We start from the raw sequence: 57,671 nt of genomic DNA on the forward strand, positions 1-57,671 counted from the left end.
GGCGATTACCTGAACCAGATACTAGCCCCGCTTCTGCATTTTCGAACGAGCCCACGATCAGCCGACCCTAGTTGGCTGCCAACTGCTCGGCGCACAGCTTGAGGTTCTCGGCAAGGTGGTCAAGCACGTTGTTTAGGAGCGCTTTCACCATCGTCGCGGACACCGGCGTGCTGGACTCGACATCGATGTCCACCGTCAACAAGCTGGCCGCAACCAATCTCCACCGGGCTGAAAAGTTGCTCCTGCTTGGTAAATAGGTCACCTTGCTGCATGACTGTTTAAATCTGGTTCGTGGTCGGGGAGTACACAGCCTGCATATAGGTACCCGTCGCGCCTTGAATCTCGGTGTCGAGACGCAACTGGCTGGGACGCCCGGCGGCGCCGTAGCGGGCGAGCACCCAGACGCCCTTGACCTCCTCATGCCACTGGGGGTAGGCCTCGAAGTCGGCGACAGGCGACAATGGCCGGGATCGATGCGGCGGTGGCCCGACCTCAACGGTCTTGCTCATAACCGGCATCAGCGAAGCATAACCGGGTACGAGGCGCCCCCCAATGACGGTCGAAGCCTGTGGTAAACGGAAAACTCCGTCCTCAGAGTACATCTCAGTCGCGATCCCGGTGAGGCTCAAATCAATGCCGTAGCCAGCAGTTACCGGATTGCGTCCGGAATCGGAGCCGGTTTACGGTTGGTCCGAGTGACATGCCGTAATCGACGCTCTGGGGGATAAAGCGGTTCGGCCGGACGTTTGCACCTGGTGCTGGGTTCGACGGCCGCGTGACGGCGGTCGATTCTGACGGGCGAGAACCGGACTGGAAAGCTTGAGCGGATACGCGCTGCCAAGGCGGTGAATCATTAGGCTCCGGGCTGTGGCGCAGCTCGGTAGCGCACTTGACTGGGGGTCAAGTGGTAGCAGATTCAAATCCTGTCAGCCCGACCGAACCATCCCCAATCAAGTTGTCGCCCTCGTTAAAGGCCTTCGATTCGTTCGATTACGATACCCCGCGAAAACGTGATGATCGGGTCACCCCCGACACTGGTGTTGATCCCGGTATCAAACAGTTGCTGTAATAGACAGCATTGTTGAGATAGCCGAACAGCAGCTCTGGCGGCAGCACGCTGTCGGTGAGCAAGCGGCGTGGCCAGTACAAGTCTAATGAGTACGGCATCGCGCAGGCGCAAGCGTGTCCAGTGCCGATGGCACCCAGAGCATGGATGTATTTCAACACGTTGCAACATCAATATGGGGTCAGTCAGCCAATGTTGGTCGCTAGCTATCCGGTTGATCGCTTCGGTGGACAAACAGCAGCTTGGGAATATCGGAGGTCGTCATGTCTGCGGGCACGGAGTTGACCATCAGCACAAGTCCGTCACCGCAGGTCTTGCTGGCCAAGACAATCAGATATCCCGAGTTGAATCCAGCGTGACCAAACCAGTTTGCTGTGGAGCTGATCATCGGGAATGTGGTTTATCAACGTAGCATCCACATTGAAGTCAAAACCGAGCCCCACGACGCATTACAGGTAACAGTCTGGACTTCGTGGTGAGTAGACAATACCGGCCATCGCTGCGGACCATCAGGCCAGTAGCACCCGTGCCACCGACGTGGGTATGGGTGATGACCTATCCGCTAGCGTCTCTTGACAGGCGATCATAATCCGCTCTATATCGAGTGGTGTGCTGGCCATGCTTTCGAAGGCCTTGGCGTTAAACACCCGTGCTCCACCAGGCAATGCTGAACCATCGGGACGATAAGACAGTGTAAATTAGTCGGCTAGCGCGGAACCGGGCAAGGCAGCAAAACTGCTGTTGCGCAGTCTGGCGATCTCGGCCCACGCATCCTCACCCACGATTTCCCAAACAGCCGCCAATAGTGTTGCTGCTACTCAACCGCAACCTAACATATTGTTATAGCCCTCCGGGCGCATAGGCTCACTGCATTCCTGGCTCAGCGGTAACCGTGATCGGCGGGATGGTAGTCAGCGGATCGCCGCTGAGTTGCTGGGCAAGGGTTGACAGAACTTGACCAAGGGTAAAACCCCCAGGAGTGAAACGGCGATTCCCGTCTTGTGGAAAGAGTGCCCCTATGACCCGGTTTCACAACGTGAGTGCATTGACGCAGACTGCCGCGGGTGGGGCCCGGCTGTGCGGCGGTGCAAGTTGGTAGCGACGTTGCGACCCGGTTCGGTGAACTGGTCATCGACGACACAGAAGGACAGCAACGTGGGCAACAACGCCCACAAATAGGTGATCACCATCTTGGATGAGATCGCCAACAACATGGCTACTTCCCCGATCCTCGGCGAAATAACCGACGGGAACCGCTGCAAGCCCAAGGCCCCAGTAAAGCTTTCCTCAAAGAGCGCATCGAAAAAAGGTAACAGAGGGAGTCCACGATGCTTAAAACGGCAGCGTCACATTAATCTCAATATCATAGCGCATACCAATTTTGCCGTGTTTGGTATAAGGCGCAAGCGGATGGTACATGATCGGGCTGTCGTTGACCACCGCCGAGGTACTCAGCTACAACGGCAAAATCAAGGTAGGGCTATCGGATATGGCTGCCCAGTCCGAAGTGTCACTAGCTACGCTTCTCCCTCACTGCTTCGCGTCCAAAAATCGAGTTGCTCTCAACATTAACTCACTATGAGCGACAGGTCTTCCAAAGCGGTTTGGCTAAGGAAAACCCGCAGAACGGAAGAATGTCGGCAGGCTGCTACGCCGCAGTGGGATTCATTGTCGATTATCAGCATTCGTATTCGGGGGTGAGGGGTTGATGTCGAGGCAGAGCACGTGATCGCATAAGTTTCTCGTGTGAATACGCAGATGCGAGAAGGACTCCAACGGCTCTTGACCGATCAGTCGAACAACACCGCGGCGTTGAGGTAGCCGGTCGGGTCCAACGCCTCTTTGATCGTCCGCATCGCGGCGATATCGGCGGGCTCCCGCGACATCCTGAGATAAGCACGCTTGCTGCTGCCTACGCCGTGTTCCGAGCTTACATTGCCACCGACTTGCGCTATGAGATCCATCATCGCCGCGGCCAACGCCTTCTCACGATCGGGTGGACAGCGTAAAACGTTGAGGTGTAGGTTGCCCTCACCCACGTGACCGAACAGCACGGGTAACGCGGTCTGAACATCCGATACGTGCGTGTCGATCAAAGCTGCTGCTTCCGTTGCGAATCCACTGACCGCTGATAGGGGTAACGAAACATCAAATTTCAGCGGTGGCCCATACACGCCGAGCACCTCCGTCAACGATTCGCGCACGCGCCATAACCGCTGCTGTGCCCCGATATCCACACCCACCGCAGGATCGCCACACATCTGCACGCCCATGGACAAGTCAGCGAGTCGATGAGTCTGGTCGTGGTCGGCGGCCAGTTCCACCAGCAACAGCCAGTCACCATCAACCGGGGCGCTCACCCCTAGGTGCTCGCGAGTCAGCGAACTGGCACGGCCGTCGATCAATTCCAGCGCCGCTATCCCATCCACGTCTCTAAACGCCCGCCCGGCATCGACCAGAGCACCGAGGTCGGCGAACCCACAGACCGCCGTCACCCGGTGCGACGGGGCCGGGTGGAGCTGCAGATCCAACGCAGTGATGACACCGAGGGTGCCTTCGGCGCCGACAAACAGGGCCGGTAAGTCATAGCCAGTGTTGTCGAGGCGCGCCAGACTGTGCCTACGCAGCAGCGAACCGTCGGGCATTGCCACCTCTAGGCCGATCACTTGCTTGCTCATGTTGCCATAACGAACAGTGCGTAGGCCGCCGGCGTTCGTTGAGGCCATTCCGCCGACGGTCGCAGTGTCGCGGGCGACCAGGTCCACGCCAAACACCAAACCCGCTGCGGTCGCCGCATTCTGCACTGCAGCCAACGTTGCTCCAGCACCGACCCGGAGGCGGCGTTCGACGGTGTCTACCTCACTGAGGGACCGTAGCCGCTCGGTGGACAAGAGCACGTCGTTGTGCTCCGGGACAGTACCGGCCACCAGCGAGGTCCGACCGCCTTGAACGGTGACGTGTGCCCCGACATCGCGGCAGATCCGCAATACTTCAGTCACCTGCTCGGCCGTACCCGGCCTCACCAACGCCCTGGCTTGGCCCTTATACCGACCTGTGTGGTCAACGCTGTGGGCGACCAGTACATCGGGGTCAACAATGACGTGGGTCAACCCTACTACGGTCGCAAGGCTGCGCAGCATGTTCGCGGTTATAGCATCCGCAAACCGCTGCGTCGTGCAGAGTCGACCGGTAAACCTGTGGAACGAACCGCTATAGGTGCGCGCTGGGATTCACAAATGTTCATGCGGCATATAGATCACCGGTCCACCGTCAATTACGAATTCGCTATCAGGCACGTAGGACGGCTCGTCAACGGCCAAGAACACGACAACGTCGACACTTCTCTCATCTCGACCAGGCGATCGAGTGGGATGGTGACCATGTCTTCCGGCAGGTTGGAAGTCATCAGGGTGTAGATGAAGTCGGGATGAATCGGGTCTACTCCGATGTTCAACGGCGCCAACTCCAAGATCGACGAGGCCCAAGGCCTCGAGCGTGCGGACCGGCGCACCACTTTAACTTCACTCTACAATATCTAATATCCACGGTAGCGGGTCGGGCCCTTTTGACCGAGAAAAGCCCCGATTATCAGTAAAGACTCCGAACATGACATAATGTAATAACCGTCCCACAGATATTGACGTCGGCCGCAGCCGACATAAAAAGATCGGCTCGACAATCAGCGTGGCCTATGTGAACGCGACTAGCACGACGACCGAATTACTGCCGACAGCAGACGAGAAGGCTGCGGCAGCCTCGCCACTCTACTTAGCCTATGCAGCTAAAAGCCGTTAGGGTATAGAAGCGCAAGCGCCGGCGTTTCATAGCGAATTACCAGATGCTGACCGCCGCTGGGAACGCCGATGCAGCTGTCGAGGCCGACAACGCGGCCGAGTTGGAGAATGTGCTGAGTGTACTGACCTCGATGCTGGAGGTTCACATCTGCCAAGCCAGTAGTGGCGTTAGTTAACGGAAAGCGCCAGCAACCTCAAACCCGACCCGGTTGACCAGACTGCCTTCAATAGCTCCTACATCCAGCGCTGCTTCCCCAGGAGCCAACTTCTTAGGCACCACGATACCCAAAAATTCTTCCCAGTTCCGCTCGTACTGGCAACCTGACATTCTCCCCGTACGGCGATGGCCATAGCAGCACTCTGCTGAACAACGCGAGTAATAATTCACTGTCCCCTTGTCGAAGTCCCCAGACCATACTGGCAAACAGCCCAGTTACTGCATGCTGATGACTCAGAACCTGCCGATTATGGACTTGATTCGCGTGTACCCCCACGCAGATTCTCCGAGTGCCGATATTTTCAGCCGGACCTGCGCAGTACTCGTCGATTTGGGCTACGTCGGCTAACGGACCCGGTTACAACTACGATGCCGAGAGAACCCACACCAGCAAAGCTATGCTCAGTTCTCGACCCGGCCGCTGGCGCCTACCATCCGACCTTGGAGAGTTTGCGAAAACACCCTATGGGGATACGTAGCGGAAACTAGGGTCGAATCTGGATCTAGGGGCCTAAGTGTTCCCAAGACACCTACCCGTGGGTTCCGTTGACCAACCCAGGACTGAATTTCTACTTCGGTCCAGCCGCAGGTGACAGTGCTATCGATGCTGAGCGGTGGGCCGGGGAGTGTCCTGTACCTCACTCCGTCGATCTTGTAACTGATTCGGCCTTATATCCCCAGCGGAGACTGATTGCGGATCGACTCGTCGCGAATCAGGCCACGCAGCAGCGCGGTGCTGAATTCTGAGGCGATTTCCCTGGCAGTCCGGCATACACCTTCGGCCATAACCAGCGATAGCTGCCCAATGTCACCCCGATGCCACAACGTGCGAGCCGCACTAAAATAATAATAATCGCCGTTGGCAGTGCGGCGGTCGATCAGGCCAGACATGCGCTGGTGTAACTGCACTTTCTTTCCACGGACCTCGGTGATTCGTTCGGTAGTGAACTATTCGGTGATGTACGGCTGCTCCTGGAAATACACAGCCGCACGCTCCGGATCGCCCGCGACCCTGCGTAAGCAGTCGAACAACATATTGTGTAGCGCGCTTCGCGGGACGGACCGGCGGGCAGGGCCGCCTGCGGGCCTTCGTACAACTGACGGTATTTGTCGAACAGAATCAGCGACTTGCTAGCATAGCAATGGTACACCGTCACCTTGTTCAGCCCGATCACATCGGCTCGACGATGTCGTCCATGCGGGTGGCACGGTAGCCACGAGCCGCAAATAGCTTGGTGGCGGAAGCAAACAACTCCTCACGGCGGCTCAGCCCAGCTGCTTGATGACGATGCCGGCTGTACTCAACTATCGCCCTATCGTCGCTGCGGGCGGACCGCACTTAGCCCGACTAAGGAAAGTATCAATCGACTGGCTGGACAGTTGAGGCAAGCGACCACTATCTGGAGCACCTATGCGAAGAGGACTAGACTTTCGGCGAACTAGTTGCAAAACGAGAGGCAGTTTAATGGATCCGAGTCCTGATTACGATATTAGTGACGAGATCGAATACTTTTTCAGGTACATAACTTGGAGCTTCCGCGGGGTTGCCGACGGTAACGGATATCTTCCTCCCGTCTAGAACGTCGCAGCACTTCAACTCGGCTTTACGTTCGATCCAAGGCTACAGCAGCTTCAGTTCCTCAGTGACTTCAGTCACCGACTGTTTAGCATCACCGAACAACATGGTTGTACCATCGGCATAAAACAGCCGGTTGTCAATGCCAGCAAATCCGGAGTTCATCGACCGCTTAAGCACGATAACCGACTTCGCTTTATCCACATTCAGGATCGGCATGCCGTAGATCGGGCTAGTTGTCTCGTTACGGGCCGCCGGATTAGTGACATCGTTGGCGCCGATGACAATCGCAACATCGGTGCGGGCGAACTCGTCATTGATATCGTCCATGTCCTTCATGGAATCGTAATCGACCTCGGCCTCGGCCAGCAACACATTCATGTGTCCGGGCATCCGGCCGGCAACCGGGTGGATCGCGTACTTCACCGGCACACCTTTGTTCTCCAGCAAGGACGCCATGTCTTTGACAACGTGCTGGGCCTGCGCGACTGCCAGGCCGTAGCCCGGCACCACGATCACTTGGTTGGCGTAAGCCATCTGGATCGCCGCATCGGCTGCCGAAGTGGATTTGACGTGCTTGTAACCGTCACAGCTGGGTGCCACGCCGCCGCCACCGAAACCTCCTGCAAGGATCGCGGGTATGGAGCGGTTCATAGCCTTGGCCATGAGATTGGTCAAGATCGAGCCGGACGCGCCGACAATCATGCCGGCCACGATGATTGCGGTGTTGTTCAGCGCCAGGCCCGCCGCCGCCGCCGAAAGCCCGGTCATGGCATTGAGCAAGGAGATGACCACCGGCATGTCGGCGCCGCCGATCGACAGCACCACCATCAGGCCTAATACACCGGCGGTGACCAGCAACCCGATCATCCACCACAACGACGCACCGCCAGAGCCGGGCTGCGCGTGCAGACCGATGACCACTGCGGCGACTATGGCACCGACCAACAGTAGCAAGTTAATAGGCTGCTGAACCTTGCCAAAGCCGATTGGGAATCCAGAGATTGTCTCCTGCAACTTACCGAACGCGATGATCGATCCCCAGAACGAGATCGACCCTATGATCGCAGCGAACAGCGAGGCCACCACGATATGCACAGTTGGCGACTCGTGGTGCTGAAATTCGGAGAAGCCACTAGTCTCGATGAACTCAGACAACGCAATAAGCGCAACCGTTCCGCCACCAACGCCGTTGAAGAACGCCACCAGCTGGGGCATCGCAGTCATCTTAGTCAGCCGCGCCGGAGGCAAGCCGAGGACGATGCCCACCACCAGGGCGGCAATGATCAGTAACCACTGCTCGGTGTGCCGAATTTTAACCAGCGTCGCCGCCACGGCAATGGTCATACCTACCGCAGCGATCAAGTTGCCGCACACCGCGGTCTTGGGCCCGGTCAGGCCCATCAAGCCAGAGATGAACAATGCGAACGCAAGAATGTAGAGGCCGATCACCAAGTAGTTCATTTGACCGCCGATTCTGCTGCTTTCTCGGTCTGGATGGCCGAGGCCTTCCTCTTACCCTTGAACATACCCAGCATCCGGTCAGTGACGATGAACCCCCCGATAACATTCAGCGTGCCGAATACGACTGCGACAAACAGGATTACTTGCACGGCAAGCGATGGTTGCTCAACCTCTCCGAACACCACCAATGCGCCAAGCAGCACAATACCGTGGATAGCGTTGGTGCCCGACATCAGCGGTGTGTGCAGTGTATTGGGGACTTTGGAGATCACAGCGAACCCGACGAACCCAGACAACACCAGAATCGCTAGGTTAGCCAATAGCTCACCATACATCTAGGAGTCCTCTCGATCGCGAGTCACACATGACTCCACGACAACTTCGTCATCAAAGTCCGGGGCAAACTTGCCATCCTTTATTAGTAGGTCCAACAGCGCCGTGATGTTCTTGCTGTAGAGCTCGCTGGCGTGCTCAGGCATCGTTGCCGGCAAATTCAGCGGCGCCGCAATGGTGACATCATGCTTGATCACCGTCTGCCCGGGCTCGGTGAGCTCGCAGTTGCCGCCGGTTTCCCCGGCGAGGTCCACCACCACGCTGCCAGGCTTCATCGCCTCCACCGCCGCAGCGGTCACCAACCGCGGTGCCGGCTTGCCCGGTACCAGCGCCGTGGTAATCACCACGTCGAATCCGCTGATCGCTTTTTCTAATGCCTTCTGCTGCTGAGTGCGTTCGTCATCGGTGAGCTCACGGGCGTATCCTCCCGCACCGGACGCCTCGATACCTACGTCAAGCCACTGGGCACCCACCGACCGGACTTGCTCGGCCACCTCAGGACGCACGTCGTAGCCGGTGGTGCGCGCGCCCAGGCGCCTGGCCGTAGCCAACGCTTGCAAACCTGCCACTCCGACGCCGAGCACCAGCACGATGGCCGGTTTCACCGTGCCTGCAGCCGTCGTCAGCATCGGGAAGAATCGGGTAGATTCAGAGGCCGCGAGCAACACCGCTTTGTACCCGGTCACATTAGCTTGCGATGACAGCGCATCCATCACTTGTGCACGCGAGATGCGCGGGATTGCCTCGAGCGCGAACGCCTGCACCCCAGCTTGCTTCAGCGCGCCGATCGAGTTGTGGGCATCGCGCGACGCCAGGAAGCCGATCAGCGTCTGCCCTCGGCGCAGCCGGCTAACCTCGGCTTCGGCCGGCGGCGCCACTTTGACGACGATGTCGGCAGACCACGCGTCCCCTATGCGAGCGCCGGCCTCCGTGTAGAGCTGCTCGGGAAGCAATGCACCTTCGCCTGCGCCAGACTCGACCACTACCGCTAGGCCGCCGTTCACCAGCGACGCTACTGCCTTGGGCACCAACGCGACGCGCCGCTCGTCGGACCCGGACTCGGCGACCACTCCAACCGTCGTTTGCGCTTCTGTCATGGCACGTACATCATGCTTTCTACTTTACCTGTATTATTTACTTGGCTTTGTTGCCCTGTTGCTGCATGCTAGATTGCCCAGCAGGTTGATTGCTGAGCGTGCTCAGACACTCTAACCCGATTGCCTAGCTGCAGCTCGCCGCACTGCGCGGCCTGTATGTCACTCGCTCGACATCGCTACTAGAGCGACGCAACCTTAGCCGCGTCCAGACGCAGGGCAAGGCCCGAAATAACGGCGCTCGAATTCGGAAAGCGGCACATCAGTTAATGCTGGCTTCATCTGTGCGACATCCAGCTCGATAGAATCGAAGGCGATGATCGGAACCCCGGAAGGGGGTACATCATCAACAAGGAAAGCGGCGTCGGATTTCTCCGAGTTGGCATGGAGGACCCACAACTCTTGCGTAACAAGTAGTCGAGTTCGGGTTCTATTTTGCAAGCCAGAAACGCCATGAGCACGGTCGCTGCCGACTATGTGTTCGCTGGGTTTCCGGCATTGCGAGTCAAGCACGTAGCCCAGGCTAACCTGGTCCAAGTAGCGAGTGTTCCAGACATCCTTTGCTAACTGCATTTTTTGGATCGCGATTTTTACGGTGAACGGCGGAAACGCAGCGACGCCGAAACGCTAGCCGCCCACGGTGCCTCCAGTCGTTGAGGATCTGAAGAACAAGGCCAAAGAGCGCGGGCCGTGGAAACTTGTTCCTACGGGTGGAGTCATGATTAACCAACCTGGAATACGCGGCGCTGCGGACCTGCTGGAGCCTGGAAATCACGCGAGATACGTCGACTGCACGGCGGCGAACACTGGCAATATAGAGAATCTTGCCCATGGTCGACACAGACGAGCAACGCACTAGGTGTTTGCAGCAGCTGCTGAACGACTAGATTCGCAGCGCCTTTTCGATTACCGAACCGGTAGTCGCCAACAGCGACGCCCACAATAATCAAAACCACCATCTCGCACGATGACGAAGACTACATCCCAACGGCTACAAACGGTGGACGTCCGGGGCATCCAAACCGCGCCCCCAAATCCTCACCGCAATGGACAGCACCAATCCCGATACGGCCCACCCACCACCAACAATCGGATAATCCTGGTGGACCGGGACGCCGGGGGAGGGTGCCTTTGCGGTGGCCGTACAGCGGCTACACGGGAGAAGAACAAATAGCAGCTTCGCGATTACGCAAGCCCGGCTGGGGGATCCTGCCGCATCCACCACGTCAGGCGTGTGCAGGCGCAACTGGCGCAGTCAACGTCACGCCACACGGACCACGTCCAGTCACTTTAGGCTGGGACCAAGACAAATTCGTTAGTCATCTCCGACGGCCTACCCTGCGAAAGCAGGTCATCTAAAACTTCAGACATTTTCTGCGTCGTAGACGCAACATCACCTCAATCTCAATGTTGTGGAGGCAGAACCCCTGATAGCCCTATCCCTTCTCGGGGTCAGCTATCCCCGCAGCATTCCCCTAACACGTTGTTCGCGGTGGGCAGCTGAAATTGAGCGAAGTTGCTTAGAACCAACTGCAGGTCCACTATGGTGCGCCGGACCCAGGAAGAGGCTGCTAAACTGGGTCGATTCCTGCGCCGATATCCCGGGACAGCTTTCGAAATCCAGGTGCCCGTAGCACGGGCTCTAAGCGGTCGAGGACAAGCTTGTCAGGTATACCGCCCAGGCTATACACCGCACACCACTTGCGCTTCCGACAACGGATAGCGTTGTAGCGAAGGAGGTTCCAGTACCAAAAAGATCAGCTGGCTTAGGCCACAAGAGAACAAGGCCACTGAACCAGGGACCTTGCTGAAGTACTCGCTCCACAGCACACACACATCACGCTGACGTTACCTAGCAGAAGTCGGTTGGCCTTAAGGATAAGGATATCATCCACAGCAAAGCCGGATTACCGGTAACTTACCGTCGATGGACAGCATTCGAATCGCGTCGCCGAAGGCTGCGCCTACCAATGGAATCGACTACGATGCCTACATCGTTACCACAGATACATTCCCGCATCCACTGAGCCCAGCCATCAGTCAACGCCAGCAACATGCAGACGCCGAACGACGAGACGTAGTCGGTTGCGATTTCCATCCCCCGGCACAACAACGGCGGTAACTTCAGTCGATACTCACCCTTGCTTAGCAGCGGATCAAGAAAACACACCCGGAGGAGCAAAATTTCTATGAAAAATTTGTCGGAAACATCGTCCTTATTATTGTACACTATCCCGGGTGACCAGGAAAGATATTTATATGACATAGGCTTTCATGTATTCTTCAATTGGAATCTGTAGTTTCCGCACTAGACAGACTGGCGATCTCGGATCACTGCGTGGCGATATCTTCTACCGACGATGGCTTATTAAAGTTGATGCCGTCATTCTGAAACAGCGCACGCTGCACCTTGCCAACGATGACGATATGGACCGTCGGGGTGTCTGCCGATATCCTCAGTGCACAAGTAGACCATCACGAGAAGACGGGCTCTAGTGTGAAACGTCTTTCTAGTACCTCAAGCAACATGATGTCCTGAGTCATCCTGTAGTGGCCGCAATCGAAACTACCGCATTGGCGTGGATGTTGTACCTAGCGTCTTACAGGGCCAGCATATTGCTCGATGCCCTGGTGTGGATGCCGCGGATGTGTAGCCAGACCGCGCGCAGCACATTGTACTCGCCGTAGAAGATGCACCTTGAGCACGACGTCCCAGTTTCGGACATAATCTCATGTGAAAGGTGTCGTCGCGCAGGATCCCAGAGTTGCCCCCCTCCCCCCGTGCACAGAACCGAATTCAGTCAGCACGGGTTTGGTGGATAATGTTAGCCGCACCGCCCTCGGTGGCAGTCTTGGACAAGTTGACCAAGGGGAGTTATGTCGTTGTTACAACCGGACAGCCACCCACGTCCCGAATCTCGGCAACAACATGGTTCAATCCAGCGCCCTTACCTCACCGAGGTCCCTGACGACCACACTAGCGCCCTCCCAGGTAAGGGTGCGAGGTATGCACACCCCAGTCCCCTACCGGCTCAGGTGACAACGATGACACGATCTTGCACTCCGCGCATCAGTTTTCCCTCTGCGAAAGCTCTTGGGGGCAAACAGCAATCAGAACAACCTGCGAGCCAACTTAAAGGTAAAGGACCGCTCGGTGTACGGCGGGTAGATGATGCTCGAGAAATCGGGGCGAGTAGGCTTGGTCAAAACCGACTTGCGGTGGCTGAACTCATCGAATCCCCACTTACCATGGTAGGCACCGATACCCGACGCGCCGACACCGCCAAACGGCAGCTTGGCCGTCAACACCTGAATGGCTAGGTGGTTGACCAGCATGCCACCCGCCGATACCTCCTCAATCACCCGAGCACGGGTTTTACGTGATTTAGTGAATAGGTATGCTGCCAACGGCTTAGGTCGCGCGTTAATGAAAATTATTGCTTCGTCCAAGGATTGGACAGTTAGCACCGGAAGGATTGGTCCGAAAATCTCTTTTGTCATCAACGGACCTTCTAGATCAGGATCGACGACTACGGTGGGCTGGATGCGCAACGTCGACGCATTACACTTACCACCCACGGCTACCGCACCCTTTCCTCCAACCGCGGATTGCACCTCTGCGAGATAACCACACAACCGGTCGAATTGGCGCTGGTTGACGATTCGCATGCCGCTTGGATCGTCCTGGGACCGGAACTTGGTGATAGCGAGGCAGATTTTGTTGACGAGTTCGTCGCGAATCGTCGCGTCGGCCAACACGTAGTCGGGTGCCACGCACGTCTGACCGGCATTCAAGATTTTTATCCAGGCGATACGCTTGGCAGCCACGTCGATGTCGGCATCGGCCGCCACGATCACCGGACTCTTGCCACCTAGCTCGAGGGTGACCGGGGTAAGATGCGCCGCCGCGCCTTCGTAGACCTCGCGGCCGATCTCGGTGCCGCCGGTGAACATCACACGGTCTAGGCCCTGTGCGATCAGCTCCTGACTAACCGCGCCACCGCCCTCGACCACCACGATCGCGTCGGTGTCCAGATAACACGGAACGAGCTCGGCCATCAAGTGTGCCGAGGCGGCCGCGATCTCTGACGGCTTGAGCACCATCGTGTTTCCCGCCGCGATAGCCCCAACTGCCGGGGCCAGCGTCAAGTAGAACGGATAATTCCAGGCGCCGATAATCAGCACAGTCCCATACGGTTCGTATTCCACCCAGCCGCGGCCAGGGAACTGCGAAACCTCGAGGAGTCGGTAAGTGCGACGCATCCACTTACGCACTTTTTTGGCCGCATACTTCGCTTCGCTGACAGTCGTTGCGATGTCGACGATAAATGCCTCAACCGGATTGCGGTCCAGATCGTCAGCGAGCGCCTGGGCGATCGCGCCCTCGTTCTCTGTCATCAGCGCTTGCAGCGCACGCAACTGCTGCGTGCGCCAGTCGACGCTACGGGTACGGCCGCTGGCAAACGTCTGACGAAGCCGAGCCACGATAGCCGCACTATCTACCGCCGGTGGGGCGTGCGGGGGGACCTCACTCTTGGACACGACATGTCTTCTGCGCGACTGATTCGGTGATCACCAGAGCACTTCCTTCCCGCAGCTCCCTACCGCCCTCCGCGATAGCGCTCATCAGTGCTAGCGGCGATCCTAGTCACCTGGTTGAGCCAACATAGGAAGATCCAGCCCGGATCTCCCCGAAGCGGGCCTTCAGAACCCGCGGCACAAGTCTCGGATAAGCGGGCCAAGAGTCAAGACTTGTGCTGCGAACTTCGCTGGCCACTGGTTACAATGTCCCAGGAATCGTCCGTGGTGCGCACCATTACAACCGCTGAGCGATCACAAACTCGGGAAACGCATCTTTGTCGTCGGCCATCGGCACGCCAACGACCCAGCGACCCACTCGGCGCATCTCGTCCGGCGTGCTTTTAGCGGTAGCCCGCCAACCGTAGCGGTTGAGCCAGTCGGCAACAACTGCCCGACTTTCATCGTGGTAGATCAGCTCCTGCACATCGACAGCTTGTTCTAAGCCAAGCGCATCGGCAACCCTTCTGAACTGCATCTGTATTTGTTCGTGCCACTCATCGCCGTGTAAGGGCCAGGTTTCGACCGCAATCCGACTGTCTACAGCGCTGAGCCCACCGATTTCGGTAAACAGCCCGTTCTGGGCGGTGGCAGGCAAGTACATCAACAACCCCTCGGCCAACCAAGCCGTTCGAGCTGACGGGTCAAAGCCCGCAGCTCGCAGCGCAGACGGCCAATCCTTACGCAAGTCGATGGGCACCTCACGACGATCGGCCGCGGGTGTTACACCGTTTTCGGCCAACGTCGTGGACTTATAAGCCAACACCTTAGGCTGATCGATCTCGTATACAGTGGTGCCAGTCGGCCAATCCAGCCGATAAGCGCGGGAATCTAATCCCGACGCCAAGATAACGAACTGGCGGATTCCATCGATGACAGCGTTGTTGAAGTAGGTGTCGAAGAAGTTCGTCCGAACTGCTTGGTAGCTACGCATGTGCTCGACCATGACCGCGGCTGTAGCATCGATGGCTTCCACCTTGGCCGCCATCGACGGGTCAAGCATGGCTTCCCACACAGTGCTGGCACCGGTATTGATCACCAGCAGTTTGGCATAGGGGTCACGGATCAGCGCGTCTGGCCTATCGGTTTCGACGGCTCGGGCAGCGGCCACCATCACCGCGGTAGTGCCGACGCTGGTCTTGATATCCCAAGTGTCGTCGTGGGTTCGCATTGTGCTCATTGCGTGCTCTCGTTTTATGACTAAGATCTTACTACATTCTGAACTCGCCGGCTAGGACTTCCTGTGTCTACGACCAACCAAGCCGAGCCATCACATCCCAATTGTTGACGCTGAGCGCCAGCAAGCTCCCACGGTGGTTGGCCAACCACCGTGCAGAATCTGATCAGTCAGGCTTATGGTAGGCGAGCTCTGGGACGTTGACGTTCAAACCGAGCCGGTCTCGCATGCGCGACCAACGCTGCGGGTTGGCGCTCGAATTCAAGCCGAACGGATCGGAAGCGACCCGACTGCCCAGAGCACTAAGAGTGGTGACTATCTCGAAGAGGCGGTCAACAGTATCACCGGACAAGTACGGCAGCAAACCCTCGGCTAGCAACGCGGTTGGTTGGGAGTAGTAAAATACGGCCGCGGCTAGTGCGGCCGGCCAGGCATCAAGCAGATCCACCGGGACCGGAGAGGACTGAACGGTGGGCATCGCACCATGCGACTGCAGAATTCCCCTCTCGTATTCGACCGCTCTGGACGGGCCAATCGCGTAAACCCCAGCACCGAGCAATATCACCTACCTGCCGAATGCCAGCAGAGACGAAAGTACTCGTCAAAGAAAACGACATGGGTGTACACCGTCCGGTAGTCACAGCTAATCCGAGTCACCCGTTGCCCGTGCTCATCGCCGTCCCGTCGGGCCGAGTTCGCGTCGGCTAGCCGGACCCACGCTTGACCGACCAACGCCACCAAGATACGGGAGAACGGGTCACGAATCAGCGGATTGGCGCCAGACACTTCCACCAACCGTGAAACGGCGCCCCCCCCTGAACGCGGTGGCGCTCACGGTTTCGGTAATCATCCAGGCACCACCAGTGCTACGCAACTACGGCAAGTCGTGGAGCCCGGTCATGTCGTTACCACGGTACAGAATTAAGTCTAGTAAGACTATAAGCATTTTGTGTCACGCATCACTATCGAGCAACCGAGCCTGCCAGCTAGGCGTTGGTCTGCCAGAGTGCACCGCTTAGCAGCTGGCGCAACGTCTCGGTGACAACCTCCATCTCTTCAGGGCTGTGCAGATAGCCTGCCATACGACCCCACGCCGCACAACACTACTAGCAAGGTCTCAGTCAATGAATTAAGCATCGATGTAGCTGGCAAGCTCGCCACACTCGATGGCATCATTGACGGCCCAGTTCAAAAAATCCCGGCTAAGCCGCACGGCATCATTTTCAGTGCGACCTCAATTCTGGATGCCGCTGTGATTCCAGCACATTAGTGACGAGGAACGCCGATGCGGACGGAACGGAGGATGAGCGGAATGCGCTTGCATCGCCAGGTGGATGAATACCGACACTCGTCTAAGCACGGTCTTCTCTCGCTTAGCCTGGTTGATGATGGCCGCGGGTTTAGTCTACCACCTCGCGGTACAGCGCCCACTTACTGGAAAATAATTGTAGTGATTGATCGCGAGGCGAGTCAGGTCAGCACGGACCGCAATCACCTGAAAAGTCGCCCCGTCATAATCAATAACCACGTTCACTCAACACTTCACGAGCGACGTGCACAATACGCTTGCGTGTATCGTTGACCTCCGCCGCTGGGGGACAGCCTGGCTTACGACTCAACCTAGTACAGTAGTGCTAAAGTTTGCCACCATCGCCACGATGCAGCATCACGCGTTAGGCCGCCGAACTTGCCGGACTGGTAGTCGTCAAGCGCTTCGATCAATTCAGCACAAGAGTTAATCACAAATGGTTCGCAGTGAAATACCGACCGGCGAGTCGGCAGCGCAGCCAGCATTAGCACGTTGTGCAATATGGATTTGGTCCGCCTTGACGCCGACGGTGATTCGATCGCCGGGTCCGAGAACGACCAATTGACCCTGGTTAACCGGGCCGAGACACCCGTTGTCGAACAACACACACCAATGCATCCCCGTCCGCGAGAAGCTCAACGGGTTATAACTATGATTTCTTCTTTGGTGACCCCACTGGCCGGCGGTGGTGTAGGTAATGATGGAAATATTCGTCGCTCTGGGTATATTATCGTCACGATAAATCGGACATGGGGGTTGTCTGGTTCGCAGATGATGCGTCCGGCGGGACCGTCGATGACCTGAACCACAACGAAATTAAAGTGATCATGTGTCTCCCTGGGAAGGGCCTAATCGTCTGCTAAATCTAAGTGCGCACCTGATCGCGGCTCCGCATGGTGAACACCATATACTAAGATGTACTCGAAGTCCGGTGTGCACTGAGCCGCCTAGGCGTATCCATCTCGTGTTTCAAAGGCCCGGGAGACTTTCTCCTCGAACTTCTCAAATGCGACGGAAAACTCGCCACAGAGAACAGCGCGGTAATCACGCAAGCACGTGGAAAATGTTAGCTAGGAGGATTTTGCTTGGCGCAATTCGATCGCACATCCGGTTTCCGTGTGCCGTTACATCTCATCTCCTGGGTGTAGCCTGGCTAGAGACCATCATCAGTCCCGGGCACCATCGCGGGTAAAGCCAACAGGGAGAGTTAATGTAATGACAAGCAACCGAAAAGCGATCCTCGCCGGTGGCTGTTTCTGGGGAATGCAAGAATTGATCCGCCGACAGCCCGGTGTGATATCGACCCGGGTTGGCTACAGTGGCGGCGACACACCCAACGCGACATACCGTCATCACGGCATGCACGCCGAAGCGGTCGAAATCATCTATGACCCAGCGGTGATTGATTATCGCACACTATTGGAATTCTTCTTCCAAATCCACGATCCGACAACACGAAATCGGCAGGGTAACGACCAGGGTACCAGCTACCGGTCGGCCATCTTCTACCTCGACGACGAGCAAAAGAGAGTTGCACTAGACACAATCGCCGACATCGAGGCTTCCGGCCTATGGCCTGGCAAGGTAGTGACCGAGATCAGTCTCGCTAAGGACTTTTGGGAGGCCGAGCCTGAGCACCAGGACTACCTGCAGCACTACCCCAACGGGTACACCTGCCACTTCATTCGCCACAACTGGAAGCTGCCAAGATGAACCCCGTAGACGCCAAAACGACAGCGGATCGATTAGGACCCCAGGCGGTCAGCGCCGACGCACAACCACCCTGCTCGCCATTCTTGGTGGTGTAAGCTAGCCTGTGCGAACGCTGTCGTTCACGAGGCGCCGTAGTAGCATCTTATTTTTCATCTTATAGTCCCGTGGTGGTATATAGTGAAGCAGCACAACACCGTGCTAAACACAACATCCATCTCCATGTTGGCAAATGAGCCGATACCCCTCTACACACAGCGGCTCGTGTTGCCACTGAACAGGATCCACGCGAAGAAGAAACGGCTTGTGTTCGACGTACCCCTGTGGCTCGAAGCACTCCGACCACGGAAGGCTCGTGGATTTGCGGCACAATGCTCATCAAGATCGAATCCTCTCGAGAACTGGCCCATCCGCTAAGTTTATACGCAGAATGATAGACGCGACGAGCGGCGAAATCGATGACTATCCTGGTCCATTGGACTTCCAAGCTAGTCGCCTAGCGCAGCGCAAAGCCAGGATCAGCACCTGGCCTTTGTCGGCCTCATAGACGAAGCCTGGCCAGCCCCTCGAAGACCCGACCTAGAGTAGCCGCGGTGGAATGGGGTCGCCGCAGTTCGTCGAGTGCCACGCTAAAAACCGCGTGCATAATCACCTTGATAGTGATCCGATTAATCGACAACAGTGTGGCAAGAGGCTGTTCTTCAGTCCAGTTCTGTTCTCCCGCAGAGGTTCTTCTTCGAAGATGCGCACGTGATTCTTCACGCTCGTGCCGTGAAACGACGACACACCCGTCCTGCCGTAAGTCGGAAGCCTAGTATGAATAATGTCGCGACTGCAGCAAGCCTGGCGTTCAACAGTCTATCGCGAAAACACAGCAATACCTCGGACCTGTAATACCTTCGGGAGTCGGTACGCAGGAAAATCTACCCAGGGTCCATAGCTATCGCTAAGGTCAGCACTCAGACTGGGTACAGCGCCATACTGTACAACCTCCCGGTTCTAACACGATATCCCTGTGTAGCCAAGCCCGACAGGGGACTCAAATGCCCCGAAGGACGTTCCGTCAATGACTTCAACAACATTTCACGTGCAACGTGGTTCTGTTCTACACCAACCCTTTTCGGCATCAGCTGCTAGACAACCTCACCACCTCGATCATAGAGCGTTAATACCGAGCGAGCACAGCCATCGACATCATCCGCCACGCGAGTCTCTCGAAACACAAACTCTGCAACCAGTTCGTTAGCAAAGATTTAGAGTGCTTCTGGAGTTACTGCTGGCCGGCGTCGAAAAGCTCGGCGACAGCAACCAGGCAGCGGTCGATTTGAAAGCTAATTGGCATAACCAGATTCGTCAGGAGGTCAAGACCTACGTCGGATATATCGAGTCTACAAAAGTGATGATAGGGGTCAATTAACCAGCGACATGGTCGCCTACCATGCACCCCGAGTGTTTCCACACAGACATCAAAAAACTGCTTTGGAAGATGCTCCAATTCCAAAGACGAAATGCGACGAAGTCGACGAAGTCTTCGTAAAGGTTGATTTCTGCGTGATCATCAACTCAGATTAAGTCCGATTAATGGAAAGTTTCCTGCACAGACACCGGCGGTCACGCAGAGCCACGAAGCGTCGGGCATGATTGCGAAACCAAGCCCCGACGTGACGGGTTAGGCGGAGAACTGGTCGGGTTGTAGTACCGCAAGGAATACGGCGGGTGCTGCCGGCGGGGCTACGTAACGAACTGCACGCGAATCCAGTTAATGGTGTTCGCTTACAACGGCGCATGGAACGAATACACCGTGGCAATGCGCGGAATGTCGGCACTGCCCGTGCAGGTCTGATACGCCGGCTCGTGTTGTGTGTTGGTGATTGTTGTAGCGTGTGATTGTGTGGGGGGGTGTCTGTGGTTTTGGTTTCGGTGAACGGTGTGGTGTGTTTGTTGTAGCTATTGCTGTAGGTGGGGATTGCGGTTTCGAGGTTGTTGACATCGGTGAACGTGTTGTGGCCGGTGGTGGTGAAAAAGATTTCGGTTATATCTCAGCCGTGAGCAGCTTGTCGGTGTGAAGTGCAGTCTGGCTTGCTGGTTATTGTCTGGCCAGGTCCGGCTGCTGGGGGTTTGTGTGTGGCGTAGTTGTTTTCCAACAAGGAATTACGCGAAACCGTGGCCAACGACGAGATCCGTCTAGCGTTCGTGCATGTCAAACTGCCACTAATTCCCAACCTCACGGTTCCACGCTAACACACTCGACGACAAAGGTCGGGCGGAAATTACCAGAGTTCTTGGTCAGCGCGCACAAGCCCAAGTAAGGTTGGAGTCAGCATTCGGGTTTTACGATCGGTATATCTGGTGTCTGCTCGGCGCCGGGCTCTGACACGTGCCAAACTCCATGGTTATCATACCGTTTGCTAGCAGCGATTTCATCGCCGCGCTGTCGACGGGACGTGAGAGCAGAAACCCCTGCGCACGGTTACAACCTAACTCCATCAGCACCTGCGCTGCTAAGGCAGTCTCGACGCCTTCAGCGACAACTTCGAGTTCAAACTCTTTGGCTAACGCCATGATCGCGCGCACGATCGCTAGATCACTTGCATTGCTTCCTAGTTCGGTGACGAAGCTCTTGTCGATTTTGATGGTGTCCACCGGCAGGGATTTCAAATGAGTCAGCACGCTGTAACCGGTACCGAAGTCGTCGATAGCCAGGTGCACTCCGACCTCCTTGAGTCCGGCAAGTGTCTTGCGGGTGGCATCGATGTTTTGGACCACCACATTCTCAGTGATCTCCAGACACACCATGCTGCCTTCAAGACCGAACTCGTTGAGAGTGCCAGCCACGTTGTCGACGAAACCTTCGGCGACCAACTGTACTGGCGAGACATTAATGCGCAACAGCGCATCAAGTCCTATGCCGGCTGAGCGCCATCGACTGAATTCCGCACATGCCGAGCGCATCACCATCCGGCCCAGCTTGCCTGCTAGATTAATCGATTCGGCCACTGGGATAAATGAGTCGGGAAATAGCAACCCCCGCGTCGGGTGCTGCCAGCGCACCAAGGCCTCGGTTCCCAAGAGCTTGCCGGTACGCATGTCTACCTCGGGAAGGTAGTGCAGCACCAGGTCAGTATCGATCATCCCTGCTAAGTGCAGTTCAACCTCAGTTCTCAGCGTATGCTGTGCACTGATCCCATGGTCGAGAACCACGACCTTGCTCCCGCCGCTTTTCGCCGACAGCGCCGCGTGATCAGCCCAGCGTAGCAGATCCGACGTGGTATCCCGTCCCGGGAGACCGATGGCAACACCGATGCTGACGGTGCGGGTAAGTATTTCGCCGTCGATCACCACTTGCTTTTGAAGCCGCGTCTGCAAGCGATGGGCAAACGACTCTGCAACATCAACCGATACCGGCTCAGCGGGCACTATGACAAACTCGTCTCCGCCGAAACGGGCAATAACCGTTGGGATTTCGGAGGCCTCACGCAGTCGGTCGGCGAAGACCTCGATCAGCCGGTCACCGGCATTGTGACCTAGGTAATCGTTAACCGCTTTGAGCCGATTGAGGCCAAGGAACAGCAACGTCACCGGGCCGCGGTGATCGTCGGCCAGCCTCTCATCAAGGTGTGCGATCAGGGCTCGGCGATTCAACAACCCGGTCAGATCATCGTGTTCGGCCAAGTAACGCAATTGTTCTTCGGCAACGATGCGGGCCTGCAGCTGGGCAAAAAGAGTTGCGATCGCCTGCAGCGCACGCAACTCATCGGCGTGCCATTCCCGGTCGCCGTACTTGACGAATCCAAGGACGCCGGTGGTGATCTCTCCGGACAGCAACGGCACACACGCCAGGGAAACAGCCGGCACAGCGGTGCCCTCCTCGATGCGACGCTGATATTCAGCATTGGCCGGCTCGGGCCGCAAAACCGCCGGTTCTTTGAGATACTCGGCCATCGCAAAAATCGTGTCGGCGTCGGCAAAATACACCACACCGATCGGGTCGGGATCAGGCACGTAGTCGCGCGGAGGCCATTCCACAACCAGCTTGGTCGCATGAATGTCATGGTCATTGTGACGAAGAAAGCTCACATCGACGCCGAAATGTTCCACCAGAATAGCCAGTACCCGTTCGCCGATCGGTACCGCGGTGACCGCTGTTGCAGCCATTAACTTCGAGGCCACCGCAGTGACGAGTTCGTCCAGGGACCGGGTCATGATCTTACCATAACCGCTTAGCCCGACAGCAACCGGATGCGCTCAAAACTTCGGCGGCTCCGCACCGACACGGGCCCTGCGACAGTCAATCGCAACACCAACACGAGGGAGTGATCGACCGGGAGATTCTTTTCCAGACACTGGTATTGACGTGCGCAGTCTCGAAATGGATTGGCATCAGTTGGCTGCGTTCGACGTGCTTCGTCGTACGGACGTTATGGAACTCCTCGCGCAGTGGAACGTCGGCGCTGCGCTGGGCCAAGACACCCATGATCGCGTGGTGGCTAGTTCGGCCCTCGCAGTGATCTCGGTGCCCGGGAACGCGTTGGCGGACTACGCTCGTGGTGGGTCGGCTGTCGAGGCGATATGGATCGCCGCGCAGCGACATGGGTTCGCAGTGCAGCCGATTTCGCCAGTGTTCCTCTACGCGCGCGATGTCGACGAGCTACAAGCATTATCTGCACAGTTCGCCGATGAATTGGGCCAATTGGGCAGCGACTTCCACAGTCTGGCGCGTATCCCGGTCGATCACTCCCTCGTGTTGGTGTTGCGATTGACTGTCGCAGGGCCCGTGTCGGTGCGGAGCCGCCGAAGTTTTGAGCGCATCCGGTTGCTGTCGGGCTAAGCGGTTATGGTAAGATCATGACCCGGTCCCTGGACGAACTCGTCACTGCGGTGGCCTCGAAGTTAATGGCTGCAACAGCGGTCACCGCGGTACCGATCGGCGAACGGGTACTGGCTATTCTGGTGGAACATTTCGGCGTCGATGTGAGCTTTCTTCGTCACAATGACCATGACATTCATGCGACCAAGCTGGTTGTGGAATGGCCTCCGCGCGACTACGTGCCTGATCCCGACCCGATCGGTGTGGTGTATTTTGCCGACGCCGACACGATTTTTGCGATGGCCGAGTATCTCAAAGAACCGGCGGTTTTGCGGCCCGAGCCGGCCAATGCTGAATATCAGCGTCGCATCGAGGAGGGCACCGCTGTGCCGGCTGTTTCCCTGGCGTGTGTGCCGTTGCTGTCCGGAGAGATCACCACCGGCGTCCTTGGATTCGTCAAGTACGGCGACCGGGAATGGCACGCCGATGAGTTGCGTGCGCTGCAGGCGATCGCAACTCTTTTTGCCCAGCTGCAGGCCCGCATCGTTGCCGAAGAACAATTGCGTTACTTGGCCGAACACGATGATCTGACCGGGTTGTTGAATCGCCGAGCCCTGATCGCACACCTTGATGAGAGGCTGGCCGATGATCACCGCTGGGTAAAAGAACTAGCCCGTAGGGGAACCGCCTCGCTGGGGGGTGTTTGTCGCACCACTAGCGCACCACGTCAGACAGGCGCGGAATGCGAGCACCGAAGATGTCGATCAACCTAACAGCCTGTAAGGCGACCTGGTTGGTTTCGGAGATTATGCCGGCGTCGGCCATCACGGTCACGTCGGTCAGATTGTGAGCGGTCTTAAGGCATTGATGACCGGCACCATCATGGTGGTCTCAGTCCGGTTGCCCTCGAACGCCGCGACATTGAGCGGCAACCCGATAGCGTCGGTGAACAACCCCAGGATGATTTGTGGATCCAGCCGGCGTTCGTTCGAGAACCCAGGCTCGCGGAACCTGTCCTCCACATCTGTCTTGAAGTACAAGACTGTCGCGTCGTAGAGCACCAGTCTGGCTGGACTTAACTACGTATGAGCCGCTCACGCGGTCAAAAGTTGCTCTCGGAATTCAGGTTGAGCAAAATTGGCAGGAGTTGATTCGGTGTCCAGTAGGCCACCGAATCAACTCCGGTCTCCGTGAGCACTCGTAATGCATCGACCTTGCTTATCGGTTCAATGACGCGTACCGTTGCCAGGTCACGAAACACCCTGATAACCGCCACCGGTGGCATCGAAACCCCAGCCACCCCGTAGTCTGACACGACGCCTCCCACAGGTGCGCTGACCTCGACGCCACGATCTGTAACAGGGAGCCGGCCGACCCGCGACGATCCAAGCCTTTGCTGACCGGCCGCCACACCTTGGTTAGCCGCGGCCTTGCACACCCTCTAACTCAACTTCTGCGTGCACAGAACCTAAGCGCTCACTCTAGCGCGAACCCCGCCATGGTGACCAAGACAATCTACACAGCCGTAGTCCCCGAGGCCATCTTCATGGTGCGTGCATACGCTACCACCACACCCTAAAAACCTTCAATTTAGTGCCCACATTACGTCCCGCCACCGAAGAAAACAACAGTTCACAATTTTCACGCACCGACCACCGAAGAGTGGCAAAAGTCAGGTGATACGCCGGCTCGTGTTGTGTGTTGGTGATTGTTGTAGCGTGTGATTGTGTCAGAGATTAGCGCTGGCAGTGGCGGGGTGTGTGAAGTTGCTTTCCAGGGTGCGTTGGGTCAGATCCGTGTACAACGCCAGAGTAAATTGCGAAGTGCCACAGACAAATACACAAATTGTTTGTCCCTTAGCGAGGAGGTCGTAGAGTAAAATGCCGGCAGTCATATCGTATTGTCCACCATACCGGCGGCCCACCGGATGTCGGACCGCCGAACTGCTAGGTATGCTACGCTTGGGTCAGCTAGGGGGGCATCGAGGCACATGATATTTGGGGGCAACCGCTGCTTGTGGGCGACTGCGGAGAGTCGACGATTAATGAGGTCCAGCTACAACAGGATTGGTTGCTGGATAGTCCTACATCAAGATACAACTAAGGCAGGCTACGCCACAGCCGAGGCGGACACCAGGGTGGACGGCGTGTTGAAGTCCACTAGCATCACCCAGGCAACTTGGCGGCGGGTCCGTTGTGCCCGGTTGTCGCCAACACCGGTGATGAAGACGAAGGTGCTTCGTTAGTCTAAAAGTGTGCGCGACACCGCTGATTCATTGACTGCGTGTCGTTATCGATGCCTACAGTTCCGGTGATGGAATCGGCTACGTTGGCTCGCAACCGGCCTACCTTGGGTCGGAACACACCGACAACGACACCGTCTAAGCCGAGAAGCTCGTCGACGAGATTATCGACGGCCGGTTCCAGCCGGCTACCCCGACCAGGGGCAGGTGAGTCTGATCACGGAAAAGTCGCTGGTGTCGCTTTTGACTAACTGGGCTGTCGCCATCGGCGGAATAATGATGTCGTGGCATCCCCTAGTAGAAGCTTAGGCCTAGAACCGCGTTCATCGTGATCGGCACGACGATTACAGTAAATCACATGCCTACTACCTGGGGCTGCTATCCGATCGGAAGGTCTAGCACACACGCTGCGATCAGCGCGGTCACCACTGTATCGATCCCGGCCCCGGCCGAACCACCCGAGCCGGGTCTGTACCGCGTCAATGATGGCGGGTTGTGGTCGCCACAACGGCCAGATAGCCGATTAGTAGCAGGCTAACTGCGGACACGACCCTCCTTGCTAAGGACGAGGTTCTCCTCGTGTAAGATGCATTCGGTCGACTTCTTTTCTGGGCTATCGGCTGCTCAGACGTCGAACAGTACACACGCACAGCATTATCGTGTGAATGTGTCTTCTGTCTATGCTGCTCACGTCGCTATCCGGCGAATCGGTACAGTCTCGCTGATAAATGTGGCACCAATCCACCGTCGGCATCCACTCGTTCTTCGACATAAGCGAGGTCGCCACCTTCGACGATACCGTAAAGCCGTTTGGCGCCGCCGACGAGCACACCGGATTTGCTGCATGCCAGGGCATCGGTGACCAATTCCCACGATGATGCGTTGCGTGGCCGCCCGTAAAACAATTCTACGTAACCAGACGAATGGGCTAACAGCAATTCGATCGCCTGGGATTCGGTAGGATCGTATGGGTCGCTGACAAAACGCCAGAAACCCGTCTCACGTAAGCCAGTTTCCTGATACTCGCCGGCATCGTCTAGCCGCCAGGACCGGGCTTCCCAATTCAGGTAGTTCCCACCGTTGTGCGAGACCACGATTTGCTGGCCGAAGCGGTAGTCGCCGTTGGGTCCACGGCCCTCCCCTTTGCCGCGCCACACACCGACCAGCGGCAGCAGTGCCAGCAAAGTGCTATTGAGGTTAGCGCCTTCCCGCAGATTCGCGGTGTCGGAGGGAACTGGCAAGTCGTCGAAATCCGGGATGTTGCGGGCTGCGCTTACCGTAGACCGCTTGGCCGCTTGAAATATCTCAGCAGCCGTACACTTGCCGGAGTCCGCAGGATTGCCCGCTCCGTCACGGACCTCGTCGGAGGTCACGTATGCCGCTCTCCCCCACAAGTGGGTGTGGATACCTCCCACTTGTGGGGGAGAGCCACCACCCCAGCACTGCGTTCTGCACCGCTGCCGGCGCAGGTCACGACTCGTCAGTGATGAGCCGGTACAGCGTATAAAGCGTGAACCATGATATAACTACCACTGCCACAACCAGCATGATCTCGAAGAAGAGTACCACGGGGCGAGTCTATTCGTCTTATTGGTTGGTGGTGGCTTTCGGGGCAGGTGTGTCGGGCTGGTCAGGCGATCTTGACGTCGACCTTGTGGATGCCTGCCTTCGAAGGCGACATCACGGCGTCGCCATTACCGCCTGAAGATAGCGCGCGCAGTGTCCAGGACCCCGGCGCGGCGAAAAACCGGAAGTCACCGGTGACCGAGGTGACCACCTCGGCCGTGAACTCGTTGGACGAATCCAGCAGGCGGACGAAGGCACCACCCACGGCTTGACCTTTGTGATCGACCACGCGGCCGGTGATCACCGTTTCTTTTTCGAGGTCGACGCTGGCGGGCAACGCCAGTTCTTGTTTAGGCCCAGAGAACATATTCAGCTTCCCAACTCGATTGGGACACCCACCAGGGAGCCGTATTCCGTCCAACTGCCGTCGTAGTTCTTGACGTTTTGATGTCCGAGTAACTCGTGCAGTACGAACCAAGTGTGGGATGATCGTTCACCGATTCGGCAGTAGGCGATTGTCTCCTGCAACCCATCTAGGCCGGCGTCGGCATACAGCTTGGCCAACTGCTCGTCGGATTTGAAGGTGCCGTCCTCATTGGCGGCCTTGCTCCAAGGTACGTTGATCGCACCGGGGATGTGGCCGGGTCGCTGGCTTTGCTCCTGGGGTAGGTGCGCAGGTGCCAAGAGCTTTCCAGAGAATTCGTCGGGGGAACGTACGTCAACGAGATTTTTGATCTTGATAGATGCTATGACCTCGTCCCGAAAGGCCCGAATAGTGTTGTTCGGTGCTGCAGCAGCGTAAGAGGTCGCCGGCCTGGTGACGGTGTCGGTGGACAGCGGGCGACCGTCGAGTTCCCATTTCTTGCGGCCGCCGTCGAGCAATTTGACTTTGTCATGTCTGTACAGCTTGAAGTACCAATACGCATAGGCCGCGAACCAGTTGTTGTTGCCGCCGTACAGGATCACAGTGTTGTCGTTGGAAATGCCGCGGTCACCCAGCAATTTGGAGAATTGCTGGGTATCGACGAAGTCGCGCTTGACCGGGTCTTGCAAATCCGCGCGCCAGTCCAACTTGACGGCGCCGGCGATGTGGCCGCCGTCGTAGGCGCTGGTGTCCTCGTCCACTTCGACGAAGACGATGTTCCCGCTGTCGAGATTGTTCTCGGCCCAGTCAGCGGAAACCAGGACATCAGAGCGTGCCATGGTACAGTCCTTTCACTCACCTTGGGGTGAACCAGGTGGTTCACCAGGGTTACGCGGAGCGGCGATGCGTCGGAACCAAACCACAACCGGGTAGAGCTGACAGCCCAGGCAGATGCCGAACGCTGCGTTGAGGAAGGCGGTCAATAATGCGGCCGCCGTAGCGATGACCCCCTCCAAGAAAGCGCCGCCAGCGAATCCGGCAACACCACAAACCGCGAAGACGAAGCCGAGCAGTTGGGCGAACTTTAGCGGTGGCACCGGTTCGCGCTCTTTCACCGGACCCAGCCGAGGCGCCACGAGGGCGGCGAACACCCGTCCGTACGGATGCCGGCGCGGGCCGCCGAGAGTGCCGATGGCAAAAACCACGGCCTGCAGGACCAACAGTAAAGCGGCCGCCAGTGGACTGAACACCGAAACGATCAGAACGGTCTGCAGAACTGCGGCCGTAACCCAGGCAGCAAATCGTGGTCCGCGAACATCGACGACTTCTACTCCGGTGGGGATTTTATTGATCGTCACTGTATCTACTCCTAGGTACTTCTGTTGCACGGAAAAGCGGGAGACAGGCCACGGTAGGGCTCCGAGTGCAGCGCGAAAGAGCCCGGCTACTTCAGCCAGCTACAGCAACAGCCCGTGATGCGGCACAGATCGACTGCGCGGCGCTTGGTGAGCCTGGGCTCGAGGCGGGTTGACACGTCGACCAGCTTACCTAATGACACGGTGATCAAGCCAACAATGGTTCGAGTGTGGACCGTAGGTCAGCGGCCTTGGGGACTCCCGACGTCCGGTACCGTTGCTGTCCGTCGGTATCGAAAATCAATGTGGTGGGCAGCGAGAGCACCGAAAATCGTTGCGCAGCAGCAGGATGAGCGCCCAAATCGATCTCGATATGGGCTACGTCGGGCAGATCTTTGCAGACCTGATCAACTACGTGACGGACCCGATCGCACGGTCCGCACCATGGCGCGCTGAAATGTACAATGGTCGGCCCGGTACGCGACAAGCTGAGGTCGGCGGTGTCTGCGCCGGCGCCCTGACCGGGCCCAGAACAAAATTCGTGAACGTTTCCTGAGTGCCGAGTGAACCACCACCCGGCAAAGACTGTCAGCATGCCCACCGTTATTGTCGTCACAATAACGGTAATCATGAGTGTTGCTCTCCCCCGCAAGCGGAAGGTACTTCCACCCACTTGTGGGGGTGTGCCCCCACTTCATCGCTTTGCTCTGCATCGTTGCTGGCGCACATCATGACTGCTTAAACCCGTCGAGGGTGATTGTTACCCCCCGTGTGATACCTTCAATGATCACATCCGAGCCACGTGCTCCCTCGCTGGTCGGTGCTACCCCGAACGGAAGCTTCTGGTCAGGCATCCTGGCGCTGAAGGCACGTAGCACGAGGTCTCGCTTGTCATCCGGAACGGGTTGGTTGGCGGTGTCGGGTCCGGTTGCGATGTCTGTAGGGGTAAACACCAGCGTCGCCTGGTCTTCAGGGGCGATGGAGAGGTCCACCAAGACGCTGACCCGGTGGTCGAAGTTGGCTGATTTCGGTGTGCCGCTGAGTACCAGCCCATGGCTGCTGGAGATCCCGGATTCAGTGGTACCGCCGGTGGCGTCGTTGGTTTCCCGGTGTGGTGCCTCGACCATGAGGTCGTTGATGCCTAGATACTGGCCCAGGTGCATCGAGTCGATGATGATGCGGCTCTCTAGCTTGTCTACCGGGAGCTTCGCATCGGGCTTGATCAGCCAGGACGCATAGGTTAGGTCGATCGAGTACATAGTGGCTTCGAGGGAGGCCTTGCCGACCATGGCGTGGTCGACTGCGTTGGCCTTGATTTCCAACTCGGTGTAGTGGTCCCGCATCGCCTGCGGGATGAACGGGAACGCCAGGATGGCCACAAATGGGTCTGACCCGAGATTGGCTGTGTTGCGCACGTTGACTGACAGGAGGTATTCGGCGTAGATGCTGGTTCCGTAATCGATGCCGAGGATACCGACAACAAGCACAGCCACGGTGACTACCGTTGCGATCACACTGGTTAGCACCTTGCGCATACGCATATTGTGACTTAGCTCTATGCAAGTTGCGTTTTTAACCATCTCCGACAACTGGCATGATTGCTCCCGCAATGCCTTGTCGTCGGGTCTATAGACACTTAGGTGGCACGTTATTGTATATACACCTAGCCGCATAGCCGCACCGCGCGTGTTGCTATCGATTTGGGAAATGCCTTTCCCGCGACGCTTAGAGTTGTTGGAGCTATGTATCCTGATCTCGGAGATACATCCGGACCCGGTGTGCCGTCGTTGTCGCTGCTGTCACACACCATGCGGACGACGCCGGCGGAATCGTCCTCGTTGTTTGAGGCTGGAGCCGAGGATGCCGTGCTCGTTGACGCGCGCTACGATCTATTGGCTGCACGCTGTCTGTGCTGTTTGCTGAGTGTGACGGGCCGGTTGGCCCTCGTCTTAGCGTTGGTGAGTGAAGGCCAGCTGGTGCTGATTAGGACTGCCTGGGGGGCTGGACGAGATTCTCGTGCCCAGTCCCGGTTCCGCGAAGATCGATACCCGGTTACGGCTGGTCTTCTGCTGCCGTGGTAGGCTTTCCGAGTCGGAGAGCGCGGGATAAAATCACTCTGGGCGAGCTTGTCATTGATGAAGGCGTATACACCGTATGACTGTTTTACCCCACACTGCACTTCACTTCCAAAGAGTTCGAGCTGCTGGAGTATTTTGGTGCGGTCCGCCGGCCAGGTGTTCACCCGTGCACAGCTGTTGCACGAGGTGTTTTGGCGGGACCCGGACTGTCGATGTGTACGTGCGTCAACTGTGGGCAAAACTTGGGCTCGAACATGAAGCGCTGATCGGTATGGTATGTAATGTGGATTATAAGGCGGTTCGGCCAGGCCTTGGCTGTGCGACGATCGCGGGGCCCTATTACCGGGACATCAAACCTGACGATTTTGATGACCTGATAATCGACCCGTTACGCAGTAAGTGATAGTGCTTAACTGGCGTTTCGCACTGTCCACCGATGAACAGCAGCGAGTGCGCGAAATTATTTCGGCAGCAACTGAATTCGATGAGATAGCACCCGTCGGAGAACGGGTGCTGCGGGAACTCGGCTACGATCGTACCGAGCACCTGCTGGTCACGGATTCGAGATCCTACGCACCGATGATCGGCTATCTCAATCTCAGCCCGTCACGTTATGCGGGCGTTGCTATGGCCGAGTTGGTGGTGCATCCGCGTGAGCGCCGTCGCGGTTTTGGCGCCGCAATGGGACGTGCAGCGCTGGCGAAGACCGCGGGGCGCAACCGGTTTTGGGCGCACGGCACGCTAGCATCGGCCCGGGCAACTGCGTCTGTGCTGGGTCTGATCCCGGTACGTGAAATGGTGCAGATGCAACGTTCTTTGCGAGCTGTCCCGGACCCGATGGTCCCCGATCAGCTGGGGGTGTGGGTGCGGACTTACGCGGGTACGGTTGATGACGCTGAGTTGTTACGGGTTAACAACGCCGCGTTCGCCGGCCATCCGGAACAGGGCGGTTGGACTGCAACCCAGTTGGCGGAGCGACGCAGTGAACCGTGGTTTGACCCGGCGGGCTTGTTCTTGGCTTTCGGTGATTCCTCAAACGACCAACCGGGCAAGCTATTGGGTTTCCACTGGACCAAGGTGCATGCAGCTCACCCGGGCTTAGGTGAGGTCTACGTCCTAGGCGTTGACCCGTCCGCTCAGGGCCGCGGCCTGGGACAGATGTTGATATCGATCGGCATTGCCTCGCTGGCGCAGCGGCTTGCCGGGCTTTCGGCCGAACCCACCGTGATGCTCTACGTGGAATCGGACAATGTCGCCGCGGTGCGGACCTACGAAAGGCTAGGCTTTACCGCGTACACTGTTGACACTGCTTACGCACTAGCCGGGGTCGATGACTGAACGAACGCCCAGTTCCATGCAGTACTCACCAGTGTTGTGTTCACCCCACTACTGATGTTTTTGGGTTCCTGCGGTGCATACTTTCCGGGTGACCAGGCCACTTTGCGTTCGGCCAGCGGTGCGAGTGTGCGTCGAAAGTGCGCTGAGAAAGCGAGACCGGTGAGCCACGATAGGGTATGCAGGGCGTTTGCGATGGTGTTGACGACGACGGTCACCGCCGGGGTGTTGTCCGCGTGCGGTAGTGACGATAGTCGCGGCCATGTTGCGACAACATCCATCTCAGGGAAATCGGCTGACACCGCGGCTTGCGGCGGCAAAAGAACAATGACGGCTGAAGGGTCGACCGCTCAACAGAACGCGATCGCATTGTTTAATCAAATTTGGGGAAAGTTGTGCCCCGACAAGAACGTGTCATACAACCCGACTGGGTCGGGTGCTGGTCGTGAACAATTCATTGCTGGCCGTGTCGACTTCGCTGGCTCGGACTCGCCGCTGCTTGCAGATCAACTCGGCCCGGCCGCCAAACGCTGTAAAGGAAACCCGGCCTGGGATCTACCGCTGGTGTTCGGGCCGGTTGCGTTGGTCTACAACCTGCCAGGCGTTCAAATGTTGACCGTCAATAGCGACGTGTTGGCCAAAATTTTCAGTGGCGTGATTACGAAATGGAACGACAGGATACTCGCGGCTCTCAATCCAGGTGTTGTCCTGCCCAACCTCAGGATCATGCCGATCTATAGGGCTGATGCATCGGGAACCACCGATAACTTGCAGAAGTATTTAACGGCCGATGCACCACAGAGCTGGGCCAAAGGAGTCGGTGCCGAGTTTCAGGGCGGTGTTGGCCAAGGGGTTCAGAAGTCGGCTGGTGTAATCCAGGCGGTGCAAACTATTTTAGGCGCCTTTGGTTATGTCGAGAAGAGCTTCGCCGATCGGGCCGGATTGCCGTTCGCCCAGATTGACACCGGCAGTGGCGGAGTGCCGCTTACCGCAGACACGGCACGCAATGGCATAAATGCGGCCAACTTCGTGTCCGTCGGCAACGACCTAGTATTAGACCTGAACGCGATGTACAGCACCGAGCAGTCGAATGCTTACCCGTTGGTGTTGGCTACATATGAGATCGTCTGCTCGAAAGGCTACGACCCGGACACGTTTGCGGCGATCAAGTCGTTCCTCACCGTGGCCGCCAATGACGGTCAGACCGGTCTTTCGGCGGTAGGCTATGTTCCGCTGCCCGATACAGTTAAGAAACGACTGGTCAGCGCGATCAACGCAATGCAGTAGCAAATTGCCTCTGTGCGAAATCTTTTCTCAAAGGGGCAACAGACGGTTTAAAAAGTGACGGCAGAACTAAACAGGGATGGGATTACGGTGACAATGTCAACCCAAGCCTATGCGGGTTCGGTGGTAGCCAGGCCCCTCCCGAGTTGCCGATCGCACCCATAAGCTTGTGGGGGCAGTCGAACTTGGGAGACCAGATATTCGCAGGCTGTTGGAGGGGCTCAGAGTCCGGGTTGTGGTCCTGATAGCCGCAATAGGCGCGTTATATGTTGTGCAGCGCGATACCCACGTTGTAGCGCGGCAAAGAGCACTTCTTTAGCTACGGCGGCAAGTGAGTTATTGTCGATACCTCCGTGATGCACTTCGGAATCTTTGATCTGCTGCAGGTGACGGTGTTGGTGTCACTGTTAGCATTGATCTTGGTGACGCCGACTGCTTCGGGGGTCGTTCTGTTCATCACCCAGTATGCACCGCGGCAGGTCGTCGGCGCGGTGGCTTATTCGGTCGATTTGTTGGCTGTGGTGCCCTCGATCATCTGCGGTGTCTGGGGTTTATACGTACTGACACCGCAGCTGCGTCCGATCGCAACTTGGCTCAATCGGACTCTGGTCTGGTGCATTCTCCTCAGCTAGTGGCAATACTTCGGTGGCCGGCGTCGGCACCATCTTCACCGCTGGTGGATTGTTTTGGCGGTGATGATCTTGTCGATCAGCACCGCGGTCACACGCGACGTCTTTGTGCAGACTCCGCACGACCCGATCGAGGCTGTGCTGGTAGCTAAGTATCGGGAAATGGTCTGGACTGTCGTGTGTTGCCCTTCGGTCGATTCGGGTTACATACGCGGTGCGATGTTGGGCCTAGGACGCGCCTTGGGTGCGATGGTCGCGCTGCTGATCATCTTGCGCAGCACTCAAGAAAAAGTTTGGTCGGTCACTATTCGACGGCGGTTACACCTTCGCAACCAAGATTGCCTCCATCGCATCGGCATTTGGTGATCGATACAAAGTTGGCGCTTATATTACTGCCCGGATGTTGCTGTTCATTAGTCGCTTTCGTGATCGATGTCTCAGCGCGCAGCGTTGTCACCGGACTTAGAAGACGAAACCGATGGCCTCGATTCTGGGTCGGACGCTCAAGGAACGGACGTTCTCCAGGCTTGGTCGATGTCGTCGAGTTGTGAACAATTTCGTGACTGTACTCGTGATATTGCTCGCCCTAATGTAGTTAGTTCGTGGTTGGCGGTGGCGGGTACCACGTGATCGTCGGCACCTTGTTGCCGGGATTGATATGCACTGCAATTTCCATGCCGATTGTCCTCATGGTCGGGATCTATCTGGTCGAATACTGTTGCGGCGCAAAGCCTGAACGCGTTAGCGATATCCATGGTGGATATCCTAAGCAGTCTACTCTTGATCGTGGCGGTGCTGTCTCTCATATGCGCACTGTGCGCGGCGACGTTGGGTCTTGGTCGTTCCAAGTTATGGTTTTATGGTGCCGTCGATGTTGTTGATGCTCCCGGTAAATCATCTGGGCTACCGAGAAAATTCCGCTCATTCCGATGGATCTGCGCGAGGCCAGTTACACTCTAGGGGTCACGAAGGGGAAAACGATTGTGGGGCGCCACGCTGACCCTGATAATCGTTGTGCTTAATACTTAATATCGGGTCCAGAGTAATTGAGAACATCTTTGTCCCTAAGAAGTCGTAGGCAGGAGAACCAAGTGGCCAAGAGATTGGACCTCAAAGGCGTCAACATTTATTACGGGTCTTTTCAAGTAGTTTTAGATGTCTCGCTGGCGGTACTGCCCAGAAGCGTGACGGCGTTCATCGGAGCCTCAGGCTGCGGCAAGACGACGGTGCTGCGCACCTTAAATCGGATGCATGAGGTCGTCCCTGGTGCCCGTGTTGAAGGCACCGTGTTACTCGACGATGAAGACATATATGCCCCGGGTATCGATCCCGTCGGTGTACGACGGGCAATCGGGATGGTGTTCCAGCGGCCCAACCCGTTCCCCGCCATGTCAATTCGCGATAACGTGGTGGCCGGTTTAAAGCTGCAAGGCGTGCGTAATCGTAAGGTGCTCGATGATACCGCCGAATACTCCTTGCGCGGCACGAACCTGTGGGATGAGGTCAAGGACCGATTGGATAAGCCTGGAGGTGGACTATCCGGGGGCCAGCAGCAACGGCTGTGCATCGCTCGGGCCATCGCCGTACAACCAGACGTGTTGCTCATGGACGAGCCATGCTCCTCGCTCGATCCCATTTCGACGATGGCCATCGAGGAACTGATTGGTGAATTGAAGCAAGAGTACACCATCGTAATCGTTACCCACAACATGCAGCAAGCGGCGCGGGTGAGTGATCAGACTGCGTTCTTCAACTTGGAAGCCGTCGGCAGACCCGGTCGGCTGGTGGAGATCGATGATACCGAGAAAATCTTTTCCAATCCGACCGAAAAGGCCACCGAGGACTACATCTCCGGTCGCTTTGGCTAGTTCATCGAAACGGCCGGACAGACCACTTAGCGTGAGTCTGGCACCGTGTCGTCTTCAGGAAAACTGCCGGTAGCCTGGAAGATGACTCGGCGTGCTACTTCGACGGCGTGGTCGGCGAAACGTTCATAGAACCTGCCTAGCAACGTCACGTCGACGGCGGTCGCCACGCCGTGCTTCCATTCGCGATCCATCAGCACCGAGAATAAATGCCGGTGCAGCTCGTCCATCGCGTCGTCTTTTTCACGGATCCGGGCGGCTTTCTCCGGGTCGCAGGACAACACCACTTCTTGTGCACCGCTTCCCAATTCTACTGCAACTCGACCTATTTCGGCGAAATATCCATTGACCTCTTCAGGCAACACATGCTGAGGGTGGCGTCGGCGGGCGGTCTTAGCAACGTGTAAGGCCAACGTACCCATCCGATCAATGTCAGCCACCATCTGGATGGCGCTCACGATTGCTCTGAGGTCACTGGCTACCGGGGCTTGTAAGGCCAGCAGTACGAAAGCGCTCTCTTCGGCGCGAGCGCTGCGGGTCGCGATCTTTTCGTGGTCGGTGATCACTTGTTCTGCCAGCATCAGATCGGCTTGCAGCAATGCTTGGGTGGCCCGCTCCATGGCGATTCCTGCCAGCCCGCACATCTCGCTGAGCCGCTCAGATAACTCCGAGAGTTGCTCATGGTAAGCGGTTCGCATGTGGTTAAGCCTACGTTCTCGAGATCGAAAACGGCGGCGAAGCGACGCTTAGACGGCTATTCGCAGGTGGTGTCGGCTGCGTTGGTCAACGTCAGGCCCTCACGGCAACTTAGTTGGCGGGTTGTTGAAGTTGCGGTTTATCTGCACGGTGACCGATGTGCCGTTGGGCGGGGGAGCGGTGACAGTACCACAATCTAGGCCGAGGACCACGCTAACTACTTGGCCAATGCTGGTAACTTGCTGAACTTGTGAAATTGGGGAACGTCGACACCACAGTGTCTATGGCTTGCTAGTTCCCTGGTGAGAATAACGCCGTAGTGACCTTAAACGAACCCGAGTAGTCTTCTTAAGATCATAACAGTTGAAGCCGGCCTACTCGAGTTCTTTGGCGGCGGTGGTTGCCAGACCTACTCGGCTGGTCGAATTGGACAGCTGTACGATCATGCCTCGCGACTAGGTTGTCGTCATCTGCTCATGCTGAACCTCCGGAAGGTGTCCGGTGTCGCCCTCTTGGGGGTGGACGTGGTTGTCGGTGTCATCCCCAAATTCTGCGCATTCGGATCGTTTTCGAGAAGTAAGTGGTCATCAATTGATGGTGGCATCGAAAACTGCTCGCATGTCGGCCGTGCGTAGTGGTTCGTTGCCGTTCTCGTCTGTCACTCCGGTAGGCACGTTAACAAACGTAATGTGCCTGGACGCCATGTCCTGCAATGACATACCCAGCTGGACTAGGTCTTTGGTCTTGACATTGTCGACATAGCTATTGCCTATGAACGTGTTGACGAGGTTGTTCAGCTTATTCAGGTTGAATGATGTATCCGTCGAGATTATAGAACGCGGCAACGACGACAGGAATAATTGCTGTCGTTTGATGCGGTTGTAGTCCTCATTGAACTCGGTAGTGACCTTACGTGCTCGCGCATAGTTCAATGCTGTTTCCCCATTGAGAACCTTGCATCCCTGGTGGTCTAGCATCGTGCCCAATTATGTAGTCTTGTATCAGACTTTTGCTGCACACCTCGACGCCTTCGACCGCCCTGACCATCCGCGCAAATCCGACGAAGTCAGTGACGGTGAACCGGGTGGATGCTCAAAGCGGAAGGCTTCTGGATTTCTTTCACTAGACATTTCGGACCGCCGTAGGAAAAAGTTGAGTTCAATTTGTTCTCTGCGTAGACAACTCGTGGATCGAATTTCCCTTTTCTCGTTGTAGATGGGTTCGTACTTGCCGGTTTCAGGGTCCCAGACTTCGCACTTTATCGGGGTAACCGCCAGGTTGCGGGGGAAGGTAACGAGATCACTACCATGTGTTTGCGGTTTGCCAGGATGTTCATCCGCATCACGGTGTCCGATCGTATGCCGTCGATATCTTGGGTATCGCCCGCGCCCATGTTGGCGTTGGCCCCTGCGCGCGAATCCATACCGACGATCAAAAGTTCTCGTTGTCATACCGACCGCCGGGGTCGGCGATATCGTGCGAGTCTGAGTCAAGCGCGCTGACGGTGTTGAGGCGGTTGTTCTTCTAGGCGTTCCAACGCTAAGCCGCGTCAGTCAGAACCAGGGTCAGCACGGCAAACAACGTGGATAATAATAGGCGTCCGGCCAGCAACGTCGGGGTCGGCGGCTGTATTTGGGGTGTTGCTTGCGGGTCTTACGGGCCTCGGGAGCGGAGGACCCGCCGCTTGGCGCGGGCAGCACTTCGTATACTGAGGTCGGCGTATGTACACTGTCGTGCGGATAGCGGGTTGCTCCGAGGTCGGGAATCTCTGAAACGTTCTCCAAGGAGAACGTCGGGATGTTGGTGGCCCGGGTGTCTTACTCGTCGCCGGGGTAGTTGATGACATCGAATGGCTCGATGTCTGGGGTTTGGTGGCGGGCTATGTATGGGGTGACTGGACTGCTCAGGAGTGGGAGCGTAAATTTTGGTGATTAAGTCGGCGACGGTTATTAGGCCGACGGCATGATATCCGGTCTTTTCGGTGTTGACGGGCGATTTGCCCCGGTCATCGGCAGGTCACGTCATCGTGTTCGGATGCAAAGTGGCGCTAGCACAGCGCGGCGCTAAACGGTAGCTGCGCATCGGGGGTAATTCGTTGATCATCGCTGTCGGCCGCCGGACCCGCTTCGATAGTCAAGAGTGGCGCTATTCTCGCTGTAATTCACGTACTGCCGGCCTCCACAACTCCGATGCGGACGCCATTAGTGTCCGTGCAAAATGGTCAATGCGCCGCTGGCATTTTAGTGTTGTAACCTGCGCTACAATTACCACTAAATGGTACTGCGTTATTGGTCGAGATGCGATTTTGGCAGCGTTTCGATTCAGCCACCAGATTCCATGATGTCGGCACCGACCGGCACTGTGCAGTCGTTGGGGTCAGTCAGCCAGCTGTCGGGCAAAGCCACCCAGGTGGATGAACCTTGCCTACCCCGGGGTCCAGCCGCGGCGTCCGGGAACGGGACAACGCCGTCCAACCGGTTTAGTAGGCAGTCAAGTTCATTGAGCGTTTTGACCAGTGCCAGTGCGCGTCGCAATTCGGATCCGGCGGGAAAGCCGTGCAGGTACCACGTGATGTGTTTGCGGATGTCGCGCATGCCCTTGTCTTCGCCGAAATGGGCGGCTAGCAGTTTGCCGTGCCGACGGACGATGTCGGCGACTTCGCCGAGTGTGGGTGGTGTGGGCTTAGGTCTGCCGGTGAACGCGGCCGACAGCTCGGCGAACAGCCACGGACGGCCCAGGCAGCCACGGCCGATGACAACACCATCGCACCCAGTGGCGGCCATCATGGCCAGCGCGTCGCTCGCGTCGTAGATGTCCCCATTGCCGAGCACAGGAATCGTCCGCACCTGCCGCTTTAGCTGGGCGATCTGTGTCCAATCGGCAGTGCCGGAGTAGCGTTGAGCCGCCGTCCGGGCGTGCAACGTGACCGCGGCGGCGCCCTCAGCTTCGGCAATACGGCCGGCATCTAAGTGGGTGTGATGTTCGTCGTCGATGCCGATGCGGAACTTCACAGTCACCGGTATTTTGGTGCCTTCGGTAGCACGCACAGCGGCAGCGACGATTTGGCCAAACAGTCGCCGCTTGTATGGCAACGCTGCCCCGCCGCCGCGTCTGGTGACTTTCGGCATCGGGCAGCCGAAATTCATATCGATGTGATCTGCCAAACCTTCGTCAGCGATTATCTTGGCGGCCGCGTACGTGGTAGCCGGGTCTACGGTGTGGAGCTGCAACGAGCGGGGCGACTCGTCCGGTGCGAATGTGGTCATGTGCATCGTGACCGGATTTCGCTCGACGAGTGCACGCGCTGTCACCATTTCGCAGACGTACAGTCCGCTGATGGTGCCGACCTGCGATTGTTCTAGTGGCGGTTGCAAGCGCGGCGGGTTGCCACACTTCGAACCAAATTCACGGCACAGTGTCCGGAATGTTACGTTCGTTACGCCAGCCATCGGAGCCAATACAACCGGGCTGGCAAGCTCGATCGGGCCGATGCGCAATGGTCAACTACCGCCCACTCATCTTCAGCGTGCCTTTGGTAGATAGCACCTTGCGTGCGGTGATTTTCTCAGTCCGGCGAGCCTCGCGCTCGATGTAGCGCTGCTTGGAGACTTCGAACTTGTCGCACGCGGCCTCAAGCTCTTTAAGATGCTCGCCGATTTCGTCACGCAACCGTGTACCCTCGCCACTGAAGTCTTCGCGCTCCAAAATCCGCCACTTTTTGAGCACAGGCATGACCACCTCGTCAAGGTGGATCCGGATGTCGTAGACGCCACCGACGGCGATTATCACGGCCTTGCGCCGGAACTCAGGAACCAGGAATCCCGGCATTTTAAAGTTGTGCAGGATCTTGTGCAGTGCCTTGATCGCAAGGTTGGGTGCGAGCTCTATGCCAGCTTCGCTGACGTCCCGGTAGAAGATCATGTGCAGGTTTTCATCGCCCGATATTTTGGTGAGCAGCTGGTCAGCGATGGTCTCGTTGCAGGCCTTACCTGTGTTGCGGTGCGAGACGCGTGTAGCCAGCTCTTGGAATGTGACGTAGAGGATCGAGTCGAACAGGGTGTCGGCGAAGAGTCCACCTTGGTGATTCTGGCCCGGGCTGAAACCCCGGTTGACCACCTCGATGCGTAGCTTCTCTAGCTCTACCGGATCGACCGCGCGGGTCACCACTAGATAGTCGCGCAGCGCGATTCCGTGCCGGTTTTCCTCGGCTGTCCAGCGGTTGACCCACTGCCCCCACGCCCCGTCCATGCCCATGGTCATCGCGATTTCTCGGTGATACGACGGCAGGTTGTCCTCGGTGACCAGGTTCTGCACCATAGCCACCTGGGCGACATCGGAGAGTCGACTCTGCTCGGGATCCCAATTCTGACCGCCGAGAGCGTAGAAGTTCTTGCCATCCGACCACGGGATGTAGTCGTGCGGGTTCCAGGGCTTGTGTAGGCGTTCATGCCGGTTCATGTACTTCTCGACGACCGGTTCGAGCTCGTGCAGCAGCTGTAGGTCGGTCAGCTCGGCTGACATGGCTCCTCCAGTTATCTGTGTCTATTGGTTGCAGTCAACATATCTGTGTATCTCAGTAGCATCAAGTTCCCTTCCGGTGTGCCACGTCGTGGGGTTAACAGCCGCATCGGCTGGCCGGCTCATCGTTCGCGTGACCTTCGAACACCGGACCACAGCGACGTTGTGGCTCGCGGCCGGGCAACCTCAGTCACACGTCGTGGCATGAACCGATCGCTCGACTTCTTCCAGCTTACCCAGGGTACGTGCGTGGCAGCTGTATTGAGCAGCATCTCGGTTCAGTAATCGATGAACTATTCGCGTGTGGCCCCGGCAGGCTGTGCAGATAGTTAGTGTGGTGAATAGACCGGTGGGGTCTCCGGTCAAGCTGGTGGTGACCATTTTTTGTTAAGACTTTATTGTAGGATGAGGTCGCCGCTCCGGGATAATTTGTATTGTAGAAGCGTGATGATGTTGGACAGCAACTCCGCGCCGGACTGAGCCGGCATGGGCTTGACTGTAGGTGCCAATACCAGCACGTGCCTGCGCACCGGGGTTATCGACCAAAAGCATGACAAATTTTTTGACGGTTTCGTTGAGGGGTCTTAGTCGAGACGAGGGTTGTTATGGTCCGCGTGCAGACGTCGTCGTAAACCGCACGCATAAATTTCGTTTTCGTCACGGCCAGGAAGTGTTCGTAGTAGTATTGTTCGGTCAGTGCGGCCCTGAGGCATATTGCACGGGTGGCCAGCACCCATCCGCTGTAGTCGTCGAGTAACTGCGTACCGGCAGCGATGAGGTTATCGCGACGTAAGGCTAGGCGACTCTCCAGTGGGACGCCGGACTAACGGTCTCATCGTTGGTGAGACTGCACACCGCTCCCTAAACTTTCAAAGTGACAACATGTTTAGTCAGAATGACTCTCATCTACAGGAAAAGCGTCAGTGACTAAATATTCGTCGCCAGCGTGCCCGTTGAACAGCGCTAAAAGATCACGATGATATAGCTGGCGGCTGTCCGATGTCGTCGCTGGCTGCGACGCCGCTCCCGCTTCGCTCAGAAGCGTTGACCTGGCGGTATTTTGGCCGACGGCTAGCGTGGCATGGTGCCGGGGCCATGGGCGCGATCGATGCAGAATACTTATCTCCCAGTTGGGAGCGGTGGTCGAAGATCACTTGACCTTTCCGGGAACGCTGGCAACGGCTGCTGTGGTCATTATACCAAATATTGACAGTGTTGTTTTCGACGGCGACTACACGCCGGTGACCGACGCTAAGGTGGGTGATATATGGTCCCACCATCAAGGCGCTGATGCTGCTGGCTGTCGCTACTAAGTGTTGAGCCCCTGTTGTCTTTTACTGGGCGCATGCCACGTTCTTTGTCGGTAATTTTGCAGGTGGCTGGACTGTTCTGCGGTGGCCTAGCCGAAGACCAGGAGCGCCAGCTGTTCGGTGAATACATCGCTTTGGTAGCGATATGGCATGAGCATGCTCCCAGCGAAGACGTCTTGGAGGAATTCCCGGTCTACTGAGATCGGTTTTGCCGCAACATGTTGGAGAATAATCAGGCGGCACGTGCCGTACTCGATATGATCAAGCTATCTAAACCTGCTTTCGCTCAATGGGTGCCGGATTGGTTGTGGGCAGCGTAGATTCCTGGCCCTTTTCCTTGTTTGGCTTACCGTCGGTCTTACGCTCCGCCTGTCCGGGAGTCGGCGGGTTACCGGTGGTTGCGCAGCGACGAATGGCTGCACAGGCGTTTTGGCAACTTTGTCCGCTTGGTCTTCGCGTTGGTGCCGCGCCGGTTGCAGAAGCATCCGCAGGCCTGTGCCGGCTGGGATCGTGCTATTGGGCGCGTGCTCGCTGACGCACCGCTGGTGCAGACGCCTGTACGCAACCTGCCGCCCCAGCGGGTGGGTGGTGTTGCGAATTTGGTGACTGGCTTAAACCCAACCTCGGTGCGGTGATGACGTGGAATCCCTGGGCTGTCGTGTTCGGCGTTGAAGACGGCATCGATGACCAGCTGGCGTACGTGATCGTGTAGAAATTTTCAGGTTGTAGAAAATTGTGGTCCCGTCTGGCGGGTGCGCACCAGACGTGTCATCCGCAGTTTCGCCAGGTGCCGGGAGACTGACGACGCTGGTTTGTCCACATGTTCGGCGGGTTCGTTAACGGACATCTCACGATTCGTCAGCGACTACAACACTGGCACGCGAGTGGCATCGGCCAACATTGATAACATTTCGATCACTAAACTGGCCTGATTGCCGGGTAATCAACCGCGGCTATTATCTGTATGTATATGCAAATAGTAGTGTTGTCGCCAAAGTGTGGGGAATTTTTTGCGATAGTAAATAGAGTAATAATATATTCATTTTTGAATATTTATTTCTGCATGTTTTTGTGACTCGAGATGGGGAGGGCTTTGGCTTGTACCGATTGTGATCGTTGGGGATATCGCGATGAGTGTCGGAGCGACGGCGACCACGATCGCCGCTCAGCGAGCGCTGGCCTTTGACGAAAAGCCGATCGATGATCCATGTGTCGCGCTGCTGGTGCAGGCTGTTTAATTCGACGTCTACACGCAACTGGTCAATGGTCGGATTGCTGTTGACCAGAATCCGGATTTAATCTGCAACACATGGCCCGGCGGATGGCTTGCCGCGCCAGGTTCTACGATCAATTCTTTGTCGATACGACAAAGAACGGTGTCGGCCAAGAGTGATTCTCGTGGCGTGTCTCGATGCACGCGCTTACCGTTTAGCGTGGCCGGCCGGCACCGTGGTCTACGAGGGCGACATACCGGAGGTGGATTGAATTCAAGACGGTGACACTGAGCGATCTAGGTGCCGAGCCGACCGCTGAGTGGCGCAATGGTCGCGGTCGACTTGCGCGATGATTGGGCTGCGGCGCTGCAGGCGGCAGGATTCGATTCGCAGGCTGTTACCGTGTGGAGTACCGAAGGGTTGCTAGTCTCCTTGCCGGAGGGCTGGACGCGGACCAGGATGTCCTGTTCGGTAACATCACTCCTTTGATTGCCTCCGACAGTTGGGCTGGCTTCTGCATTCGTGCCCGTCACTGCTACCGTGTCGTGGACGAGCGGTAGCCTCTCCCGCAGGCCCGGAGATGGGTGAATTGGGCTTCGAGAATCGATCTGAACGATCTTGCCTACCCATAGTCAACGCAGTCACATTGTCGACTGTCTGAGCTAGCACGGCTGGCAGACATCGTCGCACACGGTCAAGGACTTTCATACGGCTAATGGTTTAATCTACCCCGAAGACGACATAGCCGAGGTAATCCACAGCAGTGCGATGCTCGTCCGCTTATGCCACACCTCAGGAACGGGAGCAAGCTTATTAGTAGTGCAGAAGGTTATCTTTCATGCGGTTGGTGAACAAGTCCGGAAATACCGCACGAACTGGCGCTTACAAATCGTGATAAGTTTTTTAGCCAGCGTATCCTTGTCGTACTTCGGGACAGGCTTGTTGGGCTTCCAGAAGCTGGTCGATATCCATTAGAATGAATGGTCCAAGTTGGGCCCATATGACCCGGCGCAAGTGGTAATTAGGATCGAGCGCCTGACCGATTCCTGGGCCGTAACGGAGAATGCGTGATTTGCTTTGCAGCGTTTAGCGGGCGACGTCGATGCTGTGCCGGGGCCACCATCTTCCAAGCCACGTCTTGAGCCTGACGTTTGATTGGCAACTGATCGGCAAGCCGGTGCTACAGCTATTAGCCGGATGGTTCGGTTCGAAAGTCGGTTATCGAGTGGCGGATTTCCAGTGTGACCAGCGCACTGGTCCTGGTTGAGGTTCATTCCATAGCCACTCATTCAGGAAAGCATCGCCAACGATATGGCGGTAAAAAACGTCGTTTAGCCGCGCGTTGTGCCAGTGAGTCCGGCACCACCGTAAACCGCTGGCAGACGAGTTGCTGCCCGACGCTATCGTCGAAGGTGCCAATGTTGGCTAACGTAATGTTAGCAGGGGATTTGGTGCCCCCACTAGGACTCGAACCTAGGACCTGCGGATTAAAAGTCCGTAGCTCTACCAACTGAGCTATAGGGGCGCGGACATTCAGGATACTGCGTTCGGGAATTGAGCTTGTTTGAGGATTGGGCCCACGGTGGCCTAAGCTGATTGGGTCTCAACAGTAACTACGTTGTGAGTACCCCGAAGAAATTCGGTTCTGGCCCCCTTCGTCTAGCGGCCTAGGACGCCGCCCTTTCAAGGCGGTAGCGCGGGTTCGAATCCCGTAGGGGGTACTGCTACGCGGTGACGTGGAGTACAAGTAAGGCCCTGTGGCGCAGTTGGTTAGCGCGCCGCCCTGTCACGGCGGAGGTCGCGGGTTCGAGTCCCGTCAGGGTCGCTAGCGCGGCGAGGCACACACGCTGCCTTCTGGCCAGGTAGCTCAGTCGGTATGAGCGTCCGCCTGAAAAGCGGAAGGTCGGCGGTTCGATCCCGCCCCTGGCTACCGGTTTTGAGCTGTATGGACACTGTAACGGCAGCTATGGACGTTTCAGTGTGTCCGGTTCCTGTCCTTTCGCCTGAATTGCCGCGGAAATGTGGAGTCGGTCCGGTGGAGGTTCGTGGCTAAGCGGTCGAGTTCGTCGGTGTATGAGGTCGCTGTAGATATTGGCGTTGACAGTTGGTGCGGAGTGCCCCATGGTCTTCTGGACGTAGCGAAGGTCAGCGCCGGAAGCTCGGGCCAGGCTGGCGTAGGTTGTGGATAGTCAGAGGCGCCAAGTGGGTTTTTTAAGGGCCTTGTTCCAGTGGGTGTGCCGGCGCCAGTTGTTTGACCTGAGTAAACCGCCGGTAGGTGAGGTAACCAATTGTTCTTGAGGTGCACTGTTGTCAATTCGTGGCTTGAGGGTATCGATGACGATTGGAATGGGACGGTTCGGACGGCTGCACGCGTTTTGGCGGGCCAACGATGATCCGGCTTTCGACTGTCGACACTGCTTGGCGGACGTAGAGCCTGAGCAACGTTAGGTAGATGTCGCCGACGCTCAGGCCGACAAATTCTGACCGGTGCAGTTTCGGTAAAGGGCAGGATCGTTACGACGTTGCCCTGGTAGCCGCACGCCGCCGCGAGCGTGACCACCTGGGCGGCCGTGAGGTAGCGATGGCGTTCTCGGGCCAGGTATCTGCCCGGCTGATACGCCCCGAGTCGAATTCATATGGCATTCGGCTATTTTCCGGCCGTACCATGTCGAGAATTGACCGCAGCAGCCGAAGCGTGGCGAGTTTGGCCCACGGGCCGACGGTGAGGGTGTCGACGAACTGCTATACGTCCTTGTGGCAGATTTCGTCGGTCGGGACATGGCCGAACCGCAGACCAATTCCGAATTCCCAATGCTGGGTGTAACCACTCCATGTCTTGGTCGACACGGCTGGGCTTTTCGACGTGCTGTATTGTGTCCAGATTGAGGCGAGTGTGATGTGGCTCAGTCGGGGGTTGACCGCCTGGTGCCAATTGTCGCTTCACCGTTACGGTCGGCTTTGAAAACTTACGCTTATCGCAATGCGGCGAAGGTCGATGGTGTCTAGACTCATCTCGACGGGGGCTGGATCGCGCACTAGGTAGCGCGGTTGGCCGGCTGAATTGATTCGCTTTCGGATGCCGGGCGATACCGAGCCTGCCATTTAGCGGCGCACCTGCTTCAGCTATACGCGAACTTCCCCTTGTTTCTCACCGTCTTACTCGATCTGACAGCGTGTGGCGAGGTGGTCTCACGTCTTCACCGTGTTCGCGCAACACTCCCCATTGGCTCACGGTCGCAGCTAGGATGCCCAGCAGTTCGGCCACCTGCTCTGCTGTCAACAGCTCAACAAGGGTTGTCTTAGTTGTGGTGCAAGAGAATTACCATGTCGATATCTTTAGCGCTTTACTGGACCCACGTGGCTGGGACGCGTGTATTTATTCGGTATTATTCTGTCAAAGAAAGAATTAGCGAGTCTGGTCGGTAGTCGATGTGTGCCGTTGCCCCGTTTTCGTCGATGATTTATCCAGTATCAAGGTAATTTAGGTTGATGCGGTGCATGCGCGCGATCAGCTCTGCTATCACTCAGAACCATCGTGACCTCCTCGCGTAAGCGAAGCCGTAAAGCGTGGTCTGTGTGAACAACCTACGCATGGACAGGGTATCTTTGCACGGATCTTGCGCGAATGCAGCGATCACAATGCGAACTTCTCTTCTCTGGTTCGATATGCGTGAAAAAAGATTCCCCAACTTGTTTTAAGGTCTTCATCCGTCATGTAAATGGTCAATCTGGCCAATTCATCGATTGAGCAATATCACGATGGGTTAAATTTTGATTATGCGCGAACGCACCCTACGGGCCATTCCACAGCTCCGGACTTCCAGCAGGTCTTACCGTTTGTTCAGCAGCCAGGCGGCTTCTGCCTCTGTCGTAGCTACCTTGCTTAATAAGGGTGAGCCGATGGACGCTTTGATTCCGTACTTGATAACTAAGACAAGCCGATTCGCTGTCCTGGAATTGGCGTATGGTTCTAATCCGCTGGCGATTCCCCAGAAAATGGTTTCTTGCTTGCGTCAGAGCATCCAACAGTGAGGGTATTAACGGCCAGCGGCGGGGAAAATCTATATTAATCAGTTCTCTTGTCTGCTGATTTCGACTGCTGACGTTTTACTAGTACATGGCTATGTAGAAATTTTCACAGTCGACAGTTTTTCCTGCATAAAAATTACATGCAAACTGTGTCGGGGACAACTATTGTCGTTTGGGCGGAGTGTGCCCCGACGGCATCGCGGATTGTGGGGACCACGTTTTCCGGGTTGTCGACCTTTTGGTCGATCCGGGTGTGGATGGCAATGCGTAGACAGTTCTTGTACATACTTATTCCTAGTAGGCGGTTATGAATACAGAAGATCTATTCGATTTCTTTATCTTGCGTGTAATTACGGGTAATGTGCTCTTAGGTTAACAAGCCGCAGGCTTTCGCAGACTCGCGGCCATGATGCCACACTCCGGGGAAACCACCGGGCCTGCAGTACGGGGGTGCAGAAGTGGAGCGCGTAATTGTCTGGTGACCGCAGTCTCCAGACGAGTAGCGCAATCACGACCATGACGGCCGTACCGACTATCTACATGAATTACATGAAGAAAGTTCCCCAGGTTCTGGGGTGACTATCAAACGTTGATGGAACGCCCTTCACACCAGATAATTTTTTAATGTCTGTGTGTCTTGTCGTACGTATACATCTCGACTGAATCCGGTCGCTTTGCGTGGTTGTTTCGATCCTCGGTCATGACGGCAGAAATGGGCAAGGCAGGATCATAGGTGGCGGTAAGGGTGTCGGCATGAATCTGTACTTCCCTGATTCCTTAAATATATTTTAGACATTGAAATATCAGAGTGATGTCAAGGCCTAATTCTTTAAAATTTCTTTGGCAGAGTGTCGGCGTGCAAGGCAGTTTCGGTCTGATCGCTCCGGTTGTCTGCCGGATGATAGGTGTGTATACCTCACACGGTGTTGATGTCTTAGCGGTGTTGATGTGGAGTGGGTGCGACAGCAGATCACCCGGTTGTGTCGTTGAGGAGCGACCGATCAATCAGTCCGGCAATGGGATGATTACTGTGCGTATTGCGCCGGAGTGCAGAAGTGTAGGAGTGATCGAATTTCTTTAAGGCGTTCGACTGATCTTGTGTTGTCTTTATCGGGAGTGGGAATACGATAACCTGGTCAGCAAAGAACGATGAGTTCCAATCGAAACGTGACGCATCCCGAGCGATTTCTACGACTGCAGTTACTCGTTGCAACCCAGGAATACCGCTAAAAGCGACCCGGTAGGTTCTCCAGCTTGCGCCAGGCGTCGGGGACAATGCGTTGGTAATCCTTGTTGCCTGATTGACTCGGTGATGAGTGTTTGGTGAAGTAGATCACCAAGCGTTTGGGGCCGCACGCACGTAACCCATTCAGGATGTCGACGGCAGTGCCAGCAGGGAGAGATGGGTTGGATGACCGGGCAAGAGGTTCGATTTCAAGTAGCCATGAATTTTGCGTTCGCTGCATGGATTCTGGACGCTTTCGACGATGGCACCTGTTCGCACGCATACGATGGAGTGAACCGCATATTGGGTTAGTTGAGGTTCGCTACCGCATCCGCTAGTTGTTTCCGGCGCCGTGTCTTTCTAGTCGATAATTTAAAGACGGGTGAGGTGATCCTGGATGCAAATAGCCGTGAAGCCATAATGTCATTGGCGGAAGGTATCCATGTGCCATGTTTGTTGACATGTCAGTTCTGTCTATGTTCTCCGCGGAGGTGGAGCGGCTTATTGGGATGCTTGGCGGGACGGCATGGTGCTGGATAAACGGATACGAACGCCGCGGCAAAGCAGTAAGATTCACTCCTTCGGGCCACTCTTCGCATTACAGAGTGGGTAACGTGGGGCGAGTTCGTCGAGGTTCGGGTAGTTAGCTTAAATTACGGGAAGAAGTTCCGGCAAGGCGGTTTCAGGTTGCAGTCAAAGCACTTTAGGCGACTTACTGCATCGACCATAACCGGGCGCACCTTCGCCCTCCCTGCCGGCGCAGAATCGTGAGCTGACAATCGGCGGAGTCTAGGTGGGCCTTGACGAAACGGACATGATTGTGAGTATCGGCCAGCTACTCATCAGCGAGGGCTGGACGGTGGTTCAGCGTGCTCAGCTGGGCACGGACGAACGTGGCGAAACATACGTTGCCGAATTGGCTGTCTATGATGAATTCTTGGCATCTTGGTCAACTCACGGCGCTACAGTGGGCAGCCGACATTTGTCGGGCGCCGCGTCGCAGTCAAAACGGTTGCTGGGATGGGCATGCTGGCGAGCGAGAAGAAGACCTCGCAGCCGATTACGCGGGCTGAGCATCGCGCAAGTTCGTGCAGCGGTTGGTTACGTCACGAAACATCGCAACGCTGCCTGACTAGGCGCGAGCAGCGGGATGGTTGTTTTGAGTACGTCGTTACATGTCGTGGACGAAAACTTGCTCCGGATGGGCAAAGACATAGGGCAGTCCTCCGCGATACCGCATCTATAATGCTACGCATCTCTAAATGCACTACTTTTTCCTAAGAGGATCGATGATCTTGATTGGATCCTCGTTGTCGGTGAGTGTGGTTGGGTAGTAATCACGAATGACAAGAGCATCCGGACTCGCTCCGTTGAGGCGCAAATGGCGATCGACACCCATCTGAAGGTGGTTCATTTGATATGGCAGTGCCGGACACGTCACGGCATGGCAATAGGTGGTTCGTCTTGCCAAGCGTTGGGGTCAGCAGGAATGCCAAAGACCAACGACAAGCTAAATTTCTGCCACTCTTAATAGATCCCCTACCTCAGACGAAATGGTTCGAATCGTGGTGTGGCCTGGTCCACGGTCTTTTAGACGGCCGTACCATGCCACTAGACGCCCGATGTTGTCCGTGGGTCGTTGTGCCAACTTGACCCGAAGTGCGTAGATTTTTCCTTGCGTCCGACGAATCGGAGAGGTCGAGGTGAAGACTGAGAACATCAACTACGCATTTCTCGACGGTGTCCTCGACGGCAGCTATGAGGACGTTTACTATCACTTGGGCATAACGTCCTCCGACCCGGCTCTCGATGCGCTTCGCGATGTCAAAGCAGTCATCCTGGCCGGCACTAGGGAGCGCATCACCACGTTTGCCGACCGCTGGAGCGAGCTGAATGGCGGGTCTCAAGTCTCCCGGGTCATTGCCTTTTCAAAAGAGGAGCGGTTCGTCACCAGGTACACCGCCGGCGTGCTCTTCGCTTCCCACGGCATGGGTATGGCCAGCGCCTCGATCGCTCTGCAGGAGCTCATGCGCCTGGTGTTCTTTCTCAAGCGCGGCGACCTCGAGGCCCTGGATCAGGTATTCTGGTGTCGGGTCGGCACCAGCGGTGGTATCGGACTTCCCGGCGGAACTGTGGTGGTGTCATCTGAGGGCCTGATGGCTGATCTCCAGCCCTACCGACTACTCAGGGGCGGCGACAGTGAGTATTGGTTCGATGGGCGATTTCCCGCTGGCACTCACAACGCCATCATCGCTGCCAATGAAGGCATCGATGACCTGGTGATGGTGTCTGGTAGGACGGTCAGCGGCAACGAATTCTTCCTTGAGCAGTTCCGTATCGACGGCGCGGTGTGCTTCGAGACACCGACGACAAAGATGGCATGGTTGCAGTGGCTCGACAAGAACGGTGTGCGTAACATCGAGATGGAGGGTGCCATGATCGCGGGCTACCTCAACCACTGGGGCTTTCCGAAATTCGCGATGATCTGCTGCACGCTGCTCAACCGGCTCGAGAGTGACCAGGTAACGGCCACGACCGAGCAGTTACGTAAGTTCAACGAAGACTCAGGTACGGCGTTGTTCAACTACCTCAAGGTCAGCCTGATCAACGCTTGATTGGTTAACTCTTGTGGAGGATGACGAGAAACCATTCTGCACCAAAGGTATTTATCACCAAACAGTGGTAACTGTAGAGCCGTTTGATCGGTAGACGCTGACGGTTTTAGCATCGGTTTCTGCGACGACAGATAACCCGAGCGAAACCAGTATCACCATGGTGTTGAGCAAAACTGGTTTCGATGTAAGTTCGTTGCACCAGGGCGTTGTGGCGATAGAAGCATGATCGCCTAAGCATCGGTCAGCGCGCAACCGAGAACCGTCACCTGACGTTGCTCGGCGATCGCACGGAGAGATCCACGACAGGTTCGTCACCGCGGTAAAGCTCGATTGCCTGATTGAGTTGCCCATCACCGTGGCTGACTGCGAAGGCCAGTAGTTTGACCACGTTGGGGTCGTCCACGGGACCGATCACTACCTGTATTCTGCCTGAACGGGCATTATCCGTCCCCGCTCGATGATGTCAGTGAATTCGCAGAACTAAGAGATTAACGCCTTCCACGCAAGTCGGCAGAAGCGATCCCGCTGGAAATTACCAGGCTTAGGCGCTGGAACGGACATCCTTAGCCTGCAATTCGCAGGAGTACGTCCAGTCTCAGGCGAAGAGCGCACTTGCCAGCGTGACGGTCGCCAGCACCAACATCGAGATCGTGATTGCCACCGATGAAGTGCTCAGCAGTCTGATCGATGGCCTTGGCAGCGTCGTTGGATAGTGCTGCGAGGATGGCGTTGGCCTGCGATAGATTGCCGTTCCAGCCTGCTCCGGCATAATGTGCAGTCACACGCCGCAGTGCCCGGTCGATTATCGAGATCCGCAGTGATCTTTGATACCGTGAGGGTGCCGATCCCCGACATTACAAGCGTAACGCCGAATGCGGCAGGGATGTTGAAGGCCATCTGGATGGGCCCCGATTCCATCCCGGCATACTCGGTGTCCACGGGCGACATAGCTGCAGTATTGTGTGATGGAAGCGCGATTATCCACGCCAATAACCATAATCGTCAACGCAATTGTGATTTCTGCCAGCGTCGTGTCTAGTCTGAAGAATAGCCTGATCCAGGCCGCGGTTTGCATCGCCAGGACAACTGTCATGGGGCGGCGGGGGCCGGGACCGACCTTGTCGCCCTATCGGCCAGTCGATGGCTGGATGACTCTGCAGCCGACGGTTGTTATCATGATGACTCGACTGGCCTTGCCCGGTGAGTAGCCCTGGACATAAATGAAGCACAGAGAACACCGACTCGACAAATGTCCAGGATGGGATATAGACCAAGCCGACAGCGCTCCTCTAAGTGAAGAAACCGCCGGAAACAGGTACTCTTTCCACAGATCGAAGTCCACCAGAGGGTGGGCCGATTCTGGTTTTCATGACACCGAAAAGCGTCAGCAAAAATGATGCTTGCTGTCAGGGGTCCCCAGGTTCTCTGCGTAGTCCAGCTCACCGACGAGTTCTGCAACCTGAAGACAGGAAGTATAACTCAAAATCGGACCAAGCCAGTCGTATCTCTTCTCAGCTATCACGCTTTGGTATTCGCGAGTTGCTGCGAGGGTGACGATAATGACCAGCGCTGCGATCGGCACGGCCACCCAGAACACTCCAGCGCTAGTTGGCGGTTTGCATAATCCAGGCGGCAAACAGAGGCAATGAGCACACCGAACCTGTGCCCGGCCCCACACGCCGGCGGTGAACTCCGACCAGTCTATAGGGCAAGGGCTAACCACGATCGACAAGCTAGCCAAGGCGAATATGCCGAACCGATGTTTTAGATGAGGGGGCTATTAAATCATACGGAGGCCGGCCACGGTGATAGCCTACACCATCAAACCGGCGTTGAAAATGATGAAGTCGATGACGATCATCTTGACTTCGCCGAGTAGATCATTGATGCGACCACCTGCGACGAGCGCAGCACCAAACGCCAGGATGTAGGCGGTAGTCGTCGAAGTTTGTGCGGGCAGTCTTCAAAACCACGTCTTTCTTAATCGTAGGCAGCGTTGGGCTGATCACAGTTTTGAACATTTGTGCGACGAAGCGCCGAAACTCATCGCGGCCCAGACAGCCCACGCTGCCTTGCTGGCTGTGGCGACCGTTGACTGCGATCGTCACCACGGTGGTCTTTTTCACCATTGCCGAACATCCTTTCCTGCGGGTTGAACGCTTGGGGAAGGAGCTGGGCCATCGTCTGCACGCCTTTCGGGGTCATGATTTTCAGTTCGGGTCCGCCATGTTCGTAGAGCAATTGGCGGCAGCGACCACACGGCATGAGCGGGTTCCCGTTGCCGTCGACGCAGTAGACTGCAACAAGTCGGCCACCACCGGTAGCGTACAACGCCGAAATCATCGAGCACTCGGCACATAGCGTGAGTCCGTATGAAACGTTCTCCACATTCACCCCTGTAATTAGCCGGCCGTCGTCGACAAAACCGGCTATCCCGACCGGGAACTTCGAGTAGGGCGCATAGGAATTCACTCTGGCCGCGACCGCAGCCTTCCGTAGCGTGTCCCAATTCACGTCACCCATTTGACCGGACCTCCCACGTGAACACCGACGCGTAACCGACGTCCAGTTGACTGCGTCAATCTAGCATCGACAGATGCCCTGAAATGTGATGGCGACTTCATCCTGTCGCTGACCATGGCTAGCACTTATAAGAGTGAGAAGGTGAATTATCAGGCGTTGTTTCGTTTTCATACACAGGGAGGTCATCTGGGTGGTGCTTCAGGACGAAAGAAGTTCGACGATGGGATTCTAGGTCAGTTGGACCATGTCGTTACCCGTTCTCCTCTCATGATTGAGATGAGGTTGGCATTGGTGCGCGGAAGGACCCTGGGATGATCGAGACGTCGGCCATACGGAGCCCCTCGGCCATCGCCCTCCAACAGGTCTAATAATATGCTGTGGGGTCGTCAAGGGGACCGTAGCGCGGTGCCCGTGGGGTGATAGACGCTGCCTGCCGAATGATGTCGTTTAGCGTCGAGCACGAGTGCACTATGGTCTCGTCCATATCAATGGTTTCCTTGGTGCGTGCCGCAAATTCGTTTTGCCGCAGCAGCTTCTAGAACAGCAGGACCTCTTCACATTGGCGGCGCAGATTTTCCGGGTCACGGCCATAGTCGATTTCGATACGAGGCGATGCGTCCGTATCGGTGGATATCGCACGCACAGTGCCGCACCCACGATGAGCCATCCAGCGTAGAGGGTACTATAGAAAGTCTAACGGTCTAACGGTCCGGCGTGACGCATCGCTAGATGCTGTGCAAAAACCTTGAGGACAACATGGTTTAGTCCGTGTAGCCGCATGTCATTCTGAATGATCGACCCGGGTGCTGTGTAGCGCAGCGCGACATTGGCCCATGAGTCGACGACTCGGCCATGACCGGAGTACGGTCGCGAATTGGGAGTGATCGGCGAGGTTGGAACCGATTCCGGGTCAGTTGGCGACACCAGCAACGCCGAGTGCACGCATCAGGTCCGCTCGGCCAATTCCAGAGTGTTGTAGAATAGTCTGCGTGCTGTAGGTTCCTACGTACATCGTGATTCGGTCGGCATGCACGGCTCGTGGTTGCCCATCGGTAATCAACTGGACCCCGATGGTCCACGACTCGGAGGAAAGCGCTTTGTCCACCAATGCGTTAGGTAGAATTGTCAGGATCCGTCTGACGCTTAACGCGTCTCGATAGGCCGAGGCCGCCGAGATCCACTGTCTGTCCTCTGTGATGTGCATTGGAACTACACTCACGCTGGTCGCATCTATTGCGTTGTGGTATACTCTCGATGAGAATCCTGCGGCGACAGCAGTCTCTACCGATGCATCTGAGATCGCTGGTTATTCTGTAGAGTTGCTGTGTTTCAAGGACAAAAGGATGACAGTGCCGTGGTGAGGGCAGTCGAAGTCAGTGTCGTCCCTCAGCCGCGAAGGAACGGCAGTACTTCCGTCCAGGACCAGATGTTCCAGGCTGCGACATCGTCGTGTTTCGGCCACAAAGCAATACAGCTGTTGATCGCCTAGCAGCAAGCCGATGACCCTCTGGTAGCTGTAGTTCTGTGCTGTCGTCACGGAAGCCGACAAGCCCCAGTCGTGCAACACCATTGATGGTGTGTTGTAATTAGGCAGATAGTACGGTAACTGTGACTTATTCGGTTAATCCAGAACAGTTTTCACCAGATAACATTCGTTGCCCGATGGTGACCAAACGAGTGGTTTAGCATAGCATCTGATGAACTTGCCCCAACGATGATTTTCGTTGAAATCAGAATACATGTGGACTTCCTTCGTAGACATAGCTATCAGCGGTAGCTATAACCGATCGGCAAGTCGGCGGGGAGTGCAGCAGGTCCAGGTGCGTAAACAGGGCAACCATGATCGGGCCAAACGGTTGAACTAGATCGACGCGGAGGCCAGGTGGTAGGCCAAGAACGCGCAGCTATCTGTGCACTGGTTGCGGGTTGTCCAGGAGCAGGTCCGTGCGTTCCCATCTGGTGCAAAGCACTATAGTAAATTTCTTAGCGCTGAGCTGGCCAACTCCTGAACAGGGTTATAGCGAAACAGGCTCCTGCACTTAGGAATTAAGGGAGTAATTATCGTGCATTCTGCCGTAGACAATCCGATGCCATCTTTGGCTTAGGTCATCAGTCTTCGATTATGCATGCAAGTAGAATCGGTTCGTCGTAGCGTATACGGCTGGTGATGAGATCGTGGAGTTGGACGAGATCGCACAGTGTGACTGTGTCCAAGTCGAATCCGGATATTTGACTTTGGTTCCACAGGGGTATACCGCTATAGTTCTGACACTACACGAGGTGTCGGTGGGCAAGCCTGTGTGATAGTTGTCAAGCAGAGCTTCGCCGGTTAGCACACACGAGGTTTAGCGAACTGTAATAGTAGTTGTCGTTGAGTTTGCGCCATTGTCTGATCACGTTGCGGTTGAACCTCTGCCTCGATGTAGTTGTGGGATTTGGATGGGCGTGGAGATCGGTGCGGGGCTCAGATGGGTAGTTGGTGTTTGCCAGAACGTTGCGGGTGACGGTTATCGTTCACAGGTCGATGTGGTGGTGGGAGTCATCAAAACCGATACCAGACGACCCACAGGCTCGCCAGATGGGCAGGTCCCGAGGCCGGCGAGAATGCCGTTATTGCTCTCTTATTCAAAATTAATTGTGCGTGCTGATAATCGTCGAGTCTGAATAATGCCTCCGCTGTCCAGCCGCGGAACATGTGTTCCCTTGCCGCATAATGGTAGCCGCGAGGAAGATGTCGCAGGCTCCCGGCGAGCCAGCGGTAGTACTGGACTTTATGTTGGCGGCGCCGTGTGTCTTGGCAGGTCCAGTGCTTTTGCTCGACGCCAAATATTCGGAGACGAAGTCGGAATATGCATGCAGGTGGTGTACTTGCGGGAGCGCCTTCAGCGTGTTTGCTACCCTCCATTGTAGAACAGGCTCTGGCAGGCGATGATCGTTGCATCTGCGCGACTAAGGCTCCGAAACCGAGCGTTTATCGCACTAATCGAGTGTCAACCCGGCCAGCGCTTGCTTCTATAACCGAAGGTGCCAGCAGGGTCGTTGAACAGCGAGTTGACGACATCGCAGATTGCTTGTAGGTAGCGGTGGGTGCCTTGGCTGGAGCTTAGGTCGTTGGGTGGCCAGAGCAGTTCGTGTCGTCCTCTGGTTAGGACAACCAAGAGCTGATGGTCAACAATGGCGTTGATTCGTATCAGGCATCCGGCCTCGTCGGTGTGGCCGGACGTTGAATTCGATGCCGGCATCGTCTACGAGCATGCCGACACTGAGTGCACGATAGACCAAGTCTGGCAACGGCTGACCCGGCACGGTCCTGGCCAGGGCTGGAAGGTTGTGTTCCAAACCATCGCCTTTGGAGGACATCCAGCGGGTGAACGCGTTGTCGATGCGAAACACGGTCGGGGTGCCGTTGACAGTAATCGCGAAGGACGCTGCACTGTCAACGATGTTGGTGGTTTTGAGCATTATCATTTCTACTTCGAGTGTTATCGGTGTCTTTAGACCTAGCGCGATGCTTCGCACTTGGATGCGTCCATATTTGAGGCTGCTGGGCGCGTGATCGCTTGGGCTCCAGGATAAGCGGTCCTGATATTGGAGTGAACCAACTTCGATATGTTAGTTTCTTTGTGATGTAGGCATGTCGTACTCCGGGGTCAAAGTTAGATTACCCAGCTTCTTGTTACGGGCTGCATAGTTGCCGG

40 protein-coding genes, 5 tRNA genes and 15 pseudogenes are annotated in these 57,671 nt (G+C 56.5%); 22 read left to right on the plus strand and 38 right to left on the minus strand.

Going from position 1 to position 57,671, the window contains the following annotated elements:
• Nucleotides 1–67: 67 nt before the first annotated feature.
• Nucleotides 68–518: pseudogene (locus MLPF_RS13335) on the minus strand (SRPBCC family protein).
• Nucleotides 519–861: 343 nt separating this feature from the next.
• Between MLPF_RS13335 and MLPF_RS13340 the strand changes: the two are divergent.
• Nucleotides 862–935 (plus strand) — tRNA-Pro (locus tag MLPF_RS13340).
• Nucleotides 936–2,082: 1,147 nt separating this feature from the next.
• Here MLPF_RS13340 and MLPF_RS13345 read toward each other — a convergent pair.
• From MLPF_RS13345 to MLPF_RS13355, 3 genes are all read right to left on the minus strand, one after another.
• Nucleotides 2,083–2,334 carry a hypothetical protein gene (locus MLPF_RS13345; protein ID WP_162196997.1) on the minus strand — a complete coding sequence of 84 codons (252 nt, stop codon included), beginning with the start codon at nt 2,332–2,334 and terminating at the stop codon, nt 2,083–2,085.
• A 522-nt stretch (nt 2,335–2,856) separates the two neighbouring features.
• Nucleotides 2,857–4,206, minus strand: coding sequence for an FAD-binding oxidoreductase (locus MLPF_RS13350; protein ID WP_045843970.1), 1,350 nt, complete (start codon nt 4,204–4,206; stop codon nt 2,857–2,859).
• A gap of 134 nt (nt 4,207–4,340) precedes the next feature.
• The gene (locus tag MLPF_RS13355) at nt 4,341–4,577 is read right to left on the minus strand and encodes a hypothetical protein (protein WP_156147321.1); all 237 of its coding nucleotides are present in this window, start codon (nt 4,575–4,577) and stop codon (nt 4,341–4,343) included.
• 327 nt (nt 4,578–4,904) lie between these two features.
• Here MLPF_RS13355 and MLPF_RS15985 point away from each other — a divergent pair, with 327 nt between their 5' ends.
• Nucleotides 4,905–5,036, plus strand: a complete 132-nt coding sequence (locus MLPF_RS15985) for a hypothetical protein (RefSeq protein WP_272946146.1) — start codon at nt 4,905–4,907, stop codon at nt 5,034–5,036.
• On the opposite strand, the gene MLPF_RS13360 is transcribed toward MLPF_RS15985, so the two are convergent.
• Nucleotides 5,033–5,188: a hypothetical protein gene (locus tag MLPF_RS13360; RefSeq protein ID WP_156147322.1), complete on the minus strand. Its 156-nt coding sequence runs from the start codon at nt 5,186–5,188 to the stop codon at nt 5,033–5,035. The genes MLPF_RS15985 and MLPF_RS13360 overlap by 4 nt on opposite strands.
• Nucleotides 5,189–5,746: 558 nt before the next feature.
• Nucleotides 5,747–6,350 (minus strand): annotated as a pseudogene (locus MLPF_RS13365) (TetR/AcrR family transcriptional regulator); the annotation flags it as partial.
• Between the two features lie 192 nt (nt 6,351–6,542).
• Here MLPF_RS13365 and MLPF_RS13370 point away from each other — a divergent pair.
• Nucleotides 6,543–6,656 (plus strand): hypothetical protein, encoded by a 114-nt coding sequence (locus MLPF_RS13370; protein ID WP_156147324.1) that lies wholly within the window; start codon nt 6,543–6,545, stop codon nt 6,654–6,656.
• A gap of 42 nt (nt 6,657–6,698) precedes the next feature.
• Here MLPF_RS13370 and MLPF_RS13375 read toward each other — a convergent pair whose 3' ends face one another.
• From MLPF_RS13375 to MLPF_RS13385, 3 genes are read right to left on the minus strand one after another with little or no spacing between them, the layout of a single operon-like run.
• The gene (locus MLPF_RS13375; RefSeq protein WP_045843971.1) at nt 6,699–8,117 is read right to left on the minus strand and encodes an NAD(P)(+) transhydrogenase (Re/Si-specific) subunit beta; all 1,419 of its coding nucleotides are present in this window, start codon (nt 8,115–8,117) and stop codon (nt 6,699–6,701) included.
• Entirely contained in the window at nt 8,114–8,452 is a 339-nt protein-coding gene (locus tag MLPF_RS13380) for an NAD(P) transhydrogenase subunit alpha part 2 (RefSeq protein ID WP_045843972.1), read from the minus strand. Before MLPF_RS13380 ends, MLPF_RS13375 begins: the two co-directional genes overlap by 4 nt.
• Nucleotides 8,453–9,547 carry a Re/Si-specific NAD(P)(+) transhydrogenase subunit alpha gene (locus tag MLPF_RS13385; protein ID WP_045843973.1) on the minus strand — a complete coding sequence of 365 codons (1,095 nt, stop codon included), beginning with the start codon at nt 9,545–9,547 and terminating at the stop codon, nt 8,453–8,455.
• Nucleotides 9,548–9,833: 286 nt separating this feature from the next.
• Here MLPF_RS13385 and MLPF_RS18025 point away from each other — a divergent pair.
• Nucleotides 9,834–9,940, plus strand: a pseudogene (locus MLPF_RS18025) (hypothetical protein); the annotation flags it as partial.
• A 42-nt stretch (nt 9,941–9,982) separates the two neighbouring features.
• Here the strand turns inward: MLPF_RS18025 and MLPF_RS18030 are convergent.
• From MLPF_RS18030 to MLPF_RS18035, 7 genes and pseudogenes are all read right to left on the minus strand, one after another.
• Nucleotides 9,983–10,117 (minus strand): annotated as a pseudogene (locus MLPF_RS18030) (DUF1348 family protein); the annotation flags it as partial.
• Nucleotides 10,118–11,875: 1,758 nt separating this feature from the next.
• Nucleotides 11,876–12,564 (minus strand): annotated as a pseudogene (locus MLPF_RS13395) (Rossmann-fold NAD(P)-binding domain-containing protein).
• A gap of 91 nt (nt 12,565–12,655) precedes the next feature.
• Nucleotides 12,656–14,086, minus strand: a complete 1,431-nt coding sequence (locus MLPF_RS13400; protein WP_045843975.1) for an aldehyde dehydrogenase family protein — start codon at nt 14,084–14,086, stop codon at nt 12,656–12,658.
• 274 nt (nt 14,087–14,360) lie between these two features.
• A complete protein-coding gene (locus MLPF_RS13405) occupies nt 14,361–15,293 on the minus strand; it encodes a class I SAM-dependent methyltransferase (protein WP_082082454.1) in 933 nt (310 codons plus the stop codon).
• A 172-nt stretch (nt 15,294–15,465) separates the two neighbouring features.
• Nucleotides 15,466–15,864 (minus strand): class I SAM-dependent methyltransferase, encoded by a 399-nt coding sequence (locus tag MLPF_RS13410; RefSeq protein ID WP_156147325.1) that lies wholly within the window; start codon nt 15,862–15,864, stop codon nt 15,466–15,468.
• A complete protein-coding gene (locus MLPF_RS13415) occupies nt 15,861–16,094 on the minus strand; it encodes a class I SAM-dependent methyltransferase (protein WP_156147326.1) in 234 nt (77 codons plus the stop codon). Before MLPF_RS13415 ends, MLPF_RS13410 begins: the two co-directional genes overlap by 4 nt.
• A gap of 191 nt (nt 16,095–16,285) precedes the next feature.
• Nucleotides 16,286–16,918: pseudogene (locus MLPF_RS18035) on the minus strand (TetR/AcrR family transcriptional regulator).
• 182 nt (nt 16,919–17,100) lie between these two features.
• Between MLPF_RS18035 and MLPF_RS13420 the strand changes: the two are divergent.
• The 3 genes from MLPF_RS13420 to MLPF_RS13430 all read left to right on the plus strand — a co-directional run bounded on the left by MLPF_RS13420 (nt 17,101) and on the right by MLPF_RS13430 (nt 19,735).
• Entirely contained in the window at nt 17,101–17,412 is a 312-nt protein-coding gene (locus tag MLPF_RS13420) for a hypothetical protein (protein ID WP_237817213.1), read from the plus strand.
• A gap of 411 nt (nt 17,413–17,823) precedes the next feature.
• Nucleotides 17,824–18,321, plus strand: a complete 498-nt coding sequence (gene msrA, locus MLPF_RS13425) for a peptide-methionine (S)-S-oxide reductase MsrA (protein ID WP_045843979.1) — start codon at nt 17,824–17,826, stop codon at nt 18,319–18,321.
• A gap of 1,255 nt (nt 18,322–19,576) precedes the next feature.
• Nucleotides 19,577–19,735 carry a hypothetical protein gene (locus MLPF_RS13430; RefSeq protein WP_156147327.1) on the plus strand — a complete coding sequence of 53 codons (159 nt, stop codon included), beginning with the start codon at nt 19,577–19,579 and terminating at the stop codon, nt 19,733–19,735.
• 914 nt (nt 19,736–20,649) lie between these two features.
• Here the strand turns inward: MLPF_RS13430 and MLPF_RS13435 are convergent.
• Entirely contained in the window at nt 20,650–22,521 is a 1,872-nt protein-coding gene (locus MLPF_RS13435) for a putative bifunctional diguanylate cyclase/phosphodiesterase (protein WP_045843374.1), read from the minus strand.
• A gap of 151 nt (nt 22,522–22,672) precedes the next feature.
• On the opposite strand from MLPF_RS13435, the gene MLPF_RS13440 reads away from it, so the two are divergent.
• Together MLPF_RS13440 and MLPF_RS13445 are read left to right on the plus strand one after the other, a co-directional pair.
• Nucleotides 22,673–23,146, plus strand: a complete 474-nt coding sequence (locus MLPF_RS13440) for a nitroreductase family protein (protein ID WP_237817201.1) — start codon at nt 22,673–22,675, stop codon at nt 23,144–23,146.
• Nucleotides 23,147–23,163: 17 nt separating this feature from the next.
• Nucleotides 23,164–23,769, plus strand: a pseudogene (locus tag MLPF_RS13445) (GAF domain-containing protein); the annotation flags it as partial.
• 73 nt (nt 23,770–23,842) lie between these two features.
• On the opposite strand, the pseudogene MLPF_RS18040 reads toward MLPF_RS13445, so the two are convergent.
• The 9 genes and pseudogenes from MLPF_RS18040 to lmeA all read right to left on the minus strand — a co-directional run.
• Nucleotides 23,843–24,066 (minus strand): annotated as a pseudogene (locus tag MLPF_RS18040) (IS1634 family transposase); the annotation flags it as partial.
• A gap of 161 nt (nt 24,067–24,227) precedes the next feature.
• Complete coding sequence (locus MLPF_RS13455) at nt 24,228–24,563, minus strand: hypothetical protein (RefSeq protein ID WP_082082402.1); 336 nt, start codon at nt 24,561–24,563, stop codon at nt 24,228–24,230.
• A 1,499-nt stretch (nt 24,564–26,062) separates the two neighbouring features.
• Nucleotides 26,063–26,740: a heme-binding beta-barrel domain-containing protein gene (locus tag MLPF_RS13460; protein WP_045843665.1), complete on the minus strand. Its 678-nt coding sequence runs from the start codon at nt 26,738–26,740 to the stop codon at nt 26,063–26,065.
• A gap of 257 nt (nt 26,741–26,997) precedes the next feature.
• On the minus strand, nt 26,998–27,300 hold the full coding sequence (locus MLPF_RS13465) for a DUF1416 domain-containing protein (RefSeq protein ID WP_045843663.1): 303 nt from the start codon (nt 27,298–27,300) through the stop codon (nt 26,998–27,000).
• A gap of 2 nt (nt 27,301–27,302) precedes the next feature.
• A complete protein-coding gene (locus MLPF_RS13470) occupies nt 27,303–28,136 on the minus strand; it encodes a sulfurtransferase (protein ID WP_045843662.1) in 834 nt (277 codons plus the stop codon).
• 12 nt (nt 28,137–28,148) lie between these two features.
• Entirely contained in the window at nt 28,149–28,655 is a 507-nt protein-coding gene (locus MLPF_RS13475) for a DUF4395 domain-containing protein (RefSeq protein ID WP_045843661.1), read from the minus strand.
• An 86-nt stretch (nt 28,656–28,741) separates the two neighbouring features.
• A complete protein-coding gene (locus MLPF_RS18045; protein WP_427901940.1) occupies nt 28,742–28,855 on the minus strand; it encodes an Ms5788A family Cys-rich leader peptide in 114 nt (37 codons plus the stop codon).
• A gap of 5 nt (nt 28,856–28,860) precedes the next feature.
• Nucleotides 28,861–29,283, minus strand: a complete 423-nt coding sequence (locus MLPF_RS13480; protein WP_045843660.1) for a thioredoxin family protein — start codon at nt 29,281–29,283, stop codon at nt 28,861–28,863.
• Between the two features lie 97 nt (nt 29,284–29,380).
• Nucleotides 29,381–30,193 (minus strand): mannan chain length control protein LmeA, encoded by an 813-nt coding sequence (gene lmeA / locus MLPF_RS13485; protein WP_045843659.1) that lies wholly within the window; start codon nt 30,191–30,193, stop codon nt 29,381–29,383.
• Nucleotides 30,194–30,386: 193 nt separating this feature from the next.
• Between lmeA and MLPF_RS13490 the strand changes: the two are divergent.
• The 5 genes and pseudogenes from MLPF_RS13490 (at nt 30,387) to pstB (ending at nt 35,846) form a co-directional block, all read left to right on the plus strand.
• A pseudogene (locus MLPF_RS13490) lies at nt 30,387–31,133 on the plus strand (winged helix-turn-helix domain-containing protein).
• The gene (gene mshD, locus MLPF_RS13495; protein ID WP_045843667.1) at nt 31,133–32,068 is read left to right on the plus strand and encodes a mycothiol synthase; all 936 of its coding nucleotides are present in this window, start codon (nt 31,133–31,135) and stop codon (nt 32,066–32,068) included. The pseudogene MLPF_RS13490 and the gene mshD overlap by 1 nt, the downstream one beginning before the upstream one ends.
• A gap of 192 nt (nt 32,069–32,260) precedes the next feature.
• On the plus strand, nt 32,261–33,352 hold the full coding sequence (gene pstS / locus MLPF_RS13500; protein WP_045843666.1) for a phosphate ABC transporter substrate-binding protein PstS: 1,092 nt from the start codon (nt 32,261–32,263) through the stop codon (nt 33,350–33,352).
• A 93-nt stretch (nt 33,353–33,445) separates the two neighbouring features.
• Nucleotides 33,446–34,448, plus strand: a pseudogene (locus MLPF_RS13505) (PstC family ABC transporter permease); the annotation flags it as partial.
• Between the two features lie 621 nt (nt 34,449–35,069).
• On the plus strand, nt 35,070–35,846 hold the full coding sequence (gene pstB, locus MLPF_RS13510) for a phosphate ABC transporter ATP-binding protein PstB (protein WP_045843658.1): 777 nt from the start codon (nt 35,070–35,072) through the stop codon (nt 35,844–35,846).
• A gap of 26 nt (nt 35,847–35,872) precedes the next feature.
• On the opposite strand, the gene phoU is transcribed toward pstB, so the two are convergent.
• From phoU to MLPF_RS13530, 4 genes and pseudogenes are all read right to left on the minus strand, one after another.
• The gene (phoU, locus tag MLPF_RS13515) at nt 35,873–36,541 is read right to left on the minus strand and encodes a phosphate signaling complex protein PhoU (RefSeq protein ID WP_045843657.1); all 669 of its coding nucleotides are present in this window, start codon (nt 36,539–36,541) and stop codon (nt 35,873–35,875) included.
• Between the two features lie 56 nt (nt 36,542–36,597).
• Nucleotides 36,598–38,156: pseudogene (locus tag MLPF_RS13520) on the minus strand (LCP family protein); the annotation flags it as partial.
• A 704-nt stretch (nt 38,157–38,860) separates the two neighbouring features.
• On the minus strand, nt 38,861–40,036 hold the full coding sequence (gene dusB, locus MLPF_RS13525) for a tRNA dihydrouridine synthase DusB (RefSeq protein ID WP_045843656.1): 1,176 nt from the start codon (nt 40,034–40,036) through the stop codon (nt 38,861–38,863).
• Nucleotides 40,037–40,043: 7 nt separating this feature from the next.
• A complete protein-coding gene (locus MLPF_RS13530) occupies nt 40,044–41,060 on the minus strand; it encodes an acyl-ACP desaturase (protein ID WP_045843655.1) in 1,017 nt (338 codons plus the stop codon).
• Between the two features lie 978 nt (nt 41,061–42,038).
• Here MLPF_RS13530 and MLPF_RS18050 point away from each other — a divergent pair.
• Nucleotides 42,039–43,002: pseudogene (locus MLPF_RS18050) on the plus strand (oxygenase MpaB family protein).
• On the opposite strand, the pseudogene MLPF_RS13550 reads toward MLPF_RS18050, so the two are convergent.
• Nucleotides 42,966–43,277 (minus strand): annotated as a pseudogene (locus MLPF_RS13550) (ArsR/SmtB family transcription factor); the annotation flags it as partial. The pseudogenes MLPF_RS18050 and MLPF_RS13550 sit on opposite strands and share 37 nt — an antisense overlap.
• A gap of 183 nt (nt 43,278–43,460) precedes the next feature.
• Between MLPF_RS13550 and MLPF_RS15990 the strand changes: the two are divergent.
• Nucleotides 43,461–44,361 (plus strand): annotated as a pseudogene (locus MLPF_RS15990) (class I SAM-dependent methyltransferase); the annotation flags it as partial.
• 669 nt (nt 44,362–45,030) lie between these two features.
• Here MLPF_RS15990 and MLPF_RS13560 read toward each other — a convergent pair.
• Nucleotides 45,031–45,106, minus strand: a tRNA-Lys gene (locus MLPF_RS13560).
• Between the two features lie 123 nt (nt 45,107–45,229).
• On the opposite strand from MLPF_RS13560, the gene MLPF_RS13565 reads away from it, so the two are divergent.
• From MLPF_RS13565 to MLPF_RS13595, 6 genes are all read left to right on the plus strand, one after another.
• A tRNA-Glu gene (locus MLPF_RS13565) sits at nt 45,230–45,302 on the plus strand.
• 30 nt (nt 45,303–45,332) lie between these two features.
• Nucleotides 45,333–45,406: transfer RNA gene (locus MLPF_RS13570), tRNA-Asp, on the plus strand.
• A 31-nt stretch (nt 45,407–45,437) separates the two neighbouring features.
• Nucleotides 45,438–45,511: transfer RNA gene (locus MLPF_RS13575), tRNA-Phe, on the plus strand.
• A 4,117-nt stretch (nt 45,512–49,628) separates the two neighbouring features.
• Nucleotides 49,629–49,967 carry a hypothetical protein gene (locus tag MLPF_RS13585; protein ID WP_045843650.1) on the plus strand — a complete coding sequence of 113 codons (339 nt, stop codon included), beginning with the start codon at nt 49,629–49,631 and terminating at the stop codon, nt 49,965–49,967.
• Between the two features lie 153 nt (nt 49,968–50,120).
• Nucleotides 50,121–50,366, plus strand: a complete 246-nt coding sequence (locus tag MLPF_RS13590; protein ID WP_337588839.1) for a PIN-like domain-containing protein — start codon at nt 50,121–50,123, stop codon at nt 50,364–50,366.
• Between the two features lie 172 nt (nt 50,367–50,538).
• On the plus strand, nt 50,539–51,450 hold the full coding sequence (locus MLPF_RS13595) for a uridine phosphorylase (protein ID WP_236685165.1): 912 nt from the start codon (nt 50,539–50,541) through the stop codon (nt 51,448–51,450).
• A gap of 262 nt (nt 51,451–51,712) precedes the next feature.
• Here the strand turns inward: MLPF_RS13595 and MLPF_RS13600 are convergent, their stop codons facing one another.
• From MLPF_RS13600 to MLPF_RS13620, 6 genes and pseudogenes are all read right to left on the minus strand, one after another.
• Nucleotides 51,713–51,865, minus strand: coding sequence for a hypothetical protein (locus MLPF_RS13600; RefSeq protein WP_236685164.1), 153 nt, complete (start codon nt 51,863–51,865; stop codon nt 51,713–51,715).
• A 148-nt stretch (nt 51,866–52,013) separates the two neighbouring features.
• Entirely contained in the window at nt 52,014–52,232 is a 219-nt protein-coding gene (locus MLPF_RS13605; RefSeq protein ID WP_045843648.1) for a hypothetical protein, read from the minus strand.
• Between the two features lie 602 nt (nt 52,233–52,834).
• Entirely contained in the window at nt 52,835–53,038 is a 204-nt protein-coding gene (locus MLPF_RS13610; RefSeq protein ID WP_237817214.1) for a hypothetical protein, read from the minus strand.
• Between the two features lie 554 nt (nt 53,039–53,592).
• A pseudogene (locus MLPF_RS13615) lies at nt 53,593–53,973 on the minus strand (cytidine deaminase); the annotation flags it as partial.
• A gap of 910 nt (nt 53,974–54,883) precedes the next feature.
• Nucleotides 54,884–55,273 carry a GMC family oxidoreductase N-terminal domain-containing protein gene (locus MLPF_RS18055; protein WP_156147238.1) on the minus strand — a complete coding sequence of 130 codons (390 nt, stop codon included), beginning with the start codon at nt 55,271–55,273 and terminating at the stop codon, nt 54,884–54,886.
• Between the two features lie 1,868 nt (nt 55,274–57,141).
• Nucleotides 57,142–57,435 (minus strand): hypothetical protein, encoded by a 294-nt coding sequence (locus tag MLPF_RS13620; protein ID WP_045843652.1) that lies wholly within the window; start codon nt 57,433–57,435, stop codon nt 57,142–57,144.
• Nucleotides 57,436–57,671 lie beyond the last annotated feature (236 nt).

It is taken from the genome of Mycobacterium lepromatosis (assembly GCF_000975265.2).
GTDB lineage: Bacteria > Actinomycetota > Actinomycetes > Mycobacteriales > Mycobacteriaceae > Mycobacterium > Mycobacterium lepromatosis.

Coding starts and splice junctions, on each gene's coding strand:
- MLPF_RS13350 (WP_045843970.1), bottom strand. CDS start 4,206: ATGCTGCGCAGCCTTGCGACCGTAGTAGGGTTGACCCACGTCATTGTT.
- MLPF_RS15985 (WP_272946146.1), top strand. CDS start 4,905: ATGCTGACCGCCGCTGGGAACGCCGATGCAGCTGTCGAGGCCGACAAC.
- MLPF_RS13360 (WP_156147322.1), bottom strand. CDS start 5,188: ATGTCAGGTTGCCAGTACGAGCGGAACTGGGAAGAATTTTTGGGTATC.
- MLPF_RS13370 (WP_156147324.1), top strand. CDS start 6,543: ATGGATCCGAGTCCTGATTACGATATTAGTGACGAGATCGAATACTTT.
- MLPF_RS13375 (WP_045843971.1), bottom strand. CDS start 8,117: ATGAACTACTTGGTGATCGGCCTCTACATTCTTGCGTTCGCATTGTTC.
- MLPF_RS13380 (WP_045843972.1), bottom strand. CDS start 8,452: ATGTATGGTGAGCTATTGGCTAACCTAGCGATTCTGGTGTTGTCTGGG.
- MLPF_RS13385 (WP_045843973.1), bottom strand. CDS start 9,547: ATGACAGAAGCGCAAACGACGGTTGGAGTGGTCGCCGAGTCCGGGTCC.
- MLPF_RS13405 (WP_082082454.1), bottom strand. CDS start 15,293: ATGCGAACCCACGACGACACTTGGGATATCAAGACCAGCGTCGGCACT.
- msrA (WP_045843979.1), top strand. CDS start 17,824: ATGACAAGCAACCGAAAAGCGATCCTCGCCGGTGGCTGTTTCTGGGGA.
- MLPF_RS13435 (WP_045843374.1), bottom strand. CDS start 22,521: ATGACCCGGTCCCTGGACGAACTCGTCACTGCGGTGGCCTCGAAGTTA.
- MLPF_RS13465 (WP_045843663.1), bottom strand. CDS start 27,300: ATGTTCTCTGGGCCTAAACAAGAACTGGCGTTGCCCGCCAGCGTCGAC.
- MLPF_RS13470 (WP_045843662.1), bottom strand. CDS start 28,136: ATGGCACGCTCTGATGTCCTGGTTTCCGCTGACTGGGCCGAGAACAAT.
- MLPF_RS13480 (WP_045843660.1), bottom strand. CDS start 29,283: ATGATTACCGTTATTGTGACGACAATAACGGTGGGCATGCTGACAGTC.
- lmeA (WP_045843659.1), bottom strand. CDS start 30,193: ATGCGTATGCGCAAGGTGCTAACCAGTGTGATCGCAACGGTAGTCACC.
- pstS (WP_045843666.1), top strand. CDS start 32,261: ATGGTGTTGACGACGACGGTCACCGCCGGGGTGTTGTCCGCGTGCGGT.
- phoU (WP_045843657.1), bottom strand. CDS start 36,541: ATGCGAACCGCTTACCATGAGCAACTCTCGGAGTTATCTGAGCGGCTC.
- MLPF_RS13530 (WP_045843655.1), bottom strand. CDS start 41,060: ATGTCAGCCGAGCTGACCGACCTACAGCTGCTGCACGAGCTCGAACCG.
- MLPF_RS13620 (WP_045843652.1), bottom strand. CDS start 57,435: ATGCTCAAAACCACCAACATCGTTGACAGTGCAGCGTCCTTCGCGATT.